Origin of the sequence: Acidovorax sp. Leaf78 (assembly GCF_001422735.1) — a bacterium.
Classification (GTDB): Bacteria; Pseudomonadota; Gammaproteobacteria; order Burkholderiales; family Burkholderiaceae_C; genus Acidovorax.
The window spans coordinates 1-54,660 of sequence record NZ_LMLZ01000022.1 but is presented as its reverse complement, the minus strand read 5'-3'; the positions used below and the strand labels follow the sequence as shown (position 1 = coordinate 54,660).

General features: G+C 67.0%; 55 protein-coding genes and 1 pseudogene (1 of these 56 only partly in view). 39 read left to right on the top strand and 17 right to left on the bottom strand.

Annotation, left to right across the window (positions count from 1 at the left end):
* Together ASF16_RS18855 and ASF16_RS18850 are read right to left on the bottom strand one after the other, a co-directional pair.
* Positions 1-610 carry the 5' portion of a PDR/VanB family oxidoreductase gene (locus ASF16_RS18855; protein WP_056170967.1) on the bottom strand. It extends 356 nt beyond the left edge of the window, so only the first 610 of its 966 coding nucleotides appear in the window; the start codon lies at positions 608-610; the stop codon falls past the left edge of the window.
* Positions 607-1,665: an aromatic ring-hydroxylating dioxygenase subunit alpha gene (locus ASF16_RS18850; RefSeq protein ID WP_056170965.1), complete on the bottom strand. Its 1,059-nt coding sequence runs from the start codon at positions 1,663-1,665 to the stop codon at positions 607-609. Before ASF16_RS18850 ends, ASF16_RS18855 begins: the two co-directional genes overlap by 4 nt.
* Positions 1,666-1,944: 279 nt before the next feature.
* On the opposite strand from ASF16_RS18850, the gene ASF16_RS18845 reads away from it, so the two are divergent.
* The 7 genes from ASF16_RS18845 to ASF16_RS18815 all read left to right on the top strand — a co-directional run bounded on the left by ASF16_RS18845 (position 1,945) and on the right by ASF16_RS18815 (position 9,061).
* On the top strand, positions 1,945-2,724 hold the full coding sequence (locus ASF16_RS18845; RefSeq protein WP_056170962.1) for a GntR family transcriptional regulator: 780 nt from the start codon (positions 1,945-1,947) through the stop codon (positions 2,722-2,724).
* A 296-nt stretch (positions 2,725-3,020) separates the two neighbouring features.
* Entirely contained in the window at positions 3,021-4,211 is a 1,191-nt protein-coding gene (locus tag ASF16_RS18840; protein ID WP_056170959.1) for an ABC transporter substrate-binding protein, read from the top strand.
* 394 nt (positions 4,212-4,605) lie between these two features.
* Positions 4,606-5,478 (top strand): branched-chain amino acid ABC transporter permease, encoded by an 873-nt coding sequence (locus tag ASF16_RS18835; protein ID WP_056170957.1) that lies wholly within the window; start codon positions 4,606-4,608, stop codon positions 5,476-5,478.
* 1 nt (position 5,479) lies between these two features.
* The gene (locus tag ASF16_RS18830) at positions 5,480-6,475 is read left to right on the top strand and encodes a branched-chain amino acid ABC transporter permease (protein WP_056170954.1); all 996 of its coding nucleotides are present in this window, start codon (positions 5,480-5,482) and stop codon (positions 6,473-6,475) included.
* 1 nt (position 6,476) lies between these two features.
* Positions 6,477-7,337 (top strand): ABC transporter ATP-binding protein, encoded by an 861-nt coding sequence (locus tag ASF16_RS18825; RefSeq protein WP_235507438.1) that lies wholly within the window; start codon positions 6,477-6,479, stop codon positions 7,335-7,337.
* Positions 7,330-8,061 (top strand): ABC transporter ATP-binding protein, encoded by a 732-nt coding sequence (locus tag ASF16_RS18820; protein WP_056170952.1) that lies wholly within the window; start codon positions 7,330-7,332, stop codon positions 8,059-8,061. The genes ASF16_RS18825 and ASF16_RS18820 overlap by 8 nt, the downstream gene beginning before the upstream one ends.
* A 19-nt stretch (positions 8,062-8,080) precedes the next feature.
* Positions 8,081-9,061, top strand: coding sequence for a tripartite tricarboxylate transporter substrate binding protein (locus tag ASF16_RS18815; protein WP_056171678.1), 981 nt, complete (start codon positions 8,081-8,083; stop codon positions 9,059-9,061).
* Positions 9,062-9,255: 194 nt separating this feature from the next.
* Here ASF16_RS18815 and ASF16_RS18810 read toward each other — a convergent pair whose 3' ends face one another.
* Positions 9,256-10,176, bottom strand: a complete 921-nt coding sequence (locus ASF16_RS18810) for a LysR substrate-binding domain-containing protein (RefSeq protein WP_056170950.1) — start codon at positions 10,174-10,176, stop codon at positions 9,256-9,258.
* A gap of 185 nt (positions 10,177-10,361) precedes the next feature.
* Here ASF16_RS18810 and ASF16_RS18805 point away from each other — a divergent pair, with 185 nt between their 5' ends.
* The 10 genes and pseudogenes from ASF16_RS18805 (at position 10,362) to ASF16_RS27010 (ending at position 18,725) form a co-directional block, all read left to right on the top strand.
* Entirely contained in the window at positions 10,362-11,051 is a 690-nt protein-coding gene (locus tag ASF16_RS18805; RefSeq protein WP_200926937.1) for a substrate-binding domain-containing protein, read from the top strand.
* Positions 11,052-11,109: 58 nt separating this feature from the next.
* Positions 11,110-12,144: an amidohydrolase family protein gene (locus ASF16_RS18800; protein ID WP_056170941.1), complete on the top strand. Its 1,035-nt coding sequence runs from the start codon at positions 11,110-11,112 to the stop codon at positions 12,142-12,144.
* Positions 12,145-12,306: 162 nt separating this feature from the next.
* A complete protein-coding gene (gene ligK, locus ASF16_RS18795; protein WP_056170938.1) occupies positions 12,307-12,990 on the top strand; it encodes a 4-carboxy-4-hydroxy-2-oxoadipate aldolase/oxaloacetate decarboxylase in 684 nt (227 codons plus the stop codon).
* Between the two features lie 103 nt (positions 12,991-13,093).
* Entirely contained in the window at positions 13,094-14,110 is a 1,017-nt protein-coding gene (locus ASF16_RS18790; protein ID WP_056170935.1) for a tripartite tricarboxylate transporter substrate binding protein, read from the top strand.
* Between the two features lie 31 nt (positions 14,111-14,141).
* Entirely contained in the window at positions 14,142-15,080 is a 939-nt protein-coding gene (locus ASF16_RS18785) for an amidohydrolase family protein (protein WP_056170933.1), read from the top strand.
* 11 nt (positions 15,081-15,091) lie between these two features.
* Positions 15,092-15,538, top strand: coding sequence for a protocatechuate 4,5-dioxygenase subunit alpha (gene ligA, locus ASF16_RS18780; RefSeq protein ID WP_056170929.1), 447 nt, complete (start codon positions 15,092-15,094; stop codon positions 15,536-15,538).
* A gap of 1 nt (position 15,539) precedes the next feature.
* Positions 15,540-16,397 (top strand): class III extradiol dioxygenase subunit beta, encoded by an 858-nt coding sequence (locus ASF16_RS18775; protein WP_056170926.1) that lies wholly within the window; start codon positions 15,540-15,542, stop codon positions 16,395-16,397.
* A 16-nt stretch (positions 16,398-16,413) separates the two neighbouring features.
* Complete coding sequence (locus ASF16_RS18770; RefSeq protein WP_056170923.1) at positions 16,414-17,364, top strand: Gfo/Idh/MocA family oxidoreductase; 951 nt, start codon at positions 16,414-16,416, stop codon at positions 17,362-17,364.
* A 311-nt stretch (positions 17,365-17,675) separates the two neighbouring features.
* Positions 17,676-18,137: pseudogene (locus ASF16_RS27015) on the top strand (DUF1016 N-terminal domain-containing protein); the annotation flags it as partial.
* A complete protein-coding gene (locus tag ASF16_RS27010) occupies positions 18,126-18,725 on the top strand; it encodes a PDDEXK nuclease domain-containing protein (protein WP_255354975.1) in 600 nt (199 codons plus the stop codon). The pseudogene ASF16_RS27015 and the gene ASF16_RS27010, both read left to right, overlap by 12 nt.
* A 232-nt stretch (positions 18,726-18,957) precedes the next feature.
* Here the strand turns inward: ASF16_RS27010 and map are convergent, their stop codons facing one another.
* Together map and ASF16_RS18755 are read right to left on the bottom strand one after the other, a co-directional pair.
* Positions 18,958-19,749 carry a type I methionyl aminopeptidase gene (map, locus tag ASF16_RS18760; RefSeq protein ID WP_056170918.1) on the bottom strand — a complete coding sequence of 264 codons (792 nt, stop codon included), beginning with the start codon at positions 19,747-19,749 and terminating at the stop codon, positions 18,958-18,960.
* On the bottom strand, positions 19,749-20,003 hold the full coding sequence (locus ASF16_RS18755; RefSeq protein WP_056170917.1) for a ParD-like family protein: 255 nt from the start codon (positions 20,001-20,003) through the stop codon (positions 19,749-19,751). The genes map and ASF16_RS18755 overlap by 1 nt, the downstream gene beginning before the upstream one ends.
* A 156-nt stretch (positions 20,004-20,159) precedes the next feature.
* On the opposite strand from ASF16_RS18755, the gene ASF16_RS18750 reads away from it, so the two are divergent.
* Positions 20,160-21,188 (top strand): GNAT family N-acetyltransferase, encoded by a 1,029-nt coding sequence (locus tag ASF16_RS18750; RefSeq protein ID WP_056170914.1) that lies wholly within the window; start codon positions 20,160-20,162, stop codon positions 21,186-21,188.
* Here ASF16_RS18750 and ASF16_RS18745 read toward each other — a convergent pair.
* Positions 21,185-21,619: a hypothetical protein gene (locus ASF16_RS18745; protein ID WP_056170912.1), complete on the bottom strand. Its 435-nt coding sequence runs from the start codon at positions 21,617-21,619 to the stop codon at positions 21,185-21,187. The two genes, ASF16_RS18750 and ASF16_RS18745, sit on opposite strands and share 4 nt — an antisense overlap.
* A gap of 201 nt (positions 21,620-21,820) precedes the next feature.
* Between ASF16_RS18745 and ASF16_RS18740 the strand changes: the two genes are divergently transcribed.
* The 4 genes from ASF16_RS18740 (at position 21,821) to ASF16_RS25590 (ending at position 24,551) form a co-directional block, all read left to right on the top strand.
* Positions 21,821-22,453, top strand: coding sequence for a YdeI family protein (locus ASF16_RS18740; protein WP_056171675.1), 633 nt, complete (start codon positions 21,821-21,823; stop codon positions 22,451-22,453).
* 73 nt (positions 22,454-22,526) lie between these two features.
* On the top strand, positions 22,527-22,910 hold the full coding sequence (locus ASF16_RS18735; RefSeq protein ID WP_056170909.1) for an iron chaperone: 384 nt from the start codon (positions 22,527-22,529) through the stop codon (positions 22,908-22,910).
* A 57-nt stretch (positions 22,911-22,967) separates the two neighbouring features.
* Positions 22,968-23,987 (top strand): aldo/keto reductase, encoded by a 1,020-nt coding sequence (locus ASF16_RS18730; RefSeq protein WP_056170907.1) that lies wholly within the window; start codon positions 22,968-22,970, stop codon positions 23,985-23,987.
* Between the two features lie 78 nt (positions 23,988-24,065).
* On the top strand, positions 24,066-24,551 hold the full coding sequence (locus ASF16_RS25590; protein ID WP_162241090.1) for a DUF4279 domain-containing protein: 486 nt from the start codon (positions 24,066-24,068) through the stop codon (positions 24,549-24,551).
* A gap of 105 nt (positions 24,552-24,656) precedes the next feature.
* Here ASF16_RS25590 and ASF16_RS18720 read toward each other — a convergent pair whose 3' ends face one another.
* Both ASF16_RS18720 and ASF16_RS18715 read right to left on the bottom strand, forming a co-directional pair.
* Positions 24,657-25,577: an OmpA family protein gene (locus ASF16_RS18720; protein WP_056170900.1), complete on the bottom strand. Its 921-nt coding sequence runs from the start codon at positions 25,575-25,577 to the stop codon at positions 24,657-24,659.
* Positions 25,578-25,648: 71 nt separating this feature from the next.
* The gene (locus ASF16_RS18715; protein ID WP_056170897.1) at positions 25,649-26,026 is read right to left on the bottom strand and encodes a DUF4398 domain-containing protein; all 378 of its coding nucleotides are present in this window, start codon (positions 26,024-26,026) and stop codon (positions 25,649-25,651) included.
* Between the two features lie 728 nt (positions 26,027-26,754).
* On the opposite strand from ASF16_RS18715, the gene ASF16_RS18710 reads away from it, so the two are divergent.
* On the top strand, positions 26,755-27,942 hold the full coding sequence (locus ASF16_RS18710) for a mechanosensitive ion channel family protein (protein WP_082517028.1): 1,188 nt from the start codon (positions 26,755-26,757) through the stop codon (positions 27,940-27,942).
* Here the strand turns inward: ASF16_RS18710 and ASF16_RS18705 are convergent.
* From ASF16_RS18705 to tkt, 3 genes are all read right to left on the bottom strand, one after another.
* Entirely contained in the window at positions 27,914-28,384 is a 471-nt protein-coding gene (locus tag ASF16_RS18705; RefSeq protein WP_056170894.1) for a hypothetical protein, read from the bottom strand. The two genes, ASF16_RS18710 and ASF16_RS18705, sit on opposite strands and share 29 nt — an antisense overlap.
* Before the next feature lie 152 nt (positions 28,385-28,536).
* The gene (gene gap / locus ASF16_RS18700; RefSeq protein ID WP_056170891.1) at positions 28,537-29,535 is read right to left on the bottom strand and encodes a type I glyceraldehyde-3-phosphate dehydrogenase; all 999 of its coding nucleotides are present in this window, start codon (positions 29,533-29,535) and stop codon (positions 28,537-28,539) included.
* Between the two features lie 93 nt (positions 29,536-29,628).
* On the bottom strand, positions 29,629-31,713 hold the full coding sequence (gene tkt / locus ASF16_RS18695) for a transketolase (protein ID WP_056170888.1): 2,085 nt from the start codon (positions 31,711-31,713) through the stop codon (positions 29,629-29,631).
* A gap of 143 nt (positions 31,714-31,856) precedes the next feature.
* Here tkt and ASF16_RS18690 point away from each other — a divergent pair, with 143 nt between their 5' ends.
* Together ASF16_RS18690 and ASF16_RS18685 are read left to right on the top strand one after the other, a co-directional pair.
* Complete coding sequence (locus ASF16_RS18690; RefSeq protein WP_056170887.1) at positions 31,857-32,246, top strand: S-adenosylmethionine decarboxylase family protein; 390 nt, start codon at positions 31,857-31,859, stop codon at positions 32,244-32,246.
* 5 nt (positions 32,247-32,251) lie between these two features.
* Entirely contained in the window at positions 32,252-33,013 is a 762-nt protein-coding gene (locus ASF16_RS18685; protein WP_156372154.1) for a nucleotidyltransferase family protein, read from the top strand.
* Between the two features lie 19 nt (positions 33,014-33,032).
* Here the strand turns inward: ASF16_RS18685 and ASF16_RS18680 are convergent, their stop codons facing one another.
* The 5 genes from ASF16_RS18680 to ASF16_RS18660 form a co-directional block, all read right to left on the bottom strand.
* Positions 33,033-33,791 (bottom strand): hypothetical protein, encoded by a 759-nt coding sequence (locus ASF16_RS18680; protein ID WP_056170881.1) that lies wholly within the window; start codon positions 33,789-33,791, stop codon positions 33,033-33,035.
* 150 nt (positions 33,792-33,941) lie between these two features.
* The gene (locus tag ASF16_RS18675) at positions 33,942-35,651 is read right to left on the bottom strand and encodes a flotillin family protein (protein ID WP_056170878.1); all 1,710 of its coding nucleotides are present in this window, start codon (positions 35,649-35,651) and stop codon (positions 33,942-33,944) included.
* 52 nt (positions 35,652-35,703) lie between these two features.
* On the bottom strand, positions 35,704-36,336 hold the full coding sequence (locus tag ASF16_RS18670; protein ID WP_056170875.1) for a YqiJ family protein: 633 nt from the start codon (positions 36,334-36,336) through the stop codon (positions 35,704-35,706).
* Positions 36,333-37,004, bottom strand: coding sequence for a PspA/IM30 family protein (locus tag ASF16_RS18665; protein ID WP_056170873.1), 672 nt, complete (start codon positions 37,002-37,004; stop codon positions 36,333-36,335). Before ASF16_RS18665 ends, ASF16_RS18670 begins: the two co-directional genes overlap by 4 nt.
* A 1-nt stretch (position 37,005) precedes the next feature.
* Entirely contained in the window at positions 37,006-37,518 is a 513-nt protein-coding gene (locus ASF16_RS18660) for a hypothetical protein (RefSeq protein WP_056170869.1), read from the bottom strand.
* A gap of 150 nt (positions 37,519-37,668) precedes the next feature.
* Here ASF16_RS18660 and ASF16_RS18655 point away from each other — a divergent pair, with 150 nt between their 5' ends.
* The 3 genes from ASF16_RS18655 (at position 37,669) to pyk (ending at position 41,421) form a co-directional block, all read left to right on the top strand.
* Positions 37,669-39,072 carry an aminopeptidase P N-terminal domain-containing protein gene (locus tag ASF16_RS18655; protein WP_056170866.1) on the top strand — a complete coding sequence of 468 codons (1,404 nt, stop codon included), beginning with the start codon at positions 37,669-37,671 and terminating at the stop codon, positions 39,070-39,072.
* Positions 39,069-39,875 (top strand): type II CAAX prenyl endopeptidase Rce1 family protein, encoded by an 807-nt coding sequence (locus ASF16_RS18650; RefSeq protein ID WP_235507437.1) that lies wholly within the window; start codon positions 39,069-39,071, stop codon positions 39,873-39,875. The genes ASF16_RS18655 and ASF16_RS18650 overlap by 4 nt, the downstream gene beginning before the upstream one ends.
* A 106-nt stretch (positions 39,876-39,981) precedes the next feature.
* Entirely contained in the window at positions 39,982-41,421 is a 1,440-nt protein-coding gene (gene pyk / locus ASF16_RS18645) for a pyruvate kinase (RefSeq protein WP_056170863.1), read from the top strand.
* A gap of 137 nt (positions 41,422-41,558) precedes the next feature.
* Here the strand turns inward: pyk and ASF16_RS18640 are convergent, their stop codons facing one another.
* Positions 41,559-42,335 carry a phosphatase PAP2 family protein gene (locus ASF16_RS18640; RefSeq protein WP_056170861.1) on the bottom strand — a complete coding sequence of 259 codons (777 nt, stop codon included), beginning with the start codon at positions 42,333-42,335 and terminating at the stop codon, positions 41,559-41,561.
* 82 nt (positions 42,336-42,417) lie between these two features.
* Between ASF16_RS18640 and ASF16_RS18635 the strand changes: the two genes are divergently transcribed.
* From ASF16_RS18635 to ASF16_RS18585, 11 genes are all read left to right on the top strand, one after another.
* Positions 42,418-43,119 carry a response regulator transcription factor gene (locus ASF16_RS18635; RefSeq protein ID WP_056171671.1) on the top strand — a complete coding sequence of 234 codons (702 nt, stop codon included), beginning with the start codon at positions 42,418-42,420 and terminating at the stop codon, positions 43,117-43,119.
* On the top strand, positions 43,116-44,531 hold the full coding sequence (locus tag ASF16_RS18630) for a histidine kinase dimerization/phospho-acceptor domain-containing protein (protein WP_056170848.1): 1,416 nt from the start codon (positions 43,116-43,118) through the stop codon (positions 44,529-44,531). Before ASF16_RS18635 ends, ASF16_RS18630 begins: the two co-directional genes overlap by 4 nt.
* A gap of 97 nt (positions 44,532-44,628) precedes the next feature.
* The gene (gene fba, locus ASF16_RS18625) at positions 44,629-45,693 is read left to right on the top strand and encodes a class II fructose-bisphosphate aldolase (RefSeq protein ID WP_056170846.1); all 1,065 of its coding nucleotides are present in this window, start codon (positions 44,629-44,631) and stop codon (positions 45,691-45,693) included.
* A gap of 268 nt (positions 45,694-45,961) precedes the next feature.
* Complete coding sequence (locus tag ASF16_RS18620) at positions 45,962-47,077, top strand: Re/Si-specific NAD(P)(+) transhydrogenase subunit alpha (protein ID WP_056170843.1); 1,116 nt, start codon at positions 45,962-45,964, stop codon at positions 47,075-47,077.
* Complete coding sequence (locus ASF16_RS18615; RefSeq protein ID WP_235507436.1) at positions 47,074-47,820, top strand: hypothetical protein; 747 nt, start codon at positions 47,074-47,076, stop codon at positions 47,818-47,820. Before ASF16_RS18620 ends, ASF16_RS18615 begins: the two co-directional genes overlap by 4 nt.
* Before the next feature lie 58 nt (positions 47,821-47,878).
* Positions 47,879-48,418, top strand: a complete 540-nt coding sequence (locus ASF16_RS18610) for a hypothetical protein (protein WP_056170839.1) — start codon at positions 47,879-47,881, stop codon at positions 48,416-48,418.
* Between the two features lie 25 nt (positions 48,419-48,443).
* Positions 48,444-48,773, top strand: a complete 330-nt coding sequence (locus tag ASF16_RS18605) for an NAD(P) transhydrogenase subunit alpha (RefSeq protein ID WP_056170836.1) — start codon at positions 48,444-48,446, stop codon at positions 48,771-48,773.
* Positions 48,770-50,194: an NAD(P)(+) transhydrogenase (Re/Si-specific) subunit beta gene (locus ASF16_RS18600; RefSeq protein ID WP_056170832.1), complete on the top strand. Its 1,425-nt coding sequence runs from the start codon at positions 48,770-48,772 to the stop codon at positions 50,192-50,194. The genes ASF16_RS18605 and ASF16_RS18600 overlap by 4 nt, the downstream gene beginning before the upstream one ends.
* 153 nt (positions 50,195-50,347) lie before the next feature.
* Positions 50,348-52,027, top strand: coding sequence for a long-chain-fatty-acid--CoA ligase (locus ASF16_RS18595; RefSeq protein WP_056170830.1), 1,680 nt, complete (start codon positions 50,348-50,350; stop codon positions 52,025-52,027).
* Entirely contained in the window at positions 52,024-53,391 is a 1,368-nt protein-coding gene (locus tag ASF16_RS18590) for a hypothetical protein (RefSeq protein ID WP_056170827.1), read from the top strand. Before ASF16_RS18595 ends, ASF16_RS18590 begins: the two co-directional genes overlap by 4 nt.
* 141 nt (positions 53,392-53,532) lie before the next feature.
* Positions 53,533-54,276, top strand: a complete 744-nt coding sequence (locus ASF16_RS18585; RefSeq protein WP_056170825.1) for a 5'-methylthioadenosine/adenosylhomocysteine nucleosidase — start codon at positions 53,533-53,535, stop codon at positions 54,274-54,276.
* The last annotated feature ends 384 nt before the right edge of the window (positions 54,277-54,660 follow it).

The following is a 54,660-nucleotide window of genomic DNA, read 5'->3' as shown; positions in this document are numbered from 1 at the left end:
CATGGTCGATGAAGCCCGCCGGGCCGCACACATACACCCGCTTGTCGTCTCCCGGCGCTGCCAGCACGGACGCCAGGTCGAGCTTTTGCTTGGGCGCCCCTGCATCGAAGTGAAAGTGCACGTGCGGTGCCATGGGCGAGGCGGTGATCTCGCCGGCAAACGCGGTGCGCTCGGCCGAGCGCGTGCAGTAGTGCAGCGCAAAGCCCGCGCCGGTGCGCGCCAGGCGGTCGGCCATGCACAGCAGTGGCGTCACGCCGATGCCGCCCGCGAGCAGCAGCGTGTGCTGCGCGGGGTGCAGCGCAAAGTGGTTGCGCGGCGTGCTGATGGTGATCACGTCGCCTTCGTTCACGCGGTCGTGCATGCCCACCGACCCGCCGCGGGAGGCGGGGTCGCGCAGCACGGCGATGCGGTAGCGGTGCTGCTCGTGCGACGCATTGCACAGCGAGTACTGGCGCACCGTGCCGCCGGGCACATGCACGTCGATGTGCGAGCCCGCGCTGAACGGCGGCAGCGGCTGGCCGTCGAGCCGCGCGAGCTCGAAGCTGGCGATGCCCTCGGCCTCGGCGGTCTTCTTGGCGACGCGGACCTGGAAGGTCTCCTGCGCGGTCATGCGGCCACCACCGGCTGCGGGGCTGCGGGCGCGCGCTCGGCGGCGATCACGCGGTCCAGCACCTTGCGCGACTGCACGCCGCCGGCATCGATGTTGAGCATCAAGAGCTTGCGATCGGGGTAGCGCAGCAGGTTGTGCTGCTGCTTTTCCAGCATCTCCTGGTCCTCGGCGAAGATGCCGCCCTGGCCTTCGCGGATCTTGGCGGTGAGCTCCGCGTCCTGCGGCTTGAAGTTGCGGGCCATGCCCCAGAAGTAGTGGATGGAGGTGTCGGTCTCGGGCGTGATGAAGTCCACCACGATGCTCGATGCCTTCTTGTCCGCAGGCGCGTCGTAGCCGCCGTGGCCGGCCAGCGCCACGCCCACCTCGATGAGCACATGGCTCGGTGGCGAGAAGTGGCAGATCTGCCAGCGGTCCACCGGCTGGTCGTCGGGCAGGCCGTTCATGCGCAGCGCCATCTGCCAGAACGGCGGCGCCTGGATGCCTTCCATGAAGCGGCTGGTGATGACCTCGTCGCCCTCCACCCGGGTCTTGCAGGGCACCTCGTCGATCTCTTTCTGGCCGATGCTGGTGGCGTGCACATACGTCTCGTGCGTGAGGTCCATCAGGTTGTCGATCATCAGGCGGTAGTCGCAGGCGATGTGGTACAGCCCGCCGCCGTAGGCCCATTCGTCGCTCTCGGCCCAGGGCAGGTGGTGGATCTGGGCGGGGTCGGCCAAGGCGGCATCGCCCGTCCACACCCAGATGAAGCCGTAGCGCTCTTCCACCGGAAAGCTGCGCGTGCGCGGAAAGCCCTGCACGCGCTGGCCGGGCATGGATACCGCCTTGCCGTCGCAGCCCACGCGCAGGCCGTGGTAGCCGCACATCAGCTCGCCCTCGCACACCGTGCCCAGCGACAGCGGTGCGCCCCGGTGCGGGCAGAAGTCCTCCAGCGCAGCCACCTTGTCAGGGGCGGGGCGGTAGAACACGATCTTCTCGCCGCAGACCATGCGGCCCAGGGGTTTGTCGGCGATCTCGTCGGGGGTGCAGGCAACGTACCAGGCGTTTTTGGGATACATAGTGTTGTCTCGTGGGTGTCGATGGCTTGTTCGTGGGGCCAGTACGCGCCCGGAAAGCCGCGCACTGGGATACAGCGGATTGTGCGAAAGGAGCGTGGCGCTGTATACATAAAAATACTGAAAACCAGCTATCGCACGCCGGTATAGCTTGTAAGTCGTTGTTTTAAATCGGATTGCATCTGCGACACCTGGATTCGACGCGGGTTTGTGTATACATTCGGGGCTCGTTGCGGCCCAGCCAGGCTGCCGTCCTCCCTCCGTCCACCCGTCCCGCCAGCCATGCACCTGACCGACGATCCGCAGATCGCAACCCTTTCAGCGCCCGCTGGCGACGCCGCCACCTCGCAGGCCGTCAAGGCGCAGCTGCGCCTGCGCGAGATGATCCTGGCGGGCGAGCTGCCCGGGGGGGCTCGCATTGCCGAGCTGACGCTGGTGGAAAAGTTGGGCGTCTCACGCACCCCCATCCGCGCCGCGCTGATGCGGCTGGAGCAGGAGGGGCTGCTGCACCGCCTGCCCGGCGGCGGCTACGCGGTGCGCACGTTTTCAGAGACCGACGTGGCCGACGCCATCGAGCTGCGCGGCACCATGGAAGGGCTGGCCGCGCGCCTGGCGGCCGAGCGCGGCGTGGAGGCCGCGCTGATGGCCGAAGCCCACGCCTGCCTGGACGCCATCGACACTGCCCTCGCACCCCGCACGCTGGACGACGAGGGCTTCTCGCGCTACGTGGAGCTGAACGCGCGCTTTCACCTGCTGCTCAGCCGCATGGTGGGCAGCGACGTGATCGCGCGCGAGCTGGACCGGGTGAAGGGCCTGCCGTTCGCATCCCCCTCGGCCTTCGTCGTGGTGCAGACCCATTCCCATGAAGCGCGCGACATGCTCATCGTGGCGCAAGACCAGCACCGCCAGGCCCTCGACGCCATCGAGCGCCGCGAGGGCGCCCGGGCCGAAGCCATCCTGCGCGAACACTCCCGCATCACGCGGCGCAACCTGCTGGCTGCCGTGCAAGCTTCCCAGGTGCAGGGCTTGCCGGGTGTCGGGCTCATTCGTGAACGTGGGTGATCTGCAGCCAAAAAAACGGCTTCTGCGCGGGTCGCTGTCGGCGGATGCCGGGCGGGGCGGTGGAAGAGCGCGCGGCCTCCGCTAGGTAGCCGCGGAACTGGCTTCGCCAGGCCGCTGGCTGCGTCCCCCTCCCACGCGCAGCGCGAGAGAGGGGGAAGGCGCCGCAGGCGACTCAGGGGGTGATATCCCGTTCTGAGATATCTAAAAGTGGGAAAGCCCGCTTGTCGAAGTCCCCACCGCGATTCACACTGCGGCCAGCATTGTTCTGTATACAACGACATCCCCAGGAGACATCGATGCCCACCAAACGCCATCTTCTTCGCGCTAGCGCCGCTGCGGCCCTGGTGCTGACCAGCGGCCTGGCCGCACTGCCCGCCGCAGCGCAAGACAGCAACGTCTTCAAGATCGGCCTCATCCTGCCCATGACGGGCCAGCAGGCCACCACCGGTCGCCAGATCGAAGCGGCCGCCAAGCTCTACATGGCGCAGAACGGCGACACCGTGGCCGGCAAGAAGGTGCAGCTCATCATCAAGGACGACACCAGCCTGCCCGACGTGACGCGCCGCCTGGCGCAGGAACTGGTGGTGAACGAGAAGGTCAACGTGCTCGCCGGCATGGGCATCACGCCGTCGGCCATGGCGACTGCGCCGCTGGCCACGCAGTCCAAGACCCCGCTGGTGGTGATGGCCGCGGCCACGTCCAGCATCACCGAGGCATCGCCCTATGTGGTGCGCAGCAGCTTCACGCTGCCCCAGGTGTCGGTGGCCCTGGCCGACTGGGCGCCCAAGAATGGCATCAAGAAGGTCGTGACCCTGGTCAGCGACTACGGCCCCGGCATCGACGCCGAAAAGTATTTCAACCAGCGCCTGACCTTCAACGGCGGCCAGGTGACCGAGGCCCTGCGCGTGCCGCTGCGCAACCCCGACTTCGCCCCGTTCTTGCAGAAGGTGCGCGACGGCAAGCCCGACGCGCTGTTCGTCTTCGTGCCCTCGGGCGCGGGCGCTGCGGTGATGAAGCAGTTTCTGGAGCGCGGCCTGGACAAGGCCGGTATCAAGTTGATTGCCACCGGCGACGTGACCGATGACGACCAGCTCAACGACATGGGTGACGGCGCTCTGGGCGTGGTCACCTCGCACCACTACTCGGCCGCGCACCCCTCGCCGCTGAACAAGAAGTTCGTCGACGCGTTCGAGAAGGCCAACAAGGGCCTGCGCCCCAACTTCATGGCTGTGGGCGGCTACGACGGCATGCGCGTGATCTACGAAGCGCTGCGCACCACCAAGGGCGCGGGCGGCGGCGACGCACTGCTGGCCGCGATGAAAGGCCAGGTGTTCGAAAGCCCGCGCGGCCCGGTGTTCATCGACGCGCAAACGCGCGACATCGTGCAGAACGTGTACCTGCGCAAGGTGGAGCGTGTGAACGGGCAGCTGTACAACGTGGAGTTCGATGTGATCAAGGATGTCAAAGATCCCGGCAAGACAAAATAAGAAGCCCCCCTGAGCCGCTGCGCGGCTTCCCCCGGAGGGGGACGCCACCCGTGGCCTGGCAGAGCCAGTTCCACGGTGGCACTGGCCTGGGGGCGCGCCGGTTGTTGCGGGCGGGGGCGTTTCTCCGTGGTTCTTTTGGGCACGGCAGTTTTGGTGGCGATGGCTCTCCTTCCTCCACCCGTTCGGGCTGAGCCTGTCGAAGCCAGGGCACCACCGTTCAGGCTGAGGCAGCGGAAGCCAGGGCACTACCGTTCAGGCTGAGCTTGTCGAAACCGGGGCGCTGTTGTTCAGGCTGAGCTTTTGGAGAGGCACCACCCGTTCGGGCTGAGCCTGTCGAAGCCAGGGCGCCACGCACGGACCCATGACTCTTGTTCGTCTTCATTGAAGTGATTTCATGCTGACCATTCTTTTCGACGGCGTTGCCTACGGCATGCTGCTGTTCATCCTGGCAGTGGGCCTGGCCGTGACCATGGGGTTGATGAACTTCATCAACCTGGCGCACGGGGCCTTTGCCATGGCGGGGGGGTACATCACGGTGCTGCTGATGCAGCGGCTGGGTGTGCCGTTTCTGGTGTGCCTGCCCATCGCGTTTGTGGGCACGGCCTTGCTGGGGGCGGTGCTGGAGCGCACGCTGTACCGGCCGCTCTACAACAAGGCGCATCTGGACCAGGTGCTGTTCTCCATCGGGCTGGTCTTCATGGCCGTGGCCAGCGTGGACTACTTCGTGGGCTCCACGCAGCAGATCATGCAGCTGCCCGAATGGCTCAAGGGCCGCACCGAGATCGGCAGCGGCGCGTTCATGCTGGGCATGGGGCACTACCGGCTGTTCATCATCGCGGTGTGCGCGGCGCTCACGGTGGGGCTGCAGTACGTGCTGACCAAGACGCGCTTCGGCAGCCGCCTGCGCGCGTCGGTGGACGACCAGCGCGTGGCCGCGGGCATGGGCATCAACGTGAACATCGTGTTCCTGTCCACCTTCGCGTTCGGCTCGGGCCTGGCGGGGCTGGGCGGTGCGCTGGGGGCCGAGGTGCTGGGCCTGGACCCGAGCTTTCCGCTCAAGTTCATGATCTATTTCCTGATCGTCGTGGCGGTGGGCGGCACCTCGTCCATCACCGGACCGCTGCTGGCCGCGCTGCTGCTGGGCATTGCCGACGTGGCGGGCAAGTACTACATCCCCAAGCTGGGCGCCTTCATCGTGTACAGCCTCATGATCGTGATCCTCATCTGGCGCCCGCAAGGCCTCTTCGTTCGTAAAGGAGGGAAATGAGATGAACGCTCAGACCTCCATCCTCTTGAAGGCCCGGCGCTTTCGCTGGTGGGAACCCATCTTCTGGATCCTGGCCTTCGTCGCGCCGCTGGCCCTGCCCAGCCACGCGCTCATCATCAACGAGATCGCCATCGTGGCGCTGTTCGCGATCTCGCTGGACCTGATCCTGGGCTACACCGGCATCGTGTCGCTGGGCCACGCGGCCTTCTTTGGCATGGGCGGCTACGCGGCGGCGCTGTTCGCCAAGCACGTGATGCCCGACCCGCTGGTGGGGCTGGCGGTGGGCGTTGCGGCGGGCACGGTGCTGGGGGCGGTGGCGTCGCTCACCATCATGCGCGGCACCGACCTCACGCGGCTCATGGTCACGCTGGGCGTGGGCCTGATCATGCTGGAGCTGGCCAACAAGCTCGACTGGCTGACGGGCGGCGCCGACGGCCTGCAGGGCGTGGTGATGGGCCCGGTGCTGGGCCAGTTCGAGTTCGACCTGTATGGCCGCACGGCGGCGTGGTATTCGCTCACGGTGCTGCTGGTGTTCTTCCTCATAGCGCGGCGCATCGTGCAGTCGCCGTTCGGCGCCACGCTCAAGGCCATCCGCGACAACCGGCTGCGCGCCATGGCCATCGGCATCCCCGTCACGGCCAAGCTGGCGCAGGTGTACACGCTGGCGGCCGCGCTGGCAGGCGCTGCGGGCGCGCTGCTCACGCAGACCACGGGCTTTGCATCGCTCGACCTGTTCGAGTTTCACCGCTCGGCGGACGTGATGCTGATCCTGGTGATCGGCGGCGTGGGCTGGCTCTACGGCGGCATCCTGGGCGCCGTGGGCTTCAAGCTGCTGCAGGACGTGATCTCGTCTGTCACGCCGCAGTACTGGACGTTCTGGATCGGCCTGTTCCTGGTGGTGCTGGTGCTGGTCGGGCGCGACCGCCTGTTCCGCCCCTGGACCTGGTTCGGGGCCGGGCGCAAGCCCGGTGCCAGCTCCAGCGCGGGAGGCCATTGATATGAACACGACAACCTCCACCACCGTGCTGTCGGCGCAGGGCCTGGTCAAGCGCTTCGGCGGCATCACCGCCACCAACAACGTCACGCTGGACTTGAAAAAGGGCGCACGCCACGCGCTCATCGGCCCCAATGGCGCGGGCAAGACCACGCTGATCAACCTGCTGACCGGCGTGCTGGAGCCCACCGAAGGCGCCATCGTGCTCGAAGGCCAGGACATCTCGCGCCTGGCGCCGCACCAGCGCGTGGCGCGCGGCATGGTGCGCACGTTCCAGATCAACCAGCTGTTCGACAGCCTCACGCCGCTGGAGACCTTGGCGCTCACCGTGTCGCAGCACCAGGGCCTGGGCGGCAAGTGGTGGCAGCCGCTGGGTGCGCGCCGCGCCGTCACCGAGCGCTGCGAGCAGCTGCTCGAGCAGTTCCACCTGACCTCGGTGATGGCCGAGGAGACGCGGGTGCTGGCCTACGGCAAGCGCCGCCTGCTGGAGATCGCCATCGCCCTGGCCTGCGAGCCGCGCGTGCTGCTGCTCGACGAGCCCGTGGCCGGCGTGCCCGCGGGCGAGCGCGAAGAACTTTTGCAAACCGTGGCGGCACTGCCCGCCGATGTCTCGGTGCTGTTGATCGAACACGACATGGACCTGGTTTTCAGCTTTGCCAACCGCATGACGGTGCTGGTCAACGGCACGGTGCTGACCGAGGGCGACCCAGACACGATTGCCAACGACCCGCAGGTGAAGGCGGTGTATCTGGGGCATGGGGAGGGATCGAGCGACGCCGGGCCGCCCCAAGGCGCGAGGGCCCCCTTGGGGGGCAGCGAACCACGCGCAGCGGGGAGCGTGGGGGCAGGAGGTCTTCATGTCTAAGAACGAACTGCTGCGTATCGAAGGCCTTAGCGCGGGCTACGGCGAAGCCGTGGTGCTGCAAGGCATCTCACTGTCGCTGGCCGAAGGCGACACCCTGGCCCTGCTGGGCCGCAACGGCACGGGCAAGACCACGCTCATCAACACGCTGGCAGGCGCCACGCGCCAGCACGGCGGCACGGTGATGCTCGGCGGTGCGGCGCTGCACAAGCTGCCATCGCACGAGCGCGCCGCCGCGGGCATTGGCTGGGTGCCGCAGGAGCGCAACATCTTCAAGTCGCTCACCGTGCACGAGAACCTCACGGCCGTGGCGCGCCCCGGGCGCAAGGGCTCCACCTCGCGCCCCTGGACGCCCGAGCGGGTGTACGAAATGTTCCCGCGCCTGGCAGAACGCAAGACCAACCTGGGCACGCAGCTGTCGGGCGGCGAGCAGCAGATGCTGGCCGTGGGCCGCGCGCTGGTGCTCAACCCGCGCCTCTTGCTGCTGGACGAGCCGCTCGAAGGGCTCGCGCCCATCATCGTGGAAGAGCTGCTGCGCGCCATCCGCCGCATCACGCGCGAAGAAGGCCTGTCGGCCATCATCGTGGAGCAGCACCCGCAGGCCATCCTGGCCATCTCGGACCAGGCCGCCGTGCTGGACCGGGGCACGGTGGTGCATGCGGGCACGGCAGCAGAGCTGAGCGCGCAGCCCGCGCTGCTGGACCGCCTGCTGGGCGTGTCACGCTGACAGGGGCCAAGGCATGCGCATGAACCTCACCATCCATCGCAGAAACTTCCTGGCCCTGGCCGCAGCGTGGGGCGCCGCCGCCGCCTACGCGCAGCCAGCGTTCCCCTCGCGCCCGATCCGCATCGTGGTGCCCAATGCGGCGGGCGGCGCGGCCGACATCACCGCGCGCACGGTGGGCCAGAAGATCGCGGGCCCGCTGGGGCAGAGCGTGGTGATCGAGAACAAGCCCAGCGCGGGCGGCGTGGTGGCCGGCGAGCAGGTCGCACGCGCCGAGCCCGACGGGCATACGCTGCTGCTCATCAGCAGCGGCACCGCGGTGAGCGCCGCGCTGTTCAATACGCTGCCGTTCGACACGCTGAAGGACTTCGTGCCGGTGTCGCTGCTGGCCACGTTCGACCTGGCCATCGTCGTGCGCGAAGGCGGGCGCTTCGGCACCCTGGCAGAGCTGCTGGCCTATGGCCGCGCGAACCCGGGCAAGCTCAACATCGGCACGCCGCAGATCGGCACCACGCAGAACCTGGCGGCCGAACTCTTCAAGGTGACCGCCGGCATCGACGCCCAGGTGGTGCCCTTCAACGGCACGCCGCCGGTCATCACCGCACTGCGCGGCGGCGAGATCGACGCCATGGTGGACATCCTCGGCGGGCTGATGCCGCAGATCGGCTCCAGGGCCTTGCGCCCGCTGGCGGTGCTGGGCGCCCAGCGCGCGCCACAGCTGCCCGAGGTTCCCACGGTGCGCGAGAGCGGTGGCCCCCTGGCCGGCTTCAACGTCACGTCCTGGAACGGCCTGGCCGTGCCCGCACGCACCCCGCCCGCCGTGGTGGAGCGCCTGTCGCGCGAGGTGCAATCGGCCCTGGCCCAGCCCGACGTGAAAAAGCGCCTGCTGGAGCTGAACCTGCAGGCCCAGGGCAGCACGCCCGCGCAGGCCGCCGAACACCTGGCGGCCGATGTGCGGCGCTGGGGCGATGTGATCACGCGGGCCAAGATCGCGCGGCAGTAGGCAGGGTTCGCGTTCAATCAGCCGGCCCGATACCGGTCGGGCTGACTGCCCCCGTACCGCACCCCTTTACCGCACCCCTTGCCGTTCGGGCTGAGCTTGTCGAAGCCTGGTGCCGCGCTTCGACAGGCTCAGCGTGAACGGTAGGAGGTGAACCGTTTTTCTACTTCCATAAGCAGCGTGATACCCGGCGACGTTCACGGGTGCTCGAACACCAGCGGCACCGTGCGCTGGATCAGCTCCAGCGCCGCTTTCTGCACCTGCGTGGCCGGCCGTTGCAGGCTGGTCGCCAGCGACAGCGCGATGCGCAGCGGCGGCTTGCCCGGCGTGCCGATGACCTGGGCCGTGTAGGCCGACGGCCGGGGCGAGTTGAGCAGCGCGTTGCGCGAGAGGATAGCGCAGCCCGCGCCGTCGGCCACCAGGTCCAGGATGGCGGAGACACCGTCGATCTCCAGCGCCACCTCGGGCCGGCAGCCGATGTTGGCCATCTCCGATTCCACATGCATGCGGATCGCGTTGGGCCGCGACGGGATGATCAGCGGCAGCCGCGCCACCTCGGCCAGCGGGATGGGGCCGGGCGGCGGGTCTTCGGCCAGGCCGGGCGGGCGCACGCGCACCAGCACCAGGTCTTCGTCGATGAGGTGCGCCACATCGATATCGCGCGAGGGCTGGGCGTTGTAGAGCACCACGATGTCCAGGCGCCCGCTGACCAGGCCTTCCAGAATCGCGCCCGACAGCCCCTCGCTGATGGACAGGCGCGCCTCGGGCAGCTCCTGGCGGAAGGCGCGGGTCAGCGGCACCGTCATCACCCGCGCCACGCTGTTGGGCAGGCCGATGGCCACGCGGCCCGACAGCCCGCCGCGCATGCGGTCCATGTCCTCCCGCGCCCGCGCCATCTGGTGCAGGATGCCGCGCCCGTGCTCCACCAGCAGCTTGCCCGCTTCGGTGGGCGTGGCGCCCCGGCCATTGCGCACCAGCAGGTTCTGACGCAGCTCCACCTCCAGCAGGCGGATCTGGCGGCTCAGCGCCGACTGCGCCACGTCCAGCGCGGCGGCCGCGCGGGTGAAGCTGCCCAGCTCGGCCACGCGCACAAAGTATTCCAGCTGCTTGAGGTCCATCGGAGAGGCGCGAAGCGGGTGTTCGGCAAAAGTGTTTCCTATCGGTAAATGATATACCTGCTAGACGGTGCAGCTACTTTTTGTATAGCTCGGCTTCGCCCAGAATCCGGCCTAGACAGCGCTCCAAGGCCCCGTGCGGGCAGGGCGCCCTCGCTCTTTTGTCTGCCTTCCATCTTCACGCCACCATGTCCCAACACCTTCGCGGAATCTCGTCCATGGCCACCCGCCAGGTGCTGGCCGAGCTGACTGCGGGCTTCGAGCAGGCCACGGGCCACCGCGCCAGCATCGAGGCCGTGGGCGGTGTGGACGCCGCCCAGCGCGTGATGGCCGGCGAGTCCTTCGATGTGGTGGTGCTCGCGGCCGACGCCATCGCCAAGCTGCTGGCCGCGGGCTGCATCGTGCCCGGCAGCGTGGTGGACCTGGTGCATTCGGGCGTGGCGGTGGCCGTGCCCGCCGGTGCGCCGCAGCCGGACATCGGCTCCGAAGACGCCGTGCGCCAGGCCGTGCTGGCCGCGCGCAGCATCAGCTACTCCACCGGCCCGAGCGGCGTGGCGCTGGCAAAGCTGTTCGAACGCTGGGGCATCGCCGGCGAGATCGCCGGCCGCATGGTGCAGGCACCGCCCGGCGTGCCCGTGGGCTCGCTGGTGGCCAAGGGCGAGGTGGAGCTGGGTTTTCAGCAATTGAGCGAGCTGCTGCACGTGCAGGGCATCGCCATCGTCGGGCCGCTGCCGCCCGCCATCCAGATCACGACCACGTTCTCCGCCGGCATCGGCGCGTTGTCGCAGCAGGCCGATGCCGCCCGCGAACTGCTGGCCTACATGGCGTCGCCGCAAGCCGCGGACGCCAAGCATAGGCAGGGCATGAGCCCCGCGTGACCGGCCTGCGCCACAGCACAAGCACTTCGACAAGAACATCTTTCAGGAGCACCACCCCATGAGCCTCATCATCGACTGCCACGGCCACTACACCACGGCCCCCAAGGCGCTGGAGAACTGGCGCAACGCGCAGATCGCCGGCATCAAGGACCCCGCCCAGATGCCCAAGGTGGCAGACCTGACCATCAGCGACGACGAACTGCGCGAGTCCATCGAGACCAACCAGCTCAAGCTGATGAAAGAGCGCGGCAGCGACATCACGCTGTTCAGCCCGCGCGCGAGCTTCATGGCCCACCACATCGGCGACTTCGAGGTGTCCAGCACCTGGGCCGCCATCTGCAATGAGCTGTGCTATCGCGTCTCCACGCTGTTCCCCGACCATTTCGTGCCCGTGGCCATGCTGCCGCAAAGCCCCGGCGTGGACCCCGCCACCTGCATCCCCGAGCTGGAAAAGTGCGTGCATGAATACGGCGCCGTGGGCATCAACCTGAACCCCGACCCCTCGGGCGGCCACTGGACCAGCCCACCGCTGACCGACAAGCACTGGTACCCCATCTACGAGAAGATGGTGGAGTACGACCTGCCCGCCATGATCCATGTGAGCACCAGCTGCAACGCGTGCTTTCACACCACGGGCGCGCACTACCTGAACGCCGACACCACGGCCTTCATGCAGCTGATCCAGGGCGATTTGTTCAAGGACTTCCCCACGCTCAGGTTCTTGATCCCGCACGGCGGCGGCGCAGTGCCTTACCACTGGGGCCGGTTCCGCGGCCTGGCGCAGGAGATGAAGAAGCCGCTGCTGGACGACCACCTGATGAACAACGTGTTCTTCGACACCTGCGTCTACCACCAGCCCGGCATCGATTTGCTGAACACGGTGATCCCGGTGAAGAACGTGCTGTTCGCCAGCGAGATGATCGGCGCGGTGCGCGGCATCGACCCCACCACCGGCAACTACTACGACGACACCAAGCGCTACATCGAGGCCAGCAAGATCCTGAGCGCGGACGACAAGCACCAGGTCTACGAAGGCAATGTGCGCCGCGTGTTCCCGCGCCTGGATGCGCGCCTGAAGGCCAAGGGGCTTTGATCTCGCAGTCGGTTGAGATCAACCCCCACCCCGCCCGTTCACGCTGAGCCTGTCGAAGCGCCGCGCTGAGGCTTCGACAAGCTCAGCCCGAACGGTGGAGGGTGATCGAACGCCGTGCGCTCAAAGTTCCAACACCACCCACACAAACGAAGAGAGACCACCATGTACGAACTAGGCGTTGTCTACCGCAACATCACCCGCGCCGACCGCGCGGCCGCCGACGGTCTGGCTGCCCTGGGCTCGGCCACCGTGCACGAGGCCATGGGCCGCGTCGGCCTGCTCAAGCCGTACATGCGCCCCATCTATGGCGGCCAGCAGATCAGCGGCACGGCAGTGACCGTGCTGCTGCAGCCGGGCGACAACTGGATGCTGCACGTCGCGGCCGAGCAGATCCAGCCCGGCGACGTGGTGGTGGCAGGGGTCACGTCCGAGTGCACCGACGGCTACTTCGGCGACCTGCTCGCCACGTCGTTCCAGTCGCGCGGTGCGCGCGCGCTCATCATCGATGCCGGCGTGCGCGACGTGAAGACGCTGCAGGAGATGAGCTTCCCCGTGTGGAGTCGCGCCATCAGCAGCAAGGGCACGATCAAGGCCACGCTGGGTTCGGTGAACATTCCCGTGGTGTGCGCCGGTGCGCTCGTCACGCCGGGCGACGTGATCGTGGCCGATGACGACGGCGTGGTCTGCGTGCCCGCCGCGCGTGCGGTCGAGACGCTGGCCGCCGCGCAAAAGCGCGAGAGCTTCGAAGGCGAGAAGCGCGCCAAGCTGGCGAGCGGCGTGCTGGGCCTCGACATGTACAACATGCGCCCCGGCCTGGAGAAGGCGGGCCTCAAGTACATCGACTGACACATCGACTGAGCCCTGAATCACGCCATTTTTGGTCGCTACCGCTTGTCTATCAAGCGCAAGCAGCTATCTTATTTATAGCATTCCACCTGCATTGCATCCCATGACCCTCCGCACCGTCTCTCCCCTGCGTCGCCGCATCGGCCTCGCGTCCGTGGCCTCGCTCGGCCTGGCTGCCACCCTGGGCCTCGCATCCCATGGTGCACACGCCCAACAGACCTTCCCCACCAAGCCCGTGCGCATCATCACGCCCTTCCCCGTGGGCGGTGGCCCGGACGGCGTGGCGCGCATCGTGGCCGAGAAGCTCGGCCGCATCTGGAACCAGCCCGTGGTGGTCGAAAACCGCCCGGGCGGCAATGGCTTCATCGCCATCGACGCCTTCAAGCGCGGCGCCAAGGACGGGCATGATCTGATCGTGCTGGACAACGTGCACCTGGCCGCCTACCCCAGCCTGTTCAAGAAACTGCCCTACGACGTGGCCAAGGACTTCGACACGCTGCTGCCGCTGTTCAAGACCCACTTCTTCTTCACCGTGGGCACGGGCAGCAAGTACAAGACCGTGGGCGACATCGTGGCCGACGCCAAGGCCCGCCCGGGCAAGCTCAACTACGGCTCGTGGTCCGTGGGCAACCCGGTGCACCTGGGCTCGGAGCTGTTCGAGTCCGCCACCGGCACGCAGATGGAGCACGTGATCTTCAAGGAGACCACGCAGCTGTACACCTCGGTCGCCACCGGCGACATCGACTTTGCGCTGGGCAGCGCCGCCACCGCCGGCCCGCTGTACCGTGCGGGCAAGCTGCGCCTGCTGGCGTTTGCCGGCCCCCAGCGTTCGGCGGAGTTCCCCGATGTGCCTACCGTGGCCGAAGCGGGCGGCCCCAAGGACTTCACCGTGACCGGCTGGAACGCCATCGCCGTGCCGCCCGGCCTGCCTGCCGCCGTCACCGACAAGATCAAGCGCGACATCGAGCAGGCCCTGACCGGCCCCGATGTGGCCGAGAAGTTCAAGACCTTCGGCTACGAGTCGTTCCCCACCACGCGCCCCCAGTTCGCGCAGTTCGTGAAGGACGAGAGCCAGCGCTTTGGCGACGTGATCAAGAAGGCCAATGTGTCTCTGGACTGATGGCATCCACCTTTGTGAAAGTTTCACCATCATGAGCAAACCCACTTCCGGCCCTTTCGAGAAGACCGCAGGCTGGCTCGACTGGTACACAGGCCCGACCAAGCCAAGGTTCCAGCTGCCCCCAGGCGCGGTGGATGCGCACTGCCACGTGTTCGGCCCCGGCGCCGAATTTCCTTACGCACCCGAGCGCAAGTACACGCCGTGCGATGCCTCCAAGGCGCAGCTGTTCGCGCTGCGCGACCACCTGGGCTTCGACAAGAACGTGGTGGTGCAGGCCACCTGCCACGGCGCGGACAACCGCGCCATGGTCGATGCGCTCCAGGCCAGCGGCGGCAAGGCCAAGGGCGTGGCCACGGTCAAGCGCAGCATCTCGGACGCCGAGCTGCAGGCGCTGCACGACGCCGGCGTGCGGGGCGTGCGCTTCAACTTCGTCAAGCGCCTGGTGGACTTCACGCCCAAGGACGAGCTGATGGAGATCGCCGGCCGCATCCACAAGCTCGGCTGGCACGTGGTGATCTACTTCGAGGCGGTGGACCTGCCCGAGCTGTGGGACTTCTTCACCCAGCTGCCCACCACGGTGGTGGTGGACCACATGGGCCGCCCGGATGTGAGCAAGCCGGTGGATGGCCCCGAGTTCGCGCTGTTCCTGAAATTCATGCGTGAGCACCCCAACGTGTGGAGCAAGGTGAGCTGCCCCGAGCGCCTGTCGGTGGCCGGCCCCAAGGCACTGAACGGCGAGCAGGCCGCGTACCAGGACGTGGTGCCGTTTGCGCGCAAGGTGGTCGAGGAGTTCCCCGACCGCGTGCTCTGGGGCACCGACTGGCCGCACCCCAACCTCAAGGACCACATGCCCGACGACGGCCTGCTGGTGGACTTCATCCCTCACATCGCGCCCACGGCCGAGCTGCAAAAGAAGCTGCTGGTGGACAATCCCACGCGCCTGTACTGGCCCGAATTGGCCCAGGGCTGAAGGAGCACACCATGGCATTGCACAAACCCTACAAGGACGTGCCCGGCACGACCATCTTCGACGCCGAGCAGTCGCGCCTGGGCTACCACCTGAACCAGTTCTGCATGTCGCTCATGAAGGCCGAGAACCGCGCGCGGTTCCTGGCCAACGAGCGCGGCTACCTGGACGAGTGGCCCATGACCGAAGACCAGAAGCTGGCCGTGCTCGCACGCGACCTGAACCGCTGCATCGCGCTGGGCGGCAACATCTACTTCCTGGCCAAGATCGGCGCGACCGACGGACGGTCCTTCCAGCAGATGGCCGGCTCCATGACCGGCATGACGGAAGACGAATACCGCAACATGATGATCGGCGGCGGCCGCTCGGCCGAAGGCAACCGCTACGTCGGCGAAGACGGCGACGCACAGGCCCACCGACAACCCCAAGGAGCCGCCGGCAAGAAGCCGGCCGGACACTGACATGGCCAAGATCACCGCATCCGTCTACACCTCCCACGTGCCCGCCATCGGCGCGGCGCTCGACCTGGGCAAGCAGGGCGAGCCCTACTGGCAGCCGCTGTTCAAGGGCTACGACTTCTCCAAGGCATGGGAGAAGGCCAACAAGCCCGACGTCGTGTTCCTGGTCTTCAACGACCACGCCACCGCGTTCAGCCTGGACATGATCCCCACGTTCGCCATCGGCACGGCCGCGTCCTACCAGCCCGCCGACGAGGGCTGGGGCCCGCGCCCCGTGCCCACGGTGTACGGGCACCCTGAGCTGGCCGCGCACATCGCGCAGTCGGTCATCCAGGACGACTTCGACCTCACCATCGTCAACCGCATGGACGTGGACCACGGCCTCACCGTGCCGCTGTCGCTGATGTTCGGCCAGCCCGAGCAGTGGCCCTGCAAGGTCATCCCGTTCGCGGTCAACGTGGTGCAGTACCCCGTGCCGTCGGGCAACCGGTGCTTTCAGATCGGCAAGGCCATCCGCAAGGCGATCGAGTCGTTCGATGAAGACCTCAACGTGCAGATCTGGGGCACGGGCGGCATGAGCCACCAGCTGCAGGGCCCGCGCGCCGGCCTGATCAACAAGGACTGGGACAACCGGTTCCTGGACCGCCTGATCGCCGAGCCCGCCGAGCTGGCCCAGGTGCCGCACATCGAATACGTGCGCGAAGCCGGCAGCGAGGGCATCGAACTCGTGATGTGGCTCATCGCCCGGGGCGCCATGAGCGATGTGGCCGGCACCGGTCCTGCGCCCAAGGTGGCGCACCGCTTCTTCCACGTGCCCGCCAGCAATACGGCGGTGGGGCATCTGATCCTCGAGAACCAATAACTTCAAGGAACCCGACATGACCATCAAAGTCGCGCTCGCCGGCGCTGGCGCCTTCGGCATCAAGCATCTGGACGGCATTAAAAACATCGACGGCGTCGAAGTCATCTCCCTCATCAGCCGCGACCTGGCCAAGACCCAGGAAGTGGCCGACAAGTACGGCATCCAGCACGTCAGCACCGACCTGAACGATGCGCTGGCCATCCAGGAGGTGGACGCCGTGATCCTGTGCACGCCCACGCAGATGCACGCCGAGCAGAGCATCGCCTGCCTGAAGGCCGGCAAGCACGTGCAGGTGGAGATCCCGCTGGCAGATAGCCTCAAGGGCGCGCAGGAAGTCGTCGCCACGCAAAAGGACAAAGGCCTGGTGGCCATGTGCGGCCACACGCGCCGCTTCAACCCCAGCCACCAGTACGTGCACCAGAAGGTCCAGGCGGGCGAATTCAACATCCAGCAGATGGATGTGCAGACCTACTTCTTTCGCCGCACCAACACCAACGCGCTGGGCCAGGCCCGCAGTTGGACGGACCATCTGCTGTGGCACCACGCAGCGCACACGGTGGACCTGTTCGCCTACCAGGCAGGCAGCCCCATCGTCAAAGCCAACGCCATCCAAGGCCCCATCCACCCCGTGCTGGGCATTGCGATGGACATGAGCATCCAGCTCAAGGCAGAGAACGGCGCCATCTGCACGCTGTCGCTCTCGTTCAACAACGACGGCCCGCTGGGCACGTACTTCCGCTACATCGGCGACACCGCCACCTACCTGGCGCGCTACGACGACCTGTACAACGGCAAGGACGAGAAGATCGACGTGAGCCATGTCGACGTGTCGATGAACGGCATCGAGCTGCAGGACCGCGAGTTCTTCGCCGCAATCCAGGAAGGCCGCGAACCCAACTCTAGCGTGGGCCGCGTGCTGGCGTGCTACGAGGTCCTGCACGGGCTGGAGCAGCAGCTCAACGGCTAGAGCCGCCCGGTTCTCGCCATGGGGCCCATCGCCCACCCCGCCGAATAGAATGATTCGGTCAACGGGGTGGGCTTTTTTATGGGCACTGCGGAGGCGGCTTTTGGAACATGGCGTGAACATTCGTGGACAACAACGTCCCGGCAAGCTTGGTAGACCACCGGCGCAAGCCGAGATTCGCGAAAGCAGGGTGGGACTGGGCTATGGCATCTAAACGCAGTCTCAGCAAGCGCGAACCACCGCCCAGCAGCTTTTCGGCTCTGGTGGCCGACATCCGTCATGTGCACGCACAGTGAGCCGCGCAGGCGACACGTGCCGTCAACATCAGCCTGACGTTTCGCAACTGGCTGATCGGTGCGCACATCCATCACTACGAACTACAGGGCGCGGACCGCGCCACTTACGGCGACAAGCTGCTTCACAAACTGGCCGAGCAACTCACACAAGGCAAGGTCAGCAACTGCGACCGGCGCCAGCTCTACCGCTATTTGCGCTTCTATCGCCTTTATCCAGGCATTGTGGGGGCGCTGTCCCCACAATTCGCCGAGTTGCAGCCACCTACAGCCGACGCGCAAGTAAAAGTGGGGACAGCGTCCCCACTTTGGGGGACGGAAGCGGGCGCTGGCGACCCATTGCAGCTGCTCACCCGCCTGTCGTACAGCCACATCGAGGAGCTGGTAGGCCTGGAAGACCCGGCGCAACGCAGCTTCTACGAAACCGAGGCATTGCGCGGCAACTGGTCGGTGCGCGAACTCAAGCGCCAGATCAGCACGCTGTACTACCAGCGCAGCGGCCTCTCCACCGAAAAGACGACCCTGTCACAGCGGGCCCACGCCAAAGCCGAGCGGGCCGATCCTCAGCAAATCATCCGCGATCCCTACGTCTTTGAATTTCTGGGCCTGAAGCCTCAGGAGACCGTGACCGAAGGCCAGCTTGAGGATGCGCTACTCGACAAGCTGCAAGCTTTTTTGCTGGAACTGGGTCACGGCTTTTGCTTTGAGGCACGGCAAAAGCGCGTGGTGATGGGCGGCGAACACTTCTTTGTGGATCTGGTTTTCTATCACCGTGTGCTCAAGTGCCATGTGCTCATCGAGCTGAAGAACGATGCCTTCAAACACGAAAACCTGGGGCAGCTGAACGCCTATGTCAGCTACTACAAGCACAACCACATGACCGAGGGCGACCAGGCGCCCATCGGCATATTGCTGTGCACGCGCAAGAACACCGAACTGGTGCAGTACGCGTTGGCAGACATGAGCAACAAGCTCTTTGTGTCGCGCTACCAGGTGCAGCTACCAGGCACGGAGGAGATGGCGGCTTTCTTGCACAGGGCCGTGGAGGAGTTGGGGGGCGGGAATGAATGAGCGGGCAAAGGCGAGTTGGGCGAGTTGGGCGAATTGAAGAACAACCATGACGGAGCCGCCGGCCGGTCATTGCGCTCTTGGTACGGTCGTCGCTCAATATTCATGCCCCAAAAGGCCCCTGCTGCGCATCTGACGGGCGCAAGCAGCTATCAAATCAATAGCTGCTCTTTTTTGGCCGACGTACGCCACCTGCGCAGCGCCTGGACGCAAGGCGCGCCGTCGATCAGATGGTTCAGATCGGCGCGTAGCTGCCCGTGCCGCCCGGCCAGGCCGTGAGCACTTCGTACCCTTCGGGCGTCACCGCCACCATATGCTCCCACTGTGCAGACAGCGAGCGGTCCTTGGTCACCACGGTCCAGCCGTCGGCCAGCTCCTTGGTCTCGCGGCCGCCGGCGTTGAGCATGGGCTCGATGGTGAAGACCATGCCGGCCTCCAGCGTGAGGCCGGTGCCGCGCTGGCCGTAGTGCAGCACGTTGGGCACGTCGTGATAAATCTGCCCGATGCCGTGCCCGCAGTACTCGCGCACCACGCTGAAGCGCTCGCGCTGCGCCACGGTCTGGATCGCGTGGCCGACGTCGCCCAGCGTGGCGCCGGGCCGCACCTGCCGGATGCCCGCGCACAGGGCTTCGTACGTCGTCTCCACCAGGCGCCGGGCGAGCGTGCTGGGCGCGCCGACGAAATACATGCGGCTGGTGTCGCCGTACCAGCCGTCCTTGATCACCGCCACGTCGATGTTGACGATGTCGCCCTTCTTCAGGATCTTGTCGTGCGACGGAATGCCGTGGCAGACCACCTGGTTGACCGAGGTGAGGATGGTCTTGGGGTACCCCAGGTAACCCACGTTAGCCGGCACCGCGCCCTGCACGTTCACGATGTGGTCGTGGCAGATGCGGTCCAGTTCCTCGGTGCTCACGCCGGGCACCACGTGGGGCTCGATCCTGTGCAGCACCTCGGCGGCCAACTGCGCGGCGCGCCGCGACAGGGCCAGCTCGTCCGCCGACTTGATGGGAACGCTGCGCCCCATCAGTGCTTCCCGTTGGAGACGGCGCGGGGCTTGTCCGGCAGGCCGTCCACGGCCATGGCGATGTCCAGGCCGCCCGCCATTTCGGCCCGCACCAGCAGCTGGCAGATCTCGCGGTGGTCGAGCTCCGGGTGCATCTCGGTCAGCATGCCCACGCGCATCCAGTGCTCGGCCTGCGCGTTGATGGAGCGGCTCAGTGCCGTGCCTGCGACCCGCAGGTTCTCGTGCATCTGGTCGGAAATTTTGACGATACCCATGGATTGGTCTCTATATAAAACGTATACGAATTATATATAAAACGTGTAGCGACGTCTTAAGGTGACGCACAGCATGGGTTGACCACAATGGGCGGTCCGCCATGCCGCTGCCTCTGCGGCCCACGCACGCCACCGCAACACCAGGATCAGCCACCCATGGGTTCATCGCCTCCCGTGACCTTTCGCCCCTTCGCCGGGCCCTCGGACTTTCCGGCCATGGTCGCCTGCGCCAACGCCAGTTTTGCGCTCGATCAGACCCGGTTCTTCCGCACCGTGGACGACGTGGCGCGCGACTATGCCGCATTCACCGCGTGCGTGCCGCAGCACGACGTGTGGATCGCGCAGGCGGGAGACAACATCGCCGGCTATGTGCGCGCCTGGCACTGGGAGCAGGTCGACGGGCTGCAGCTGTACGGGCAGTTCGCCGTGGTCGCACCGCCGTGGCGCCGGCGCGGCATCGGCACGCAACTGCATGCGTGGCTGGAGGCGCGGCAGCGCGCCATGGCCGCGGCCCGGGGCCACCCCGGCCCGCATGCGCACCACGCATTCGTCACCCAAGGCGAAACCGCGCGCGCGGCGCTGCTGGAAAAATCCGGCTACCGGCCCGAGCGCTACTTCTTCACCATGGTGCGCCCCACGCTGAACGACATCGCCGACTTCGCGCTGCCTGCCGGCGTGGAAGTGCGCGCGGTGCAGCCCGACCATTACCGCGCCATCCGCGAGGCGCACCACCGTGCGTTCCGGTCCCACTGGGGTGCCGTGCCGCCGGACGACGATGACTACGAACGCTGGCTGGACAGCACCGTCTTTCAGCCGCACCTGTGGCAGGTGGCCTGGGATGTGGCCACGAACGAAGTGGCGGGCCAGGTGCGCGCGTACATCGACACCACGTGGAATGCGGGCAACGCACGCCAGCGCGGCTGGACGGAATTCATCAGCGTGGACGAGCGCTGGCGCCGCCGGGGCCTGGCGCGTGCGCTGATCTCGCGCAGCCTGCGGGCGCAGGCCGACGCGGGCATGCACGAGTCCGGGCTGGGCGTGGACAGCACCAACGCCCACGGCGCCCAGGGCATCTATGAAGACTGCGGATTCATCGTCGAGCAGCGCAACTGCGTGTTCCGCAAGCCGCTGGAGCCGGGCGCGGCAGGCTCGGCAACAAGCCTGCTGCGCCGCCCGGCACCCTAGCGTGAAAGAGCCTGCGACAGCACGATGAGCCCCCAGACGATGACCATGAGCTGTACCAGGTTGAGCAGCAGCACCGTGGCGTGCATCCGCCGAAACCGCTGCAGCGCACTGGCATCTCCGGCTTCGATCTGCCTGCCCACTTGCAGCATCGCCGGCAAAAGGCGCTTGCGCAAAATCGTGGCGGTGGCGGCCAGCACCGCAGCCCCCACGGCAAACACAAACCGGCACCACAGCGCATAGCTCACCGCCGCACCCAGCGCCACCCAGAAGGCCGCGTGGTAGTACACGTTGAAGAAGCCGCGCACGAACCGGGCATCCAGCGGTTCGTCGTGTTTGAGGATGAGCAGCGGCAGGCCGCCGAGCAAAAAGTAGCCCGTGTTGACCATCATCGCGACGGTGAAGAACAAGGCGGGATAGATGGCGGAGGACATTGCGCTTCTCCTGGTCGGATTCGCCGACTTTGGGGGTGCCGGTGGGCTCGCGTAATGTAGCGCTGGCGGTGACTCGCCGGGCAGGTTTTGGCGCGCTGGCTTGGCAGCCGCCACCGCCACCGCCCTTGGCGGCACCGCACACTGCGGCCCGCAGGCTGCTGGCTGTACACACCTGTGGATGTTGGCAACAATGGTGGCGCCATGCCCAAGCCTGCTGCCCCAGCTCCACCGCCCTGCGCACCCACCTTCTTCGCCACGGCCGCCGCCTTTCGCCAATGGCTGCAAACGCATGCCGCGCAGTCTGCCGAGCTGCTGGTGGGTTTTCACAAGGTCGGCACCGGCCGCCCGTGCATGACCTGGTCCGAATCGGTGGACGAGGCGCTGTGTTTCGGCTGGATCGACGGTGTGCGCCGGCGCATCGACGAGCTCACCTATTCCATCCGCTTCACGCCGCGCAAGCCGTCGTCCATCTGGAGTGCGGTCAACATCGCGAAGATGGAACAGCTGCAAGCCGCTGGCCGCATGACGCCTGCAGGTCTGGCGGCCTTCAGCCATCGCCAGGCCCACAAGTCCTCCATCTATTCGCACGAGCAGGCTGCAGCCGCCGAGCTGCCCGCGCCGCAATTGCGCGAGTTCAAACGCCACAAGAAGGCCTGGCAGTTCTTCGAGGCCGCGCCCGCGGGGTACCGCAAGTCGATGCTGCACTGGGTGACGTCGGCCAAGCGGCCAGAGACCCGCGCTGCGCGGTTTGCCCAACTGCTGACGGCGTCGCAGGCGGGCGAGCGGATCGACCTGTGGAAGGGGCGGGCCGCTGCGGCAGCTGCCAAGGCTTGAAGTCCGTCTGTGCAAAAACTGCCGATGGCTGCAACGCACAACGCCCCAGCATTTTTTTGGAAAGCTTTTCACCATGACGGCACCCGCACCCCGCTACCGCAGCATTGCCGACTACATCGACCAGGCGCCTGCCGCGGGCCGGCCTCTATTGCAATCGCTCTACACGCTGCTTCAACATGCCGCGCCCGATGCGCAAGAGGCCATCAAATGGAACACGCCGTTCTTCATCGAGCCCCGGTTTGTGTACGGCTTCTCCGCGCACAAGGCGCACGCCAGCTTTGCACCGCCCGCGTCTGCCATGGCGCATTTCGAGGCGGAGCTCAAGGCGGTGAAGACCACCCAAGGCACCATCGTGCTGCCGTATGACCAGCCCCTTCCGGAAGCGCTGCTGCGGCAGATCGCGCAGTACAGCGTGCAGCGCGTGCAGGCACGCATTACCGACAGCTTCTGGGAGTGAACCCGCAGCGCCCCGGGTGACCCTTGGTGTGAGGATGCATGGCGTTAAGCTTGCGCCATGCAACAAAGAAACCTTGGACCTTTCTCCGTCTCGGCCATCGGCCTGGGCTGCATGAACCTCTCGCACGCCTACGGCGCGCCGGTGTCGGCCGAGCAGGGCGAGCGCGTGCTGCTGGCCGCGCTGGATGCCGGCGTGACGCTGTTCGACACCGCCACGCTGTATGGCTTCGGCGCCAACGAAACACTGGTGGGCCGCGTGATGAACAGCCACCGCAGCCGCTTCACCCTGGCGAGCAAATGCGGCATGCAGGGCGTGGACGTGGCCGGCGACGGCAAGCTGGTGCGCGTGATCGACGGCCGCCCCGCCACGCTGCGCCAGACCTGCGAGGACAGCCTGCGCCGCCTGCAGACCGACGTGATCGACCTGTACTACCTGCACCGCTGGGACAAGAAGGTGCCCATCGAAGACAGCGTGGGCGCATTGGCCGACCTGGTGCGCGCGGGCAAGATCCGCAGCATCGGCCTGTCGGAGGTGTCCGCCGCCACCCTGCGCCGCGCGCACGCCGTGCACCCCATCGCTGCGGTGCAGACCGAGTATTCGCTGTGGACCCGCAACCCCGAGATCGCGGTGCTCGACGCCTGCCGCGACCTGGGCACCGCCTTCGTCGCCTTCAGCCCCGTGGCGCGGGGCTTTCTGTGCGGCGACCTCACGGACGTCAGCACCCTCGACGCCAAGGACATCCGCCGCGCCATGCCGCGTTTTGCACCCGATGCGTACGCGGCCAACTTGCAACTGCTAGGCGGCTACCGAGACATCGCGCGCGAGGTCGGCTGCACCCCGGCGCAGCTGGCGCTGGCGTGGTTGCTGCACCGTGGCGATCACATCATCCCCATCCCCGGGACGACGAGCGTGGAGCACCTGCTGGACGATGTGGGTGCTGCTGGCGTGCAGCTTGATGCGGCGGTGATCGCGCGGCTCGATGCGCTGATCAATGAGCGCACAGTGGTGGGGCCGCGGTACAGCGCGCAGAGTGCGGGTGAGGTAGATACCGAGACGTTTGAGGGTCGCGGGGGGTAGTCGCAGAAGCGCTACCTGTGGTCATGATCTCAATATGCAGCGATGCCACCCATGCGACAGCATCAGAGAGAAACAAAGATGGCACGTATCACTACTTCGGTTCGACGCCGCTTGGAGCGCGGCCGGCGTCGGCAGAAAAAGATCAATGGCAATCCTGCCTATCGAGGCAGGCCTCGTTTCTACAGCTTTGATGCATCGCTGCGGATTGCTGGTGTTGGTCTGCTCCACGACATCGTTTCATTGAAGACGGGAATCCTGCCCACTCGTACGACTCGCAAGGGCGAACTACGGGCAGCGGAGAAACTGTGGTCCGAGGACGTGTGGCTGCTGGCATCGCCGTTGGGTGGCGATGCCTCTCTGGATGAGCATGTCCAATGGCTTTGGGACACCATCGCTCCCCACCAAGATTACTTTCGAGAGGTCATTCTCCAGTCCACGAGCACTGACATCGTTCTTGGATGCTTCTCGGAAAGCCCCTACCCGTACTTCACCGTGAAGAATGAGCCGTTGCGTCTTCTCATGAACCTGGGCGTGGGCGTTTCATTCAACTTCACCTGCGTATAGAAGCTGGGCTCGCGCTCGATTGACTGGCTGCGTTTACTTGCACTGAAAAGAAAAGGCCCTGGAGCAATGAAGCTCCAGGGCCTTTTTGTGGGTTCATCGCAAGACTCAACGGCCGCGCAGATTCCCCTTGTCATCCGCAATCACGATCTCCACGCGCCGGTTCATGGCGCGGCCTTCCGGCGATGCGTTGTCCGCCACCGGGTAGACCTTGCCGTAGCCGCGGGCGGTGATGCGGCTGGTGTCAACACCGCGCACCACCAGCGCGTCGCGCACGGCCTGCGCGCGGCGGTCGGACAGGTCCTGGTTGTAGCTGTCGGAGCCCACGCTGTCGGTATAGCCCTCGATCAGCAGCTTGCGGTCCGGGAACTGCTTGAGGAAGTTGGCGAGCTTTTCCAGGCGCGGTGCGGCCTGGGGCGACAGCTCGGCCTTGTTGAAGGCGAACAGCACGTCGCCCAGCGTGACCAGCAGGCCGCGCTCGGTTTGCTGCGCTTCCATGTCGCGCAACTGGGCTTCCAGCGCACGCACGCGGTCCTGGGCGGCGTTGGCCTGGGCCATGGCAGCGGTGGCGTTGGCCTGCTGCTGGGCGGCGCGTTGCTCGGCGCTCATGGCCTGGGCCTGGGCCTGCTGGGCGCGCAGGCGGGCCTGGTCGGCCTCCTGGGTGCGGGCCTGCAGGCGGATGCGGTCGGCCTCGCTGCCGGCTTGCTGGATGTTGGCATCGAGCTGGCGTGCGCGGGCCGTGTTGGTCGCGATCTCGGCGCGCTGGCGGGCGATGTATGCCAGGTGGTTGGTTTCCGATTCGTCGTGGTCGTCGGCCCATTCACGGTCGGCGCGGGCCAGGGCGTCGGTGGCTTGCTTGAGCTCCACAGCGGCGTACTGGTTCACGGTAGGGTCGCCCGCCGCGGCGGTGACGGCAGAGCGGGCTTGTTCCAGGGCGGGCAGGGGGGCGGTGCTAGCGCAGGCGGCGAGCAGGCCCACGGCGATCAGGCTGGAGCACAGGGCGGTGGTACGGTGGATCAATTGGCGCATGGTGGGATGTCCCTTCAAATGTCGTTCAGGCGGTCAGTAGGTGAGGCGCGGCGCAGAGGGTGCGACAGCGCTCAGCGCGGAGACCGGCGGTTGATTTCTTCCTGCAGCGCACGGATGCTGTCCTGCACCTGGGCCAGGTTGGTGGCGTTGCGGGCCGCATCGGCACGGGTCTCGGCCACGCGGGCATCGACCTCGGCTTCGGCTGCCAGGCGGCGGGCGTTCTTGTAGTCGCCCTGGGTCATCGACTTCTCGGCCTGGATGAGCTTTTCCTGCGCGCGCTGCAGGTCGACCGGTGCATTGGCGGCCGTTGCGGGTGCAGCCGCAACGCGGTTCACCGTGGTGCGGGTCACGGCCATCTGCTCGGTGGGCGCGGGGGTGGAAGAGCATGCCGCCAGGGTGCCCAGCGCAAGGGCTGCAGCGGTGGTTCGGATGAGTGCGGTCGAGTGCATGGTGTAGTGAACTCCTGCTGAAAGTGGTGTAGTGACGGTGGCCAGCGGCTGTGCCGCGAGGGCACGTTGTGCGGTGCTGGCACCGGAGACCAGGGGTGGCCCTGGTGTGTATGCATTGTTGGCGGCGGACCGTGGAGGGGGCGTAGGTACTGCCTCTGTATTCCTGTGGGCGAAGTCTTACGAACTCTTGCAATTGCATTCGCTCTTGCATTGGCAGCTTTGCATTAGAGGGCGGAGCAGGTGTGCGCGGCTGAGTCCTACGGCTCTGCGGACATCAACGTGGCACGCTAGGTACTTGGCAGCGAAAGGGCCCGTGATGCTCGGGGTGCCTCGGCGTATTGCGTGAACGCAGCGGTGGGTTGTTACCGGCGCAACTGCGAGGGCCCGCAGTGCAGCGTGTGTAGTGTGGTGCTGTGCGGGCGACCAGCGACGTGCCCACACGCAAGCGTGTGCGGACCACGCTCAAAGCCTTGCAAGCAGGCTCCAAAGATTGTTGAAGCGGCTTGTCAAACGGGCTTGTTCTGCACGCCAGCACCTTGTGGCTGCGCCTGGGTTTTTGCTTGCTGGCCATCCGGTAGATCGGCTGTGCCAGCCTGCGCTGGCGCCATGTGCGGCGTGGTCGTCGCGCTGGCAGTAGCGGGCGCTCTTCGCTTTTCGTGAACATCGGCCGGGTGCAGCGCGTGCAGCGCGGGCCCTGTGCCGATCCAATGCAAGGAGCAGCGTTGAGCATGCAAGATTTCCCCTTCATGACCTGGGTCCGCGAGACCACCGTCATCGGCATTCCGTTGTGGAGCCTGCTGCTGGCACTGGCCGCAGCCGTCACCACCTACTTTGCGATCATGGTGGTGCTGCACCTGCTCACTCGGCGCGCCCGCAGCTGGGCCAGCCGCTCAGGTAGCGCCACCGCGCACACAGCAGCCGACGTGCTGGCCGGCACCAGCCGGCTGCTGGTGTTGCTGGTCGCGGTGCTGGTGGGGGCCAACTTCCTGGACCTGCCCCCGCGCTGGGAAACGCGGTTGAGCCAGCTGTGGTTCGTGGCCGTGGCCCTGCAGATGGGGCTGTGGGGCATGCGCGCCATCGGCCTTGGCGTGGGCCGCTACGTGCAGCGGCACAGCTCCAGCGGCATGACGCAGGTCAGCGCCTCGGCCACGCTGCTGTCCTGGGGCCTGCGCACGCTGCTGTGGAGCGTGGTGCTGCTGGCCATCCTGTCCAACGTCGGGGTCAATATCACCGCCTTCATCGCCAGCCTGGGCGTGGGCGGCATTGCGGTGGCGCTTGCGGTGCAGAACATTCTGGGCGATCTGTTCGCGTCGCTGGCCATCGCGGTCGACAAGCCCTTCGAGGTGGGCGACTTCATCGTGGTGGGCAACGTGTCGGGCACGGTGCAGGTCATCGGCCTCAAGACCACGCGCATCCGCAGCTTGCAGGGCGAGCAGATCGTGATGTCCAACACCGATCTGCTCAAGCAGACCATCAGCAACTACCGCATGCTGGAGAAGCGGCGCATCGTCTTCCAATTCGGCGTGTCGTACGCCACCACCCCTGAGCAGGCCGAGGCCATCCCCGGCGTGGTGCGCAGGCTCATCGAAGCGCACCCGGAGCTGCGCCTGGACCGGGCGCATTTCAAGTCGTTCGGCGAGAGTTCGCTCGACTATGAAGTCGTCTACATCGTGCAAGACCCGGCCTTCAATCTCTACATGGATTTGCAGCAATCCGTCAATCTGGCGCTGATGCGCGAGTTCAAGGCCATGGGGGTGGAGTTTGCGTTCCCGACGAGCACGGTCCACATTGCGAGAGACCGGCCTGCTGCAGCGGCCAGAACGGCAGCAGGAGGCCAGCCGGTGGAAGAAGCAGACCCGGTGAAACAGGCGGTCGCGGGTGAAGACCTCAGTCGTTCAACACAAAGCCAACCTTGACCTCACGGCAGGGGCCGCGTTCTTCCACGCTGATGTCGGCGCTCCACACATCGGCGTGCTCGCAGCGCATGTGGCGAAAGTGAGTCCCGGCGCCCGAAACCTGGGCCCGGTCGCCGCTACAAGCCAGGGGCGCCATGGCGGCAGCGTGTTTCAGCAACGCCACATCGGGATTCATGTAGCTGCCGTAGTCCATGGCGACATACGGCACGCCTTCGCCATCGCGCCCCTTCCAGTGAAAGCGCGCTGGGCGGCATTCTGCAAAGGTGGGCGTGGCATCGCGGATGCTTTGAGGCACGCCGATGTAGTACAGCGGCCATCCGGGCCTGACATCGCCGACTTCGAACAGCATCCACAGGCCCAGCAGGGCGGTCGGCGGGAGGATCAGGCCCGCGAGAACGAGGCCCTTCACCCATGCTGGTGGGTTCGGTATTTGGTCATTCATTACGGGGCACGAGCAGCTGCAGGGTGTCAAAAAAAAAGGCCGGCGACCCTTGCGGACAGCCGGCCTGAACGGGTAGTTGCAGACTTATCGCTTCTTTCTAAATCCTGTGTCCATCACTGGTGACGGACCACTGATCATCCATCACTTCATCATCACTTGGCGACGACGCGCACCATCTCCAGGCACTTGTTCGAGTAGCCCCACTCATTGTCGTACCAAGACACGATCTTCACGAAGGTGCCATCCAGCGCAATGCCGGCGTCCGCGTCGAAGATCGACGTGCGGGTGTCGCCACGGAAGTCGGTGGCCACCACCTTGTCTTCGGTATAGCCCAGCACGCCCTTCAGAGCGCCTTCGGACTGTGCCTTCATCTCGGCCTTGATCTCATCATACGTGGCGGCGTTTTCCAGCTCCACCGTCAGGTCGACCACCGACACGTCGGAGGTGGGCACGCGGAAGGACATGCCGGTCAGTTTCTTGTTCAGCGCCGGAATCACCACGCCCACAGCCTTGGCAGCGCCGGTGCTCGAAGGGATGATGTTTTCCAGAATGCCGCGGCCGCCGCGCCAGTCTTTGTTGGACGGGCCGTCCACGGTCTTTTGCGTGGCGGTGGCAGCGTGCACCGTCGTCATCAGGCCGCGCTTGATGCCCCACTTGTCGTTGAGCACCTTGGCCACGGGGGCCAGGCAGTTGGTGGTGCACGATGCGTTGGACACGATGGCCTGGCCAGCGTAGGTGTCGTGGTTCACGCCGAACACGAACATGGGCGTGTCGTCCTTGGACGGAGCCGACAGGATGACCTTCTTGGCGCCGGCATCGATGTGCTTTTGCGCGGTGACCTTGTCCAGGAACAGGCCGGTGGATTCGATCACCACATCGGCGCCGACTTCGTTCCACTTCAGGTTGGCGGGGTCGCGCTCTTGCGTCAGGCGGATCTTCTTGCCGTTGACGATCAGGGTATTGCCCTCGACCGACACGGTGCCCTGGAAGCGGCCGTGCACCGAGTCGTACTGCAGCATGTACGCCAGGTAGTCAGGCTCCAGCAGGTCGTTGATGCCCACGACTTCGATGTCGCTGAAGTTCTGGACGGCGGAGCGCAGCACGTTGCGGCCGATGCGGCCGAAGCCGTTGATACCAATCTTGATCGTCATAGCTTGTCATCTCTCCAAGGTTGCAAAGTCGAAAAATCAGGAATCTGCCGCAACGCGCCCGCCGGCGGCAGGGCGCGCGGCGGGCTGGACGGGTCAGCGTGCCTTCTTGGCGGGCTTGAGCCGTGCGGCGCCGATGGCAACCAGTACGGCGTCGGCGACGTTCTCTTCGGTAAAGCCGAAGTGCTTGAACAGCACGGGCGCGGGAGCCGATTCGCCATAAGTGTCGATACCGACCACGGCGGCGCAGCCGTACTTCCACCAGCCGTCGGTCACGCCCATTTCCACCGCCACGCGGGGCACGCCGGCGGGCAGCACGCTGCTCTTGTACTTGGCGTCTTCGCGGTCGAACGTGGTCGAGCTGGGCATGGAGACCACGCGCACCGCAACTTTCTTGTCGGCCAGCAGGCGCTGGGCCTTCAGGGCCAGCTGCACTTCGGAGCCGGTGGCGATGATCACAGCCACGGCCTTCTTGTTCAGGCCCACGTCGGCGGGCTCGGACAGCACGTACGCGCCGCGGCTGATGTCGCCCAGGTCGCGCTTGGGGGCGTAGGGCAGGTTCTGGCGCGACAGCAGCAGGGCGGTGGGCTTGTTGCGGTTGGACAGGGCCACGCTCCAGGCCACGGCGGTTTCGGCCGTGTCACCGGGGCGCCACACATCGAGGTTGGGGATCAGACGCAGGCTGGCGGCGTGTTCGATGGACTGGTGGGTGGGGCCGTCTTCGCCCAGGCCGATGGAGTCATGCGTGAACACGTGGATCACGCGCTGCTTCATCAGCGCAGCCATGCGAATGGCGTTGCGGCTGTAGTCGCTGAAGGTCAGGAACGTGCCGCCGTAGGGGATGAAGCCGCCGTGCAGCGCGATGCCGTTCATGATCGCGGCCATGCCGAATTCGCGCACGCCGTAGTTGATGTGGCGGCCGCCGATTTTTTGGCCGCCTTCGACTTCGGTCTGCACCACGTTGCCCTGCATGTCAAAGCGCAGGTTGGGCGTGCTCTTGGTGTTGGTGAGGTTGGAGCCGGTCAGGTCGGCGCTGCCGCCCAGCAGCTCGGGCAGGGCCGCGGTGAAGGCTTCCAGCGCCAGTTGGCTGGCCTTGCGGCTGGCCACGGTTTCGCCCTTGGTGTGGGCGGCGACCACGGTGTCCACAGCCACTTGTGCGAAGTTGGCGGGCAGGTTGCCCTCCATGCGGCGCGTCAGTTCTGCCGACAGCTCGGGGAAGGCGGCGGTGTACGCGGCAAAGCGCTCGTTCCATTCGGCTTCGACGTTCTGGCCGTTGGCCTTGCCGTCCCAGTCGGCGTACACGTCTTGCGGCACGACGAAGGGCTCGCTGCTCCAGCCCAAGGCTTCGCGCGTGAGCTTGATTTCTTCGGCGCCCAGCGGCTCGCCGTGGGCCTTGGCGGTGTTGGCGCGGTTGGGGCTGCCCTTGCCAATGTGCGTCTTGCACACGATGAGGGTGGGGCGCTCGGTCTGCTTCTTGGCCTCGGCAATCGCGGCGGCCACCTTGTCGGCGTCGTGGCCGTCGATGGGGCCGATCACGTTCCAGCCGCTGGCCACAAAGCGCAAGGGGGTGTTGTCGGCAAACCAGGGGGCGACCTGGCCGTCGATGCTGATGCCGTTGTCGTCGTACAGGGCGATCAGCTTGTTGAGTTTCCAGGCGCCGGCCAGGGACACGGCCTCGTGGCTGATGCCTTCCATCAGGCAGCCGTCGCCCAGGAACACGTAGGTGTTGTGGTCCACCACCGCGTGGCCTTCGCGGTTGAACTCGCTGGCCAGCAGCTTTTCAGCCAGCGCAAAGCCCACGGCGTTGGTGATGCCCTGGCCCAGCGGGCCGGTGGTGGTCTCGACGCCGGCGGTGTAGCCCACTTCGGGGTGGCCAGGGGTCTTGCTGTGCAGCTGGCGGAAGTTCTTGAGTTCTTCGATCGGCAGGTCGTAGCCGGTGAGGTGCAGCAGCGCGTACAGCAGCATCGAGCCGTGGCCGTTGGAGAGCACGAAGCGGTCGCGGTCGAACCACTGGGGGTTGGCGGGGTTGTGCTTGAGGTGGCGGCCCCACAGTGCCGCCGCCATGTCGGCCATGCCCATGGGGGCGCCGGGGTGGCCGGAGTTGGCTTGTTGAACTGCGTCCATGGCCAATGCGCGGATTGCATTTGCCATCTGTTGGGATTGCTGCGGGGTATGGGCCATGGGGTGTGCGGGTTCGGGTGGGAGGGGTGGGATTTCAGGGGGAAACCCGGCATTTTACCGGCCCTGCTTTCCCGCGCCCGAACCGGCAGGGTCGAACCCTTGGCGAAGCGGCGCCGGCACTGCGATGCACTACAGTGCGGGCCATGCAAGGACTGCACCTCACCGCCGATCTCCGAGACTGCCGCTGCGCCCCCGTGTGGCTGCTGGACGCCGCCGCGCTGGGCCAGGCCTGCGCCGACGCCGTGCGCCACGCCGGGCTGCAACCCGTGGGCCAGGTGTTTCATGAATTCCCTGCCACAGCGCACGGCCCGGGCGGGGTGACAGCTACTATTTTGCTAGCGGAGTCGCACCTGTGCGTGCACACCTGGCCCGAGCAGCGCGCCGTCACGCTCGATGTCTACGTGTGCAATTTCGGCGCCGACCATTCGGACAAGGCACGGTCGCTGATGGATGCACTGCTGGCCTTGTTCGAGCCGTCTTCGGTGCAGCGCCATGCGCTGCAGCGGGGCGCCGTGCCGGAGCTGGCGGCATGAGCGCGATGAACCCTGCCATCCCTACCCAGGTCCCGGCGCTGCTGCTCGCCGCCGGCCGCGGCGAGCGCATGCGCCCGCTGACCGACAGCACCCCCAAGCCGCTGCTCGCGGTGCAGGGGCTGCCGCTGCTGGAGTGGCACCTGCAGGCGTTGCAGGATGCGGGCGTGCAGCGGGCTGTCATCAACACCGCCTGGCTCGGGTCGCAGATCAGCGAGCGGTTTGCAGATGTTTTTGGCCTCCACCGCTTGATAGACAAACGCGAGCAGCTATCAATTTCATACTCCCACGAGGGTGTGGACTTTGGCGGGGCGCTTGAAACCGCCGGCGGCATCGCCCGCGCGCTACCCCAGCTGGGCCCCGTGTTCTGGCTGGCGGCGGGCGATGTGTTTGCGCCCGACTTCGTGTTCGACAGCGCCGCGGTGCAGGCTTTTGCCGCCAGCGACCGCCTGGCCCACCTGTGGCTGGTGCCCAACCCGGCGCACAACCCGCGCGGCGACTTCGGCTTGTCGCCAGAGGGGCTGGCGTTGAACCTCGCACCCGGCGACCCAGCCCCCCGCTACACCTACAGCACCATCGCCCTGCTGCGTGCAGAGCTGTTCGCCGAGCCCTGGTGCGACATTCCGGCCGGCAACCCGCACGGCATTCAGGCGCCGCTGGCCCCGCTGCTGCGCCGCGCCATGGACCAGGGCCGTGTCAGCGCAGAGATCTACACCGGCCGCTGGACCGACGTGGGCACGCCCGAGCGGCTGGCAGAGCTCAACCGCTGACGCGGCGGCGCAGGCGCGGTCACTGCGTGGCCGTGGCGGGGCCGGAGTAGGCAGGCTGCACCGCAATGGCAGGGCCATTTTCACACCCGCGAAACAGCCACTGGCTGGGCATGAAGCGCGCATCCGGGCCGTCGGGCGCGGGCTTGCCCACCTCCGCCTGCACGTCGTAGGGGATGTGCGGCACCTGGAAAAGGGCCAGTTGGCCCTTCTTGCACGCCATGGCCGGAATGAGCTTGTGGGGCACCCATGCCTGGCTCGCGTTGTCGTACCGGTACAGCGGCCCGATCTGCTGGTCCTGGGCCAGCTCCACGCGCATCGGCACCACCTGCAGCGCGCTGGCCCAGACGGAGGCCACCTGCACCGGTTCCGCGAACCGCACGGCCTCCAGCCCGTAGAGCGCCAAAGGACGGCCCGGCGCGCCCTTGTCGAACGGGTCGTTGCGGTTGATGAGGCTGCCCGCAGGGATCAGCAGTTCGCCGTACTGAAAGTCCTGCGGCAGCACAAACTTCTCCCGGCTCGCACGCACCACCGCGCCATCCTGCCGCGCCTGCTTGGCGCTGTGCGACAGGAAGAGCTGTGCTATCAGCAGCAGGTTGCAGGCTGCCGCCACCGCGCAGGCGATCACCAGGCCCCGGCGGGTGAGCAGCCACTTGTTCGGGATGTCGACCCAGCGCACATACATCGCATAGATCAGCAGCGCACTCGTCAGCAGCAGGCCGAGCAGCGGCAGCAGGACGGCCACGATGAGGTGCAGCAGGGCATTGAGCAGGTTGAGCATGGTTGCAGGGAAAGTGGCAGAGCAGGGCGCCTTCGAGACCATCGCCCGGGGCGGCGGCGCATCGTGAGGCGTCGAGTCTGCCATGAGCCGCGGGCCGCCCGGCCTGCTCGGTCGGCGGCGGGCAGCGTCCGCGGCTTCTGACCTTGCCGCTTACTCTGCGGGCCGGGCGGCAGCGCGCTCGGCCGTCGGCTGTCCGCCCAGCATGCCTGCCAGGCTCTGCGCCATGCCGGTGATGCCTTCGTTGGACAAGCCTGCGTCCTTCATCACCGCATCGACGATGGGCTTGGCGATCTGGTACTGCAGGGCCGAGTTCATGACCTGCTCCGGGAAGGTGCCCTGCGCTCCATTGCCGCCTGCCGCTGGGCCCTGGCCGCCTTGGCTGCCGGGCATGCCGCCCACCTGAACGATGCGGATCGAGTCGATCTTCTCCATGGGGCGCACGGCCTGCTCGATGATCTGCGGCAGTTGCTGCAGCAGCAGGCTGCGCACCTGCAGGTCCACCTGCGCTGCAGACAAGGTGTTGAGCGCTTCGTTCAGAGCGCGCTTGCCTTCGGCCTCGGCCAGGGCCGCCGCCTGGCGGGCGCGGGCCTCGATGGTGATCGCTTCGGCGCGGTCCATCGCCGCTTCCTTTTCGGCCGACGCGGACACGCGAACGGAAATGGCGTTCTGCTCGGCGTCTTTCGACGCCTCGATCAGCTGGATGCTCTTGTCACGCTCGGCCACGGCCACCTGGCGCGCGGTGTTCACGGCTTCTTCGGCTTTCACGGCCTCTGCGCGGGCCAGGTTGGCGGCGGCGTCCGCATCCGATTGCTCGCGCGACTTGGTGGCAATGGCGATCTGCGTGTCCTGGCGGGCGATTTCCACCTGCTTGCGCTGCTCGGCGCGCTTGGTCTCGGTGTGGCGTTCCAGTTCGATCTCGCGGGTCTGGATGACCAGGTTCTTTTCGATCTCGGCAGCCTTGATCTCGCGCTCGGCCTCGATGCGCTTTTGGCTCACCTGGCGCTCGGCTTCGATCTTGGCGGCCTCGGCCTCGCGGTTGCGCTCGGCCTGTTGCGTGGCGATGAGGGCGGCCTGCTCGGCGCGGGAGTTCTCGATCTCGCGCTTTTGCGACAGCGACGCGAACTCCTGGTCCTTCTCAATGGTGAGCTTCTGGCGGGTGGCTTCCAGGTCCTTGGTACGCACCTGCACTTCGGTGTCCTGCTCCACGTCGTTGCGCTGCTTGCGGCGTGCCTCGGTCTGCTCGGTCAGGCGCGTCAGGCCCTCGGCGTCGAAGGCGTTGTTGGGGTTGAAAAACTGCTTTTCGGTCTGGTCCAGGCTGGTAAGCGAGACGGATTCAAGCTCCAGGCCGTTCTTCTCCAGGTCTTCGGCCACGGCGTTCTGCACGGCCTGCACGAAGTCGCGGCGCTTGTCCTGCAGCTCCTGGATGGTCATGGTGGCGGCGGTGGCGCGCAGCGAGTCGACGAACTTGTCTTCCACCAGCGCCTTGAGCTCCTCGGGGCTCATGGTGCGGGCGCCCAGCGTCTGGGCGGCGATGCTCACGGCCTCTTCGGTCTGCTTGACGCGCACGAAGAAGGCGGCGGTCACGTCCACGCGCATGCGGTCCTTGGTGATCAGGCTTTCCTTGGCGCGGCGCACCACTTCGAGCTTCAGGGTGTTCATGTTCACCAGCACGCGCTCGTGAAACACCGGCAGCAGGATGGCGCCGCCGTCCATGATGACCTTCTGGCCGCCCAGGCCCGTGCGCACGAAGGCCGTCTCTTTGGTGGAGCGCTTGTACAGGCGCGAAAACACGATGCCGATGGTCAGCAGGGCCAGCAGGGCAATGCCTGCGATGGTGCCCATTTCGATCAGGTTGGTCATTTTCTAGGTTCTCCCTCTTTGGATGTCTGTTGGATTTGGGTGATCAGCGGGGCTACATCAGCGCTGGATGCGGGTTGGCGATGCAGCGGTAGAAGGCGCCCACCTTGCGCACGATGAGGATCTGCGCGCCTTCGTCGAAGACCTCGTCATCCACATCGGGCTCCACCATCAGGTAGTGGGTGCGGCCATGCGTGTCGCGCACGCGGGCCTGCGCGGCCAGGCCGCGGCGCGCCGCACCGGCGGAGACGACGCCCGGGCGGCCGATGAGCGACATCTCGCTCACGGCCGAGGTCTCGTCGCGCGGGATGATGTGGGCGATGAGCGCGCCCAGGCTGCGTACCGTGGCCATACCCGGGGCCACGGCCGCAAGGCCTGCGACCCACACCGGCAGGTAAAACCCCAGCAGGCCGTGCGCGACCTTCTGCAGGCTGTAGCCGAACACGGCGTAGCCCGCAAGGAACAGCACCATCAGCACCAGCGAAGGCACCTTGCCCAGGTGCAGCCAGCCCAGCACCCGGTCCAGGCCGCTTTCTCCATGCACGTCGGGCAGCAGGTCGTCGATCCAGTTGCTGGGGCTCAGCGAGATCAGCATGCCCAGGCCCTCGATCAGCGCAATGCCGACGATGAGCGCAAAGGCCACGCCGAAGGGCCAGGTCTCCGGGGCGGTGAACAGGCCGACGATCACGACTTGACGGCCCTCAGTTGTGCCATGCGCTCGGCGATCTTGTTGTCGCGCACCAGGTCATCGAGCTCCTTGAGCTTGGCGGCCTGGTCCAGCGTATTGCTGCGGTCCGTGCCCGACAGGCCGGTCTGGCGGGCGTAGACGCGGTCGAACGCGCCAGCCACCGCCTCCATGCGCTGCGCCGGGTTGGCACCGCCAGGCTGCGCAGCAGCGGATGGCACGGCGCTGGCGCGGCTCTTGCGGAAGGCTTCGAGCGCTTCGGCCATTTCGCGCTGCTTGGCCAGCAGCGCGGCCACGTAGCCGGTGAGCTCGCTCTCCTGCCGCGCCAGCTCTGCCAGCGTGGTCTCCAGCACGGGGATCTGCGCCTCGATGTCGAGCTGGCGGGCCACCGCAGCGCGTGCCAGATCCTCGCGGCCTGCGGCCAGGGCCTGCTCGATCTGCTCGCCGAGCTTGCCGTGCTGGCCGTTGAGGTTGGCGTGCTGCTGCTGGGCCAGGTGCCGGTTGGCGCTGGCCAGGCCCAGTTCGTGGCGGACCTCGCCGATGACGGCATCGGCCTCGCGCAGCGACTGCTCCATCACGGCCACGGGGGCCTGGTTCTCCAGGTGGTCCACCAGCGCGTGGACGCTGCCGGTGATCACGCGTCCAACGCGGGTCTTCAGGGAATCTGCCATCTCAAGCTCCTTTTGAAACAGGGGGGTGAATGGTGCGGGCCAGCTCCAGTGTCGCTGCCGCATGCCGCTGCACGACGGCCGGATCGTAGGCGCTCGCCTGGCTGGTGGTCGCCTGGCGCAGCAGCATCTCACTGAGCGCGAAGCCCCGGCGCACCAGCAGGTCTTCCAGCCGGGAGGCCTCCTGCTCGGAGGCGGGGGCGTTGCTCACGATGATCGCCAGGCAGGTGGTGACATGGTCCAGCATGGCGTTGAGCACATCGGAATGCCGCCCCGTCTGGCCTTCGGTGCGCACCAGCGATTCGCGCAGCCGCCCGGTGATGTCCCGCGCCCAGGCATGCGCGGCGACATAGTCCAGCGCACCGTCGTGGTGGCGCTTGAGCTGGCCCAGCAGCACGCGCAGCTTGTCGCTGTTCGTGGTGGCGCCCTCGACCTGCAGCTGGGCCAGCCACAGGTAAAGGTCGCTCGGTATCCGGGCGGAAAGGGGCTCCATGGTGGTGGTGGGCGTGGCGGACATGTGTGAACCTCATGCAGTGTTGAATGCGATGGTATTCATTTGAATTCGTTTGTCAACAGACAGGAGGGGTGCGGAGGGATTTTTGGAATTGTTGGATCGGCAGATGTCACTGCCCCGCGTCCGGCCATGGTTTCGCGATAAAAATAGCGGATGAGCTCAACGTCCTCGCATTCCATCTACGCCCAGCGCCGCGCGCGCCTTGCTGCCCAGTTGGGCGCCGGGGGCATCGCCATCATCCCCACCGCGCCCGAGCGGCCGCGCAACCGGGACACGGACTTTTTGTTCCGGCACGACAGCTATTTCTATTACCTGACCGGTTTCATCGAGCCCGGCGCCTGCCTGGTGGTGGCGGCGGACGGCCGCAGCACGCTGTTTTGCCAACCCAAGGACCTGGAGCGCGAGATCTGGGACGGCTACCGGCTAGGCCCCGCGGCGGCACCGGGCGGCCTGGGGGTGGATGCGGCGCATTCCATCGCCGAGCTCGATGCCAAGCTGCCCCGGCTGCTGGAGAACCGCAGTTGCGTGTGGTACCCCTTTGCCACGCACGCCGGCCTGGCGGCGCGGGTGGAGGGCTGGCTGAACGCGGTGCGGGCGCGGGTGCGCTACGGCGCGCTGTGCCCGGCCGAGCAGAACGATGTGTGCACGCTGCTCGACGAGATGCGGCTCATCAAGGATGCGCACGAGCAGGACATCATGCGCCGCGCCAGCGACATCAGTGCCCGGGCGCACATCCGCGCCATGCAGCGCTCGGCCCGCATGCTGCGCGCCGGGCAGGACGTGCGCGAATACCACCTGGATGCCGAGCTGCTGCACGCATTCCGCGACGAGGGCTCGCAGTACCCGGCGTACAGCTCCATCGTGGCGGCCGGGGCCAACGCCTGCGTGCTGCACTACCGCGCTGACGCCGCCCCGGTGCGCGACGGCGAGCTGGTGCTCATCGACGCGGGTTGCGAGCTCGACGGCTACGCCAGCGACATCACACGCACCTTCCCGGCCAACGGCCGCTTCACCGGGCCGCAGCGCGCGCTGTACGACCTGGTGCTGGCCAGCCAGGACGCGGCCGTGGCGGCCACCAAGGCGGGCGCGCGCTTCAATGACCCGCACGACGCCACCGTGGCCGTGCTGGCGCAGGGCATGCTGGACCTGGGCCTGCTGGACCGCAACCAGGTGGGCAGCGCGCAGGACGTGATCGACACGCGCGCGTACTTCCAGTTCTACATGCACCGCACCGGCCACTGGCTGGGCATGGACGTGCACGACTGCGGCAGCTACGTGGAGCCCGGCGAGGTGGGCCAGGTGAGCGAGCGCAGGGACCCGCTGTCCGGCGAGACCATCACCAACCGCCCGAGCCGCGTGCTGCGCCCGGGCATGGTGCTCACCATCGAGCCCGGCATCTACGTGCGCCCGGCCGACGGGGTGCCCGCGCAGTTCCACAACATCGGCATCCGCATCGAGGACGATGCGATCGTCAATGACGCGGGCTGCGAGCTGATCACCCGCGGCGTGCCCGTGAAGGCCGACGAGATCGAAGCGCTGATGCGCGACAGCGCTTGAACCCGCAACCGCTCGGCAGCACCGCGCGCGACGACGTGCCGGCGAGCCCGCCGGAGCCGTCTTCGAAAGTCTCCAGGTGGCGGCTGGCCGGGGCCCTGTGGCTGCTGGGCCTACCCGGCGTAGTGGCCGTGGTGTGGGCGCTGCTGCCGCCCCTGGCCGCCAACGCGGCGATGTTTCCGCTGCCGCTGTGGGCCATCGTGCTGCTCAGCGGGCTGCAGACCGCGGTGCTGCTGGCGTTGGCCGTGGGCGTGGGCGTGTGGCTGGCGCCGCGTGTCGGGCTCACGGCACCGGCGGTATCGGCATGGCTGGCCGGGCAGCCCGTGGGCCCGGTGCTGCGCGCGCAGTGGCTGCCGGGCGTGCTGGGCGGTGTGGCCGGCGCCGCCTGGCTCTGGGCGCTGTCGCGGCTGGCGCCGGAAGCGCTGAAACCGTCGGACCCGGGCAGCGCGATGCCCCTGGTGGTCAAGCTGCTGTACGGCGGTGTGACCGAAGAGCTGCTGGTGCGCTGGGGGGTGATGACGCTGCTGCTGTGGCTGGGCTGGCGCATCGCGCAGCGCGGCCTGGGTCGTCCGGGCGGCGGCGTGGTGGGCGTTGCGGTTTTGGTCAGCGCACTGCTGTTTGCGCTGGGGCACCTGCCGGCGGCGCAGGCCATGGCGGGCGTGCTGACGGTGCCGGTCATCGCCTTTGTGCTGGTGGGCAACACGGCGTTCGGGCTGGTGGCGGGCTGGCTCTTTGCGCGCCAGGGCCTGGAGGCTGCCGTCATCGCACACGTGCTGGCCCATCTGCTCTCGCAACCGTTGCTGTAACTCCGCACCGCTCAGCAGGGGTTTCCGAGAGGTAACCGGCCCGTAACCGCTTCGTGTGAGAATTGAAATTCGATTACATCCGCCACACAAAGAAAGAGACAAAACCATGCCCAGTACCCGCCGCGCCACCAAGATTGTTGCCACCCTGGGCCCCGCATCGAGCGACCCGGCACTGCTGGAGGCCATGATCCGCGCGGGCGTGAACGTGGTGCGGCTGAACTTCAGCCATGGCAAGGCGCAAGACCACATCGACCGCGCCGCTACGGTGCGCGCTGCCGCCCAGCGCGCAGGCCGCGAGGTCGCCATCATGGCCGACCTGCAGGGCCCCAAGATCCGCGTGGGCAAGTTCGCCGAGGGCAAGGTGCAGCTCGAGCACGGCGCCAAGTTCGTGCTGGACGCATCGCGCACCGAGCCGGGCGATATCGAAGGCGTGGGCCTCGATTACAAGGAGCTGCCGCGCGATGTGAAAGCGGGTGACCTGCTGCTGCTCAACGACGGCCTCATCGTCCTCACGGTGGATGCGGTGCGCGGCGAAGAAGTCCACACCACCGTGAAGGTGGGCGGCGAGCTGTCCAACAACAAGGGCATCAACAAGAAGGGCGGGGGCCTCACGGCGCCGGCCCTCACGGCCAAGGACATGGAGGACATCCGCACGGCGATGAGCTTTCAGGCCGACTACGTGGCCGTGAGCTTTCCGAAGAACGCGACCGACATGGAGATGGCGCGCCAGCTGTGCAACGTGGCCGCGTCCGAGTACCGCCACAAGCCGGGCCTGATCGCCAAGATCGAGCGTGCCGAGGCCATCCCGCACCTGGAGTCCATCCTGCGCGTGAGCGACGGCATCATGGTGGCCCGCGGCGACCTGGCCGTGGAAGTGGGCAACGCGGCCGTGCCGGCGCTGCAAAAGAAGATGATCCGCATGGCGCGCGAGCTGGACAAGGTCGTGATCACCGCCACGCAGATGATGGAGAGCATGATCACCAACCCCGTGCCCACGCGCGCCGAGGTGAGCGACGTGGCCAATGCGGTGCTGGACGGCACCGACGCCGTGATGCTGAGCGCCGAAACGGCTGCCGGCCGTTACCCGCTCGAGACCGTGGAAGAAATGGCCACCATCTGCGCCGCCGCCGAAGCGGCCGAAGACCACCAGCTCGACGCCGACTTCACGGGCCAGACCTTTGGCCGGATCGACCAGTCCATCGCCATGGGTGCGCTGTTCACCGCCCACCACCTGGGCGCCAAGGCCATCGTGGCCATGACGGACAGCGGCGCCACGGCGCTGTGGATGAGCCGCCACAGCATCGACATCCCGATCTACGCGCTGACGCCCAAGGTCGCCACGCAGCGCAAGATGGCCATGTACCGCAACGTGCGCCCGCTGCTCATGGACACCAGCGCAGACCGCGACACCGCGTTGGAGCAGGCCGAGCGACACCTCAAGAGTCGCAACATCGTGCAAAAGGGCGACGTGTACGCGATCACCTGCGGCGAGCCCATGGGCGCGCCGGGCGGCACCAACATGCTGAAGATCTGCGTGGCCGGTTGATCCCCGCCGACGGCCGATGGATGGCCGGGGGCTGCAAGCCTGCGGCAGATCGGTTGGTGGCGAGCCATCGGTCCTACCGCCTACGGGCTTGAGGAACTGCCCGTTTTGCCGGCCCAGCCCGGGCAGCCATCCCGCAGCTAAGACGCCGCCCCGGTGCCGACGGGCCCGCCCACCCAGGCCGACAGGCGCTGGCGCAGCGCGGTGGCCGCCATGTCGCAGATCCAGCCGGTGGTCCAGCACAGCCAGCCCGTCCACAGTGTGTGGCTCATGAAGTGGGCGCCCCGCATCTGCTGCGCGCCGCCCAGCACAAAACCCGCAGCCATGGCGGCGCCCAGCCACCAACGGGCCGCGCCAGGCTCCGTCCGCCTCAGCGCAAAGTAGCCGCCGACAAACGCAAAACCTGCCGACGCGTGGCCCGCCGGAAAGCACCGTCCGCTGCCGCCGTCGAGCGTGCCCAGCGCCCAGTGCGAGGCATGGCGTGCCACGCCGCCGAACTCCGCCAGATCCCACGGGCAGCTGGTGGTGCTGAGGTTCTTCATCACGCTGACCACTGCCAGCGCCAGCAGCGCGCTCGCCGCGATCTGCAGCCGCCCGGCCGTGTCCAGTCGCCGCAGCATGCCCCACGGCCACCACACGCCCAGCGCCAGCAGCAATGCCACCAGCCACGCCAGGTAGCGTGCGCCTTCGTGCAGCACCTGCACCAGCAGCCAATGGTCGCGCATCGGAAAGCCGGAGCCCGTGCCGAACAGGTGGGCCGCCTGCAGGTCCTGCCCGGCTGCGTCCCAGGCCACCACGCACGCCAAGGCCCCGAGCGTCCACCACCAGGTGGCGCGGTGGCGGGCAGCGTCTGAAGAGGACGAGGAAGAGGACGAGAACGGGGAAGCGGAATAGGAAGGGGGCGTGGCTCGAAACATGGGCGGACCTTAGGCGGCCGCACTTAACGCCGTCTTAATGACGCCCGCTCGCAAAGCCGGCCAGCCCGGCGACAATGCCCGCATGCGAATCCTTGTGGTCGAAGACGATGCAGGCATTGCCAGTGGCCTGCGCACCAACCTTCAGCAGCGCGGCTATGCGGTGGACGTGTGCGACGGCGTGGCCAGCGCGTGGAGCGCCTTGCGCGCCGAGCGGTTCGACGCCGTGCTGCTGGACCTGGGCCTGAAGGACGGCGACGGCAGCGAGCTGCTGCGGCGCCTGCGCCTGAGCCCGGTGGCCGACAGCTCCGCGCCCGCCGTGCTGCCGGACCCGGCCACCCCGGTGCTGATCGTCACCGCGCGCGACCAGGTGCATGAGCGCATCGCAGGGCTGGACCTGGGGGCCGACGATTACCTGGCCAAGCCTTTCGACGTGGACGAACTCGATGCCCGGCTGCGTGCACTGCTGCGCCGGGCCGTGGGCCGCGCGTCGCCCACCATCCGCTATGGCGATATCGAGGTGGACCCCGCGGCGCGCTCGGTGCGCCGGGACGGCAAGCCGGTGGAGATGTCGCCGCGGGAGTTCTCGGTGCTGCTGGTGCTGCTGCAGGCGCGCGGCCGCGTGCTGTCGCGCCCGCAGATCGAAGAGCGGCTGTACAGCTGGGACGCGGCCATCGAGAGCAATGCGGTGGAGGTCCACATCCACCACCTGCGCCGCAAGCTGGGCAGCACCTGCATCCAGACCATGCGCGGCGTGGGCTACTTCATGCCCCAGGACGCCGCATGACGAACGCACCTGCACCTGCATCTGCACCTGCACCTGCCAGCCCGGTGGCCTCCGTTCGCCGTGCGTCGCTGACCCGCCAGCTGCTGCTGTGGTCGCTGGGCGCGTTGGCGCTGGTGTGGGCCAGCTTCGTGCTGATCGGCTACCAGACGGGTGTGCACGAGGCCGACGAGCTGACCGACGGGCATCTGGCCAGCGTGGCCGCCCTGCTGCTCAACCTGCGGGCATCCGAGGCCATGGAAGAGCCGCAGATCACTCCGCGCGCGGCCACCCCCTGGCTCAAGTCGCACGACTACCAGCAGTCGCTGAGCGTCGTGCAATGGGATGCGCAGGGCCGATTGCTGCACCACACGGGCGCGGCGCCGCTGCCGTCGTTTCGCGGCGACGACGGTTTTGCCAGCATGACCCTCGGCCCCGACGGTGCAGTGTGGCGCAGCTTTTCTCAATGGGACGCGGCGCGCACCCGCCGGATCACGGTGCTGCTGGAGTTGCGCGAGCGCGACGAGCTGGCCGAAGACATCGCCGAGCAGATGATCGAGCCCGGCCTGTGGCTGCTGCCCGTGGTGTCGCTGGCACTCGGCCTTGCGCTGTGGCGGGGCTTGCGGCCCCTGTATGCGCTGTCCGCCGATGTGGCGGCGCTTGACCCGGCCAGCACGCAGCGCCTGGCGTCGCGCCACGCGTGGAGCGAGTTCGAATCAGTGGTGGCTTCCATCAACACCCTGCTGGACCGCCAGCAGGCCGCGATGGTGCGCGAGCGGCGCCTGGCCAACGAGGTGGCCCACGAACTGCGCACGCCGCTGTCATCCATCGCGCTGCAGGCCAGTGCCCTGGGCGGAGACCTGGACGATGCGGCGCGGCAGCAGGCGGTTGCGCGCATTGGCGAAGATGCCCTCCGGGCCGGCCACGTGCTCAACCAGTTGCTGGCCCTGGCACGCGCAAGCCGCGCAGAGCTGCACGAGGTGAAGGCCCCGGTGGATGTGAGTGCGCTGGCGCGCGCCGTGTGCGCCGACTATGCGCAGGCCGCCTGGCAGCGCGGCGACGAGATCGCGCTGTCGGCCCCTCCGTCGCTGGTGGTGCCCGGCCACGCGGTGCTGCTGGAGATGGCGCTGCGCAACCTGGTGGAAAACGCGCTCAAGCACACGCCCGAGGGCACCAGCATTGCGGTGCAGCTGGGGGTGGCCGATGGCGCGGGCGGCGCCTGGCTGCAGATCAGCGATGACGGTGCGCGCAGCCGCAGTGACGGTGACGGCGCAGCACCAGCGGCGCAGCGGGACAGCCTGCACCTGGGCCATGAAATCCTGCGGCGTGTGGCGGACATCCATGGCGGTCACTTCGGCAAGGCCGAGGCCCATGCGCCCTTTACCACCTGCTACCGGTTGGATTTGCCCGAAGCCGCCGTCATGCTCGCCGGTTAAAATTGCGAGTTACCAAGCGGTTACCACCGCCCAGGTCCCCGTCTGGCCCCACCAGGCCGACTGCGAACTCTCACCCACTTGAACGGACATCACGACCATGCCCCTCGTTTCGATGCGCGAACTGCTCGACCATGCCGCCGCCCACAGCTACGGCATCCCTGCCTTCAACGTCAACAACCTGGAGCAGGTCCAGGCCGTGATGGCCGCCGCCGACGAAGTGGGCGCGCCGGTCATCCTGCAGGCCAGTGCCGGTGCCCGCAAATACGCCGGCGAGCCCTTCATCAAGCACCTGATCCAGGCTGCAGTCGAGGCCTTTCCGCACATCCCGCTGGTGATGCACCAGGACCACGGCACCTCGCCCAAGATCTGCTCCGGCGCCATCGACCTGGGCTTCGGCTCGGTGATGATGGACGGCTCGTTGATGGAAGACGGCAAGACGCCTTCGTCCTTCGAATACAACGTGGAAGTGACCCGCAAGGTCGTCGAGATGGCCCACAAGGTGGGCGTGACGGTGGAGGGCGAGCTGGGTTGCCTGGGCAACCTCGAAACCGGTGAAGCCGGCGAGGAAGACGGCATCGGCGCCGACGTGAAGCTCGACCACAGCCAGATGCTGACCGACCCCGAAGAGGCAGCCACGTTCGTCAAGGCCACGCAGCTCGATGCCCTGGCCATTGCCATCGGCACCAGCCACGGCGCCTACAAGTTCAGCCGCAAGCCCACCGGCGACATCCTGGCCATCAGCCGCGTGAAGGAAATCCACCAGCGCATTCCCAACACCCACCTGGTGATGCACGGCTCGTCGTCGGTGCCTGCGGAGCTGCTGGCCATCATCAACCAGTACGGCGGCAAGATGAAGGAAACCTACGGCGTGCCGGTCGAGGAGATCCAGGAAGCCATCAAGTTCGGCGTGCGCAAGATCAACATCGACACCGACATCCGCCTGGCCATGACCGGCGCGGTGCGCAAGTTCCTGGCCGAGAACCCCGACAAGTTCGACGCGCGCGAATGGCTCAAGCCCGCCCGCGAAGCCGCCAAGCAGGTCTGCAAGGCGCGCTACCTCGAGTTCGGCTGCGAAGGCCAGGGCCCCAAGATCAAGGGCCACAGCCTGCAGGACGTGGCCCGTCAGTACGCATCCGGCGCGCTGGCGCAGGTGGTGAACTGACCGACGGCGCGCGGTACTGACTGCCGCCTGGGAGCCCGGTTGCACACAAGGCGGCCGGGCTTTTTTACGGCCTGTGCGGTCTGTTCCCTGGACGCCAACGGCAGGCTGTCGCGAATTAGCGTGCACACTCGGCACCTTGCGTGGCACGCGATCCTTTGCAGGGGTGGGGAGTTCCCTCTACATCAGACAAAGGCGACAGTCATGAGAAATTCTTCATGTAAGCTCGTGGTCAGTAAGTAATTCCACTGACCCTCACCGAGGAGATGACATGCTGATTGGTGTGCCTGCGGAATCGATGGCAGGAGAGACCCGGGTCGCCGTGACGCCCGAGACGGTCAAGAAGCTGAAGGCGCAGGGCCACACCCTGCGCATCGAGTCGGGTGCGGGTGTGGCCGCCAGCGTCACGGACGCCGCCTACGAAGCCGCCGGCGCTGAAATCTCCGACGCGGCTGGCGCCTGGGGCGCCGACCTGGTGCTCAAGGTGCGCACCCCCTCGGACGCCGAAGCTCCCCGCCTGCGTGCGGGCGCCACCGTGGTGGGCATGCTCAACCCCTTCGACGCCGCGGGCCTGCAGCGGCTGGCCAGCGCGGGCGTCACCGCCTACGCCCTGGAGGCCGCACCGCGCACCACCCGGGCGCAAAGCATGGACGTGTTGTCCTCCCAGGCCAACATCGCCGGCTACAAGGCCGTGATCATTGCGGCCGACCGCTACCAGCGCTTCTTCCCCATGCTCATGACCGCGGCTGGCACCGTCAAGGCCGCGCGTGTCGTGATCCTGGGCGTGGGCGTGGCGGGCTTGCAGGCGATCGCCACCGCCAAGCGGTTGGGGGCTGTCATCGAGGCATCGGACGTTCGCCCCAGCGTGAAGGAACAGGTCGAATCGCTGGGCGCCAAGTTCATCGACGTGCCCTACGAGACGCAGGAAGAAAAAGACGCGGCCGAGGGTGTGGGCGGCTATGCGCGGCCCATGCCGCAAAGCTGGCTTGACCGCCAGAAGGCCGAGGTGGCCAAGCGCGTGGCCCAGGCCGATGTGGTCATCACCACGGCGCTGATCCCCGGCCGCGCCGCGCCGGTCCTGGTGACCGAAGACATGGTCCGGTCGATGAAGGCCGGTTCTGTCATCGTCGATTTGGCCGCCCCCCAGGGCGGCAACTGCCCGCTCACCGAAGCGGGCCAGACAGTGGTCAAGCACGGCGTCACGCTGGTGGGCGAGACGAATCTGCCGGCGCTCGTCGCCGCCGATGCGTCCGCGCTCTATGCGCGCAACGTGCTCGACTTTCTCAAACTCATCATCAACAAGGAAGGTGCTCTGCACATGGACTTGCAGGACGACATTGTTGCCGCCTGCCTCATGGCACACGAGGGCACGGTAAAGCGCGCATGAGCCTGCTGAAGAATTTGCAAGAGATGTTGTCCGCCACGCCCCGCCGCAGTGGCTGGCTGCTGGCCGCCTGTGGCGTGCTGGCCGTGAGCGGCTGTGCACCCATACCCGCGGGCCCCACCGAGTACAGCGCCGGCCGAACGCGCGTGGTGCTGCCGTCTGTGGCGTGGGAAGACCTGGGCGCCACGAACGAGGCCTTCCCGCTGCACCCGCTGCCCGGCGCGTTTCCGCTGCAGACGCGCGCTGTGGCGCTGCGCGGCGCCAACCGTGAGCTGCTGGCCGTGATGCTGGTGCAGACCAACCGCACGGACATCCCGCGCGACGCTACGCTCTGGACGGGCAGCTGCCCCCTGCAGCAAGGCATGACCGTGGAAGACGCCGCCAAGGGCAGCCCCGTGCGCATCGACTGCCTGCGCTTCAAGCGGTGGGCCAACAATGCCGACTGGATGGACAAGAACCACCCTGGTGTGGTGCGCTGGATGGCTGAGCACAAGGCCACGCCGCTGCAGCCGTATTCGCACCTGAACTACCGCTTTGCAACGCAAGGCGGCTCGTATGTCGAGATCAACGCGATGGTCGACCAGCGCCTGCTGCGGCCGAAGACGAGCAACAACGAAGAGTTCCTGCGCGCGGGCTACCCGGCCCAGGAATGGAGCCACAAGGTGGCCGAGGCCGCTCGCGTGAGCACCGGCATGGCCGATGGCTTCTTCCCCGTGCCGCCGTTTCCCTTTGCCGTGCCGAACTGAGCACGCAGCAAGCCCCCACTTACCGCCTTCCCACCGCCCACCGACTGGAGTTCTCAACATGGGTGTCGTTCTGCAGATTCTGGGCCTGGTCATCACGTTCACCATGGCGATGGAGGCCTTGCGCCGCTTCGGCATCGATGTGGGCTGGCTCAATCCGTTGACCTTTTTTCACCGCCGCGCCTGGCGCAAGAAAGTGCAGACGCCGCCGCTGTATGCGCTGGACCACCCGGTGGACGTCGTCGCCGTGATGGCCCTGGCCACGGTGCAGACCACCGGCGCGATCACGGTGCAGCAAAAGGCCGGCGTACAGGCCCTGCTGCGCGAACACCTGCAGCTCAGTGAATCGGATGCCGCCAACCTCTGGGTGGCCAGCGCGCATCTGCTGCGCAGCCGGGCTCTGGAGGTGCGCGAGCTGCCGGTGCTGTTCGAACGCAGCGCCGACAAGTTCACCGACTACCACGTGCAGACACTGCAGGCCGTGATGCGCGCGGCCGCACAGATCGAGCCGCCCGCCAACGCTGCACAGCAGCAGCTCATCGACGCGGTGGATGCTTACTTTGCCAAGAAGAAAGCGTCTTCTGGCCCCTGGTCTTCCTGAAAACGCACTGAACGAAGGACTCTCCATGGACGCCGTCTCGCCCACCCTCATCAACCTCATTATCTTCGTGCTGGCCATCTACGTGGGCTACCACGTGGTCTGGACGGTGACGCCCGCGTTGCACACGCCGCTGATGGCGGTGACGAACGCCATCTCGGCCATCGTGATCGTGGGGGCCATGCTGGCCGCCGCGCTCACCGAGACCACGCTGGGCAAGAGCATGGGGGTGCTGGCGGTGGCGCTGGCGGCGGTCAACGTATTCGGGGGCTTCCTCGTCACGCGGCGCATGCTGGAGATGTTCAAGAAAAAAGAAAAGAAGGTTGCTGCCCCCAAGGCTGAAGGAGGCCAGGCATGAGCATGAACCTCGTCACGCTGCTGTACCTGGTGGCCAGCGTCTGCTTCATCCAGGCGCTCAAGGGGCTCTCGCATCCCACCACCTCCATCCGCGGCAATGCGTTCGGCATGGCGGGCATGGCGATCGCCATCCTGACCACCGCTGCGCTCATCGTCGAGCTGTCGGGCGGCAAGGCCCAGGGCATGGTGTACGTGCTGGGGGCGCTGGTGGTGGGCGGCGCTGCAGGCGCCTTCATGGCCCAGCGGGTCGAGATGACCAAGATGCCCGAGCTCGTGGCCTTCATGCACAGCATGATCGGCCTGGCCGCCGTGTTCATCGCGGTCGCGGCCGTGGCCGAACCCTGGGCGTTCCAGATCGTGGCCAAGGGCCAGCCCATCCCGGCGGGCAACCGGCTCGAGCTGTTCCTGGGCGCGGCCATCGGTGCCATCACGTTCAGCGGCTCGGTCATCGCGTTCGGCAAGCTGTCGGGCAAGTACAAGTTCCGCCTGTTCCAGGGCGCGCCGGTGCAGTTCGCGGGCCAGCACATGCTTAACCTCGTGCTGGGTCTGGCCACCGTGGGGCTGGGCCTGGTGTTCATGTTCACCGAGAACTGGACGGCCTTCTTCGCCATGCTGGCGCTGTCGTTCGTGCTGGGCGTGCTCATCATCATTCCCATCGGCGGGGCCGACATGCCGGTGGTGGTGTCCATGCTCAACAGCTACTCGGGCTGGGCCGCGGCGGGCATCGGCTTTTCGCTCAACAACAGCATGCTGATCATTGCCGGGTCGCTGGTGGGCAGCTCGGGTGCGATCCTGAGCTACATCATGTGCAAGGCCATGAACCGCTCGTTCTTCAACGTGATCCTGGGCGGCTTCGGCGGCGAGGCGACAAGCGCCGCTTCGGGCGCCAAGGAGCAGCGGCCCGTCAAGACCGGCAGCTCGGACGATGCGGCCTTCGTGCTGGGCAATGCCGAGACCGTGGTCATCGTGCCCGGCTACGGCCTGGCCGTGGCGCGCGCCCAGCATGCGGTCAAGGAGCTGGCCGCCAAGCTCACCGAAAAGGGCATCACCGTCAAGTACGCCATCCACCCCGTGGCGGGCCGCATGCCCGGCCACATGAACGTGCTGCTGGCCGAGGCCGAGGTGCCCTACGACCAGGTGTTCGAGATGGAAGACATCAACGGCGAGTTCGGCCAGGCCGACGTGGCCATCATCCTCGGTGCCAACGACGTGGTGAACCCCGCCGCGCACACCAAGGGCAGCCCCATCTACGGCATGCCCATCCTGGAGGCCTACAAGGCCAAGACGGTGATCGTGAACAAGCGCTCCATGGCCGCGGGCTACGCGGGCCTGGACAACGAACTGTTCTACATGGACAAGACCATGATGGTCTTTGGCGACGCCAAGAAGGTGGTCGAGGACATCGGCAAGGCCATCGAATAGACCCCGCGCGGTTTCCCGCGCCCCTGGCGGCAGGGCGACCCGCAAAGCCCTTTGCGCCTAGGGAAACCACACACCCCCGAAACCCGCACCGGCAGGGACAATGCCGGGGTTTCATTGCATTCAGTTTCAAAAGAGTTTGGAGAGACAGACACCATGACCGACCGCCCCTGGCTGGCCGCCTATCCGCAAGGCGTGCCTGCAGATATCGACCCCTCGCAATACCCGTCCCTCGTGGCGCTCATGGACGAAGCGTTCTCCAAGTACGCCGACCGCGTGGCCTACAGCTTCATGGGCAAGGACGTGACCTATGCCCAGACCGACTCTCTGTCGAGCGCGTTTGCGGCCTACCTGCAGGGCCTGGGCCTGGTCAAGGGCGACCGTGTGGCCATCATGATGCCCAACGTGCCGCAGTACCCCGTCACCGTGGCGGCCATCCTGCGCGCCGGCTTCGTGGTGGTCAACGTGAACCCGCTGTACACCCCGCGCGAGCTGGAGCACCAGCTCAAGGACTCCGGCTCCAAGGCCATCGTCATCATCGAGAACTTTGCGACCACGCTGCAGAACTGCATTGCCAACACCCCCGTCAAGCACGTGGTGCTGTGCGCCATGGGCGACCAGCTGGGCCTGCTCAAGGGCGCGCTGGTCAACTACGTGGTGCGCAACGTCAAGAAGATGGTGCCCGCCTACAACCTGCCTGGTGCCGTGCGCTTCAATGACGCGGTGGCCCAGGGCACGCGCGGCACGCTGAAGAAGCCCGACATCAAGCCCGACGACATCGCACTGCTGCAGTACACCGGTGGCACCACGGGCGTGAGCAAGGGCGCGGTGCTGCTGCAGCGCAACGTGATCGCCAACGTGCTGCAGTCCGAGGCCTGGAACGACCCGGTCATGAAAAAGGTGCCGGCCGGCGAGCAGCCCACCAGCATCTGCGCGCTGCCGCTGTACCACATCTTCGCGTTCACCGTGAACATGATGCTGAGCATGCGCACGGGCGGCAAGACCATCCTGATCCCGAACCCACGCGACCTGCCCGCGGTGCTCAAGGAGCTGTCCAAGCACACGTTCCACAGCTTCCCGGCCGTGAACACGCTGTTCAACGGCCTGGCCAACCACCCGGACTTCAACACCGTCAACTGGAAGAACCTCAAGGTGTCCGTGGGCGGCGGCATGGCCGTGCAGGGCGCCGTGGCCAAGCTGTGGCTGGAGAAGACCGGCTGCCCCATCTGCGAAGGCTACGGCCTGTCGGAGACCAGCCCATCGGCCAGCTGCAACCCGACCACCAGCACCGAGTACACCGGCACCATCGGCGTGCCCATCCCCGGCACCTGGATGAAGCTGCTGGACGACGAAGGCCGCGAGGTCACCACGCTCGGCCAGCCCGGCGAGATCGCCATCAAGGGCCCGCAGGTGATGGCCGGCTACTGGCAGCGCCCGGACGAGACGGCCAAGGTCATGACCGAGGATGGCTACTTCAAGTCCGGCGACATCGGCGTGATGGACGCCCGCGGCTACTTCAAGGTCGTGGACCGCAAGAAGGACATGGTGCTGGTCTCGGGCTTCAACGTGTACCCCAACGAGGTCGAGGACGTGGTCGCGCAGATGCCCGGCGTGCTCGAATGCGCGGTGGTGGGCGTGCCCGACGAGAAGACCGGCGAAGCCGTCAAGCTCGTCATCGTCAAGCGCGACCCCACGCTCACCGAAGCCCAGGTCAAGGAGTTCTGCCGCGCCGAGCTCACCGGCTACAAGCAGCCCCGCGTGATCGAGTTCCGCACCGAGCTGCCCAAGACCCCCGTGGGCAAGATCCTGCGACGCGAGCTGCGCGACAAGAAGTGACCGTCCCGGTCCCCGCGGCGCAGCCCGGCACGCTGTGGGCCTGGGGTGCCAACCATCTCGGGCAGATGGGGTGCGGCCCGGGCCCTGACCAGTGGACGCCCCAGCCCGTGCCCGGCGTGCCCCAGGTGCGGTCCGTGTGCGCCAACGCATCCGCCGTGCTGGCGCTGGATGGGCAGTGTCGCGTCTGGAGTTGGGGTTGGAACACGGGCGGCATGCTGGGCCGCGGTCGCCCGGCGGACGAGAAAGCCCACTGGCTCCCCACCGCGCTGCGTGACAGGGGCCACCCCGGCATCGCCCCCGCAGGCAACCCGCCCAACACGCCGGGCTTGACCCTCACACCGGCACAAGAGCACTGTGAGAGCGCGGAAGAGGGTGCCGACGGGGGCGCCGACGAGGGCACTGACGCTGCGTTCGACGCGGAGCTGCAGGCCTTCCTGGCCAGCATTCCAGTCCACATCTCGCCTGTGCCCGTGATGGAGGGCGTGTGCACTCCCGGGCTGCTCTCCGGCTTGCCGCCGGTGCGCCAAATCGCAATGGGCAGTGACAACGGTTTTGCCCTGGACGACAACGGTGCCGTCTGGGCCTGGGGCGCTGGCGGGCGCATGGGCACTCCTGTGCCCAAGGGCCTGGCGCTGCCAGAGCCGGCACCAACGCCGGTGCAGGTGGCTGGCTTGCCGCCGGTGCTGGCCATAGTCGCACACCCCACAGGCGACGCCGTGTATGCGCTGGATGCGCAGGGTGTGGTGTGGTCTTGGGGCAATGGATACGAAGGCGAGTTGGGCCAGGGAAAGCGGCGCACGGACCCGGTGCCTGCGCCCATCACCGGGCTGGCGCCGGTGCGCTCCATCCACGCGCTGGGCTTTGCCGCCCTGGCGGTTCTGACCGATGGTCGGGTGTTCGGCTGGGGCTCTACCGAAAGCGGGCTTGGTTTTGAAGCCCTGCGCAAGAACACCTGGCGGGTGATGGCACCTGTGCCCGTGGGTGGGTTGCCGGGCCCCGTGCGCAGCGTCTGGGTGGGCCATGGCGTGGCCGTGTATCGGCTGGACGACGGCTCCACCTGGGCTTGCGGCGTGGGGCTGCGCGACATGTACCCTGGCAGCGTCGGAGAGCCGCCCCGCGTGCCGCGCCGCCAAACGGACCTCGACCTGTTCGTGGACTTTTTCCTCGGCGACCGCCATGGCTTCGCGCTGGACGCAGCGGGCGGGGTGCACGGTTTTGGCCGCGTCGAGTCCGGCGCGCTCGGGCAAGGGGAGCATGCGGCCGATGTGCTGCGCGATTGGGCGCCGATCACGCTGCTGCCGCATCCCGTCACCACCATGGCCGCTGCCGGCCACCACAGCCTGGCGGTCTGTGCGGCGGGATAATCGTCCCGTCTCCATGCCCCCAGCGGCCGTCCTTGGCGCGCGTGCTCCCGGCGGTGCTGCCTGCTAGGGCAGCTAGGGCAGCTAGGGTGCCACTGGCGTCCGTCCATCGTTCTTGAGTTCTTCTGTCATTTCTCACACCGCATGACCACCGCCATCCTCAGCGCCCTCCCCGAAGAACAGGCCGGCCTGGTCCACGCGCTCGAGCGTCCCCAGCGCATCACCCACGCTGGCCGCGCGTTCTGGCGCGGTGAACTGCACGGGCGGTCTGTCGTGCTGGCGCTCTCGGGCATCGGCAAGGTGGCGGCGGCCACCACGGCCACGGCGCTCATCGAGCACTTCGGCGTCGCGCGCATCGTGTTCACCGGCGTGGCGGGCGGCCTGGGTGACGGCGTGAACGTGGGCGACGTGGTGGTGGCGCAGAGCTACCTGCAGCACGACATGGACGCATCCCCGTTGTTCCCGCGCTGGGAGCTGCCCGGCTATGCACGCGCGGTGCTGGAGTGCGATGCACCATTGTCTGCTCTGCTTTTGATAGCTGCTCGCGATTGCCTGATGGGCGGTAGCGGCCATTTTTCTTCGCAATCCGAGGTCCGCAGCGTGCACCAGGGCCTGATCGCCAGCGGCGACCGCTTCGTCTCCAGCGCCCAGGAGTCGCAGCGCCTGCGCGACGCCCTGCGCGCCGCCGGCCACCAGGTCCTCGCCGTCGAAATGGAAGGCGCCGCCGTGGCCCAGGTCTGCCTGGACTACAACGTGCCCTTCGCCGCCATGCGCACCATCTCCGACCGCGCCGACGACACCGCCCACGTCGACTTCCCCCAGTTCATCCAAACCGTGGCGAGCCGGTACGCAGAGGGCATCGTCGGCAAGTTGTTGCAGTTGCTATGAAATATCTAGCTACTGGCGCTTTATAGAAAAGCGGTAGAGGGTGTTTTGGCTTAGAAGCTGAGTATTTTCATGAGGGGTGCGCCGCCGCCTCCATCCAGTAGCCTCCGACCCAGCTCACCCAAGACCACAGTTAGCCCGCCCGCAGAAGGTGCCCTAGCGCCGGTACCCCAGCCAGAGCGTAGCGAATGGCGCTCCGCTGACAAAGGGCGCGCCACCAATCACCCCCCGCCCTCAACGCCAGCGCCACCGTGGATCCGGCTTGTATGGTGGAGGTGTTGGGGTGGAGGGCCTGAGTACCGGCTATCGGCTTTGACCGACTGGCAAAGATAGCCCCCACCCCGCCCCTGAGCGTCGATAAGGAACTGAGCCGCACCTCAGCGCCGA

Coding starts and splice junctions, on each gene's coding strand:
- ASF16_RS18850 (WP_056170965.1), bottom strand. CDS start 1,665: ATGTATCCCAAAAACGCCTGGTACGTTGCCTGCACCCCCGACGAGATC.
- ASF16_RS18845 (WP_056170962.1), top strand. CDS start 1,945: ATGCACCTGACCGACGATCCGCAGATCGCAACCCTTTCAGCGCCCGCT.
- ASF16_RS18840 (WP_056170959.1), top strand. CDS start 3,021: ATGCCCACCAAACGCCATCTTCTTCGCGCTAGCGCCGCTGCGGCCCTG.
- ASF16_RS18835 (WP_056170957.1), top strand. CDS start 4,606: ATGCTGACCATTCTTTTCGACGGCGTTGCCTACGGCATGCTGCTGTTC.
- ASF16_RS18830 (WP_056170954.1), top strand. CDS start 5,480: ATGAACGCTCAGACCTCCATCCTCTTGAAGGCCCGGCGCTTTCGCTGG.
- ASF16_RS18825 (WP_235507438.1), top strand. CDS start 6,477: ATGAACACGACAACCTCCACCACCGTGCTGTCGGCGCAGGGCCTGGTC.
- ASF16_RS18820 (WP_056170952.1), top strand. CDS start 7,330: ATGTCTAAGAACGAACTGCTGCGTATCGAAGGCCTTAGCGCGGGCTAC.
- ASF16_RS18815 (WP_056171678.1), top strand. CDS start 8,081: ATGAACCTCACCATCCATCGCAGAAACTTCCTGGCCCTGGCCGCAGCG.
- ASF16_RS18810 (WP_056170950.1), bottom strand. CDS start 10,176: ATGGACCTCAAGCAGCTGGAATACTTTGTGCGCGTGGCCGAGCTGGGC.
- ASF16_RS18805 (WP_200926937.1), top strand. CDS start 10,362: ATGTCCCAACACCTTCGCGGAATCTCGTCCATGGCCACCCGCCAGGTG.
- ASF16_RS18800 (WP_056170941.1), top strand. CDS start 11,110: ATGAGCCTCATCATCGACTGCCACGGCCACTACACCACGGCCCCCAAG.
- ligK (WP_056170938.1), top strand. CDS start 12,307: ATGTACGAACTAGGCGTTGTCTACCGCAACATCACCCGCGCCGACCGC.
- ASF16_RS18790 (WP_056170935.1), top strand. CDS start 13,094: ATGACCCTCCGCACCGTCTCTCCCCTGCGTCGCCGCATCGGCCTCGCG.
- ASF16_RS18785 (WP_056170933.1), top strand. CDS start 14,142: ATGAGCAAACCCACTTCCGGCCCTTTCGAGAAGACCGCAGGCTGGCTC.
- ligA (WP_056170929.1), top strand. CDS start 15,092: ATGGCATTGCACAAACCCTACAAGGACGTGCCCGGCACGACCATCTTC.
- ASF16_RS18775 (WP_056170926.1), top strand. CDS start 15,540: ATGGCCAAGATCACCGCATCCGTCTACACCTCCCACGTGCCCGCCATC.
- ASF16_RS18770 (WP_056170923.1), top strand. CDS start 16,414: ATGACCATCAAAGTCGCGCTCGCCGGCGCTGGCGCCTTCGGCATCAAG.
- map (WP_056170918.1), bottom strand. CDS start 19,749: ATGGGGCGCAGCGTTCCCATCAAGTCGGCGGACGAGCTGGCCCTGTCG.
- ASF16_RS18755 (WP_056170917.1), bottom strand. CDS start 20,003: ATGGGTATCGTCAAAATTTCCGACCAGATGCACGAGAACCTGCGGGTC.
- ASF16_RS18750 (WP_056170914.1), top strand. CDS start 20,160: ATGGGTTCATCGCCTCCCGTGACCTTTCGCCCCTTCGCCGGGCCCTCG.
- ASF16_RS18745 (WP_056170912.1), bottom strand. CDS start 21,619: ATGTCCTCCGCCATCTATCCCGCCTTGTTCTTCACCGTCGCGATGATG.
- ASF16_RS18740 (WP_056171675.1), top strand. CDS start 21,821: ATGCCCAAGCCTGCTGCCCCAGCTCCACCGCCCTGCGCACCCACCTTC.
- ASF16_RS18735 (WP_056170909.1), top strand. CDS start 22,527: ATGACGGCACCCGCACCCCGCTACCGCAGCATTGCCGACTACATCGAC.
- ASF16_RS18730 (WP_056170907.1), top strand. CDS start 22,968: ATGCAACAAAGAAACCTTGGACCTTTCTCCGTCTCGGCCATCGGCCTG.
- ASF16_RS25590 (WP_162241090.1), top strand. CDS start 24,066: ATGGCACGTATCACTACTTCGGTTCGACGCCGCTTGGAGCGCGGCCGG.
- ASF16_RS18720 (WP_056170900.1), bottom strand. CDS start 25,577: ATGCGCCAATTGATCCACCGTACCACCGCCCTGTGCTCCAGCCTGATC.
- ASF16_RS18715 (WP_056170897.1), bottom strand. CDS start 26,026: ATGCACTCGACCGCACTCATCCGAACCACCGCTGCAGCCCTTGCGCTG.
- ASF16_RS18710 (WP_082517028.1), top strand. CDS start 26,755: ATGCAAGATTTCCCCTTCATGACCTGGGTCCGCGAGACCACCGTCATC.
- ASF16_RS18705 (WP_056170894.1), bottom strand. CDS start 28,384: ATGAATGACCAAATACCGAACCCACCAGCATGGGTGAAGGGCCTCGTT.
- gap (WP_056170891.1), bottom strand. CDS start 29,535: ATGACGATCAAGATTGGTATCAACGGCTTCGGCCGCATCGGCCGCAAC.
- tkt (WP_056170888.1), bottom strand. CDS start 31,713: ATGGCCCATACCCCGCAGCAATCCCAACAGATGGCAAATGCAATCCGC.
- ASF16_RS18690 (WP_056170887.1), top strand. CDS start 31,857: ATGCAAGGACTGCACCTCACCGCCGATCTCCGAGACTGCCGCTGCGCC.
- ASF16_RS18685 (WP_156372154.1), top strand. CDS start 32,252: ATGAACCCTGCCATCCCTACCCAGGTCCCGGCGCTGCTGCTCGCCGCC.
- ASF16_RS18680 (WP_056170881.1), bottom strand. CDS start 33,791: ATGCTCAACCTGCTCAATGCCCTGCTGCACCTCATCGTGGCCGTCCTG.
- ASF16_RS18675 (WP_056170878.1), bottom strand. CDS start 35,651: ATGACCAACCTGATCGAAATGGGCACCATCGCAGGCATTGCCCTGCTG.
- ASF16_RS18665 (WP_056170873.1), bottom strand. CDS start 37,004: ATGGCAGATTCCCTGAAGACCCGCGTTGGACGCGTGATCACCGGCAGC.
- ASF16_RS18660 (WP_056170869.1), bottom strand. CDS start 37,518: ATGTCCGCCACGCCCACCACCACCATGGAGCCCCTTTCCGCCCGGATA.
- ASF16_RS18655 (WP_056170866.1), top strand. CDS start 37,669: ATGAGCTCAACGTCCTCGCATTCCATCTACGCCCAGCGCCGCGCGCGC.
- pyk (WP_056170863.1), top strand. CDS start 39,982: ATGCCCAGTACCCGCCGCGCCACCAAGATTGTTGCCACCCTGGGCCCC.
- ASF16_RS18640 (WP_056170861.1), bottom strand. CDS start 42,335: ATGTTTCGAGCCACGCCCCCTTCCTATTCCGCTTCCCCGTTCTCGTCC.
- ASF16_RS18635 (WP_056171671.1), top strand. CDS start 42,418: ATGCGAATCCTTGTGGTCGAAGACGATGCAGGCATTGCCAGTGGCCTG.
- ASF16_RS18630 (WP_056170848.1), top strand. CDS start 43,116: ATGACGAACGCACCTGCACCTGCATCTGCACCTGCACCTGCCAGCCCG.
- fba (WP_056170846.1), top strand. CDS start 44,629: ATGCCCCTCGTTTCGATGCGCGAACTGCTCGACCATGCCGCCGCCCAC.
- ASF16_RS18620 (WP_056170843.1), top strand. CDS start 45,962: ATGCTGATTGGTGTGCCTGCGGAATCGATGGCAGGAGAGACCCGGGTC.
- ASF16_RS18615 (WP_235507436.1), top strand. CDS start 47,074: ATGAGCCTGCTGAAGAATTTGCAAGAGATGTTGTCCGCCACGCCCCGC.
- ASF16_RS18610 (WP_056170839.1), top strand. CDS start 47,879: ATGGGTGTCGTTCTGCAGATTCTGGGCCTGGTCATCACGTTCACCATG.
- ASF16_RS18605 (WP_056170836.1), top strand. CDS start 48,444: ATGGACGCCGTCTCGCCCACCCTCATCAACCTCATTATCTTCGTGCTG.
- ASF16_RS18600 (WP_056170832.1), top strand. CDS start 48,770: ATGAGCATGAACCTCGTCACGCTGCTGTACCTGGTGGCCAGCGTCTGC.
- ASF16_RS18595 (WP_056170830.1), top strand. CDS start 50,348: ATGACCGACCGCCCCTGGCTGGCCGCCTATCCGCAAGGCGTGCCTGCA.
- ASF16_RS18585 (WP_056170825.1), top strand. CDS start 53,533: ATGACCACCGCCATCCTCAGCGCCCTCCCCGAAGAACAGGCCGGCCTG.